57 protein-coding genes and 1 pseudogene (2 of these 58 running past the window's edge) are annotated in these 56,315 nt (G+C 67.3%); 25 read left to right on the forward strand and 33 right to left on the reverse strand.

Translation table 11 applies throughout. The annotated features are described in order from the left end of the window. Positions 1–1,070 carry the 3' portion of a MocR-like transcription factor YczR gene (yczR, locus tag BN976_RS21190; protein ID WP_036373618.1) on the forward strand. 373 nt of this gene lie to the left of the window's left edge, so the window shows 1,070 of its 1,443 coding nt (coding positions 374–1,443); its start codon lies off the left edge, out of view; the stop codon is at positions 1,068–1,070. Positions 1,071–1,079: 9 nt separating this feature from the next. Here the strand turns inward: yczR and serB are convergent, their stop codons facing one another. Next, entirely contained in the window at positions 1,080–2,339 is a 1,260-nt protein-coding gene (gene serB, locus BN976_RS21195) for a phosphoserine phosphatase SerB (RefSeq protein ID WP_011779312.1), read from the reverse strand. Between the two features lie 25 nt (positions 2,340–2,364). After that, entirely contained in the window at positions 2,365–4,110 is a 1,746-nt protein-coding gene (gene ctaD, locus BN976_RS21200; RefSeq protein ID WP_036374187.1) for an aa3-type cytochrome oxidase subunit I, read from the reverse strand. A gap of 193 nt (positions 4,111–4,303) precedes the next feature. Between ctaD and BN976_RS21205 the strand changes: the two genes are divergently transcribed. Next, positions 4,304–5,446 carry an iron-siderophore ABC transporter substrate-binding protein gene (locus BN976_RS21205; RefSeq protein WP_036373621.1) on the forward strand — a complete coding sequence of 381 codons (1,143 nt, stop codon included), beginning with the start codon at positions 4,304–4,306 and terminating at the stop codon, positions 5,444–5,446. Positions 5,447–5,580: 134 nt separating this feature from the next. Next, entirely contained in the window at positions 5,581–6,627 is a 1,047-nt protein-coding gene (locus tag BN976_RS21210; protein ID WP_011779309.1) for an NAD(P)-dependent alcohol dehydrogenase, read from the forward strand. Positions 6,628–6,630: 3 nt separating this feature from the next. Here BN976_RS21210 and BN976_RS21215 read toward each other — a convergent pair whose 3' ends face one another. From BN976_RS21215 to BN976_RS21230, 4 genes are all read right to left on the reverse strand, one after another. Further along, entirely contained in the window at positions 6,631–6,966 is a 336-nt protein-coding gene (locus BN976_RS21215) for a DUF3349 domain-containing protein (RefSeq protein WP_084182350.1), read from the reverse strand. Between the two features lie 74 nt (positions 6,967–7,040). Beyond that, positions 7,041–8,024 carry an FAD binding domain-containing protein gene (locus tag BN976_RS21220; protein WP_036373625.1) on the reverse strand — a complete coding sequence of 328 codons (984 nt, stop codon included), beginning with the start codon at positions 8,022–8,024 and terminating at the stop codon, positions 7,041–7,043. Continuing rightward, positions 8,021–8,587 carry a (2Fe-2S)-binding protein gene (locus BN976_RS21225; RefSeq protein WP_011779305.1) on the reverse strand — a complete coding sequence of 189 codons (567 nt, stop codon included), beginning with the start codon at positions 8,585–8,587 and terminating at the stop codon, positions 8,021–8,023. Before BN976_RS21225 ends, BN976_RS21220 begins: the two co-directional genes overlap by 4 nt. Next, complete coding sequence (locus BN976_RS21230; protein ID WP_036373628.1) at positions 8,568–10,739, reverse strand: xanthine dehydrogenase family protein molybdopterin-binding subunit; 2,172 nt, start codon at positions 10,737–10,739, stop codon at positions 8,568–8,570. Before BN976_RS21230 ends, BN976_RS21225 begins: the two co-directional genes overlap by 20 nt. Positions 10,740–10,871: 132 nt before the next feature. On the opposite strand from BN976_RS21230, the gene BN976_RS21235 reads away from it, so the two are divergent. Beyond that, a complete protein-coding gene (locus BN976_RS21235; protein ID WP_011779303.1) occupies positions 10,872–11,525 on the forward strand; it encodes a response regulator in 654 nt (217 codons plus the stop codon). Here BN976_RS21235 and BN976_RS21240 read toward each other — a convergent pair. After that, positions 11,503–11,871, reverse strand: coding sequence for a response regulator (locus tag BN976_RS21240; protein WP_036373630.1), 369 nt, complete (start codon positions 11,869–11,871; stop codon positions 11,503–11,505). The genes BN976_RS21235 and BN976_RS21240 overlap by 23 nt on opposite strands. Positions 11,872–11,958: 87 nt before the next feature. Between BN976_RS21240 and BN976_RS21245 the strand changes: the two genes are divergently transcribed. The 3 genes and pseudogenes from BN976_RS21245 to BN976_RS34705 form a co-directional block, all read left to right on the forward strand. Then, positions 11,959–14,136, forward strand: coding sequence for a PAS domain S-box protein (locus BN976_RS21245; RefSeq protein ID WP_084182357.1), 2,178 nt, complete (start codon positions 11,959–11,961; stop codon positions 14,134–14,136). 106 nt (positions 14,137–14,242) lie between these two features. Beyond that, positions 14,243–14,587 (forward strand): SDR family NAD(P)-dependent oxidoreductase, encoded by a 345-nt coding sequence (locus BN976_RS32160; protein ID WP_051558523.1) that lies wholly within the window; start codon positions 14,243–14,245, stop codon positions 14,585–14,587. A gap of 43 nt (positions 14,588–14,630) precedes the next feature. Then, positions 14,631–14,766 (forward strand): annotated as a pseudogene (locus tag BN976_RS34705) (DNA-binding response regulator); the annotation flags it as partial. Between the two features lie 89 nt (positions 14,767–14,855). Here the strand turns inward: BN976_RS34705 and BN976_RS33635 are convergent. From BN976_RS33635 to BN976_RS21260, 3 genes are all read right to left on the reverse strand, one after another. Further along, positions 14,856–15,194 (reverse strand): hypothetical protein, encoded by a 339-nt coding sequence (locus tag BN976_RS33635; RefSeq protein ID WP_145977979.1) that lies wholly within the window; start codon positions 15,192–15,194, stop codon positions 14,856–14,858. Between the two features lie 106 nt (positions 15,195–15,300). Then, positions 15,301–16,530: a PE-PPE domain-containing protein gene (locus tag BN976_RS21255; protein ID WP_235622098.1), complete on the reverse strand. Its 1,230-nt coding sequence runs from the start codon at positions 16,528–16,530 to the stop codon at positions 15,301–15,303. 61 nt (positions 16,531–16,591) lie between these two features. Continuing rightward, the gene (locus tag BN976_RS21260; RefSeq protein WP_051558526.1) at positions 16,592–18,049 is read right to left on the reverse strand and encodes a hypothetical protein; all 1,458 of its coding nucleotides are present in this window, start codon (positions 18,047–18,049) and stop codon (positions 16,592–16,594) included. Positions 18,050–18,610: 561 nt separating this feature from the next. Between BN976_RS21260 and BN976_RS21265 the strand changes: the two genes are divergently transcribed. Together BN976_RS21265 and BN976_RS21270 are read left to right on the forward strand one after the other, a co-directional pair. Beyond that, on the forward strand, positions 18,611–18,748 hold the full coding sequence (locus BN976_RS21265; RefSeq protein ID WP_235622110.1) for an excalibur calcium-binding domain-containing protein: 138 nt from the start codon (positions 18,611–18,613) through the stop codon (positions 18,746–18,748). A 466-nt stretch (positions 18,749–19,214) separates the two neighbouring features. Beyond that, positions 19,215–19,496, forward strand: a complete 282-nt coding sequence (locus BN976_RS21270; RefSeq protein WP_011779295.1) for a hypothetical protein — start codon at positions 19,215–19,217, stop codon at positions 19,494–19,496. A gap of 225 nt (positions 19,497–19,721) precedes the next feature. On the opposite strand, the gene BN976_RS21275 is transcribed toward BN976_RS21270, so the two are convergent. Next, a complete protein-coding gene (locus BN976_RS21275; RefSeq protein ID WP_036367445.1) occupies positions 19,722–21,128 on the reverse strand; it encodes an IS1380 family transposase in 1,407 nt (468 codons plus the stop codon). Positions 21,129–21,585: 457 nt separating this feature from the next. Here BN976_RS21275 and BN976_RS34070 point away from each other — a divergent pair, with 457 nt between their 5' ends. Beyond that, positions 21,586–22,410 (forward strand): hypothetical protein, encoded by an 825-nt coding sequence (locus tag BN976_RS34070; protein ID WP_049778068.1) that lies wholly within the window; start codon positions 21,586–21,588, stop codon positions 22,408–22,410. Between the two features lie 54 nt (positions 22,411–22,464). Here BN976_RS34070 and nrdF read toward each other — a convergent pair whose 3' ends face one another. From nrdF to BN976_RS21305, 5 genes are all read right to left on the reverse strand, one after another. Next, a complete protein-coding gene (gene nrdF, locus BN976_RS21285) occupies positions 22,465–23,427 on the reverse strand; it encodes a class 1b ribonucleoside-diphosphate reductase subunit beta (protein ID WP_036373636.1) in 963 nt (320 codons plus the stop codon). Positions 23,428–23,568: 141 nt separating this feature from the next. Further along, the gene (locus tag BN976_RS21290) at positions 23,569–25,089 is read right to left on the reverse strand and encodes a flavin-containing monooxygenase (RefSeq protein WP_011779292.1); all 1,521 of its coding nucleotides are present in this window, start codon (positions 25,087–25,089) and stop codon (positions 23,569–23,571) included. A 112-nt stretch (positions 25,090–25,201) separates the two neighbouring features. After that, positions 25,202–26,767: an HD domain-containing phosphohydrolase gene (locus BN976_RS21295; RefSeq protein ID WP_036373639.1), complete on the reverse strand. Its 1,566-nt coding sequence runs from the start codon at positions 26,765–26,767 to the stop codon at positions 25,202–25,204. Between the two features lie 31 nt (positions 26,768–26,798). Next, positions 26,799–27,545, reverse strand: coding sequence for a hypothetical protein (locus tag BN976_RS21300; protein ID WP_036373641.1), 747 nt, complete (start codon positions 27,543–27,545; stop codon positions 26,799–26,801). 159 nt (positions 27,546–27,704) lie between these two features. After that, entirely contained in the window at positions 27,705–28,445 is a 741-nt protein-coding gene (locus BN976_RS21305; RefSeq protein WP_036374208.1) for a TetR/AcrR family transcriptional regulator, read from the reverse strand. 163 nt (positions 28,446–28,608) lie between these two features. Between BN976_RS21305 and BN976_RS21310 the strand changes: the two genes are divergently transcribed. The 4 genes from BN976_RS21310 to BN976_RS21325 are packed head-to-tail and all read left to right on the forward strand — an operon-like array spanning position 28,609 to position 31,256. Further along, a complete protein-coding gene (locus tag BN976_RS21310; protein ID WP_036373644.1) occupies positions 28,609–29,790 on the forward strand; it encodes a geranylgeranyl reductase family protein in 1,182 nt (393 codons plus the stop codon). Positions 29,791–29,806: 16 nt separating this feature from the next. Next, positions 29,807–30,370 carry a hypothetical protein gene (locus BN976_RS21315; protein ID WP_036373648.1) on the forward strand — a complete coding sequence of 188 codons (564 nt, stop codon included), beginning with the start codon at positions 29,807–29,809 and terminating at the stop codon, positions 30,368–30,370. Positions 30,371–30,429: 59 nt separating this feature from the next. Then, entirely contained in the window at positions 30,430–30,837 is a 408-nt protein-coding gene (locus BN976_RS21320; RefSeq protein WP_036373652.1) for a VOC family protein, read from the forward strand. A gap of 2 nt (positions 30,838–30,839) precedes the next feature. Continuing rightward, a complete protein-coding gene (locus tag BN976_RS21325) occupies positions 30,840–31,256 on the forward strand; it encodes a VOC family protein (protein WP_011779285.1) in 417 nt (138 codons plus the stop codon). Positions 31,257–31,260: 4 nt separating this feature from the next. Here BN976_RS21325 and BN976_RS21330 read toward each other — a convergent pair whose 3' ends face one another. From BN976_RS21330 to BN976_RS21360, 7 genes are all read right to left on the reverse strand, one after another. Continuing rightward, on the reverse strand, positions 31,261–31,593 hold the full coding sequence (locus BN976_RS21330; RefSeq protein ID WP_011779284.1) for a cupin domain-containing protein: 333 nt from the start codon (positions 31,591–31,593) through the stop codon (positions 31,261–31,263). A gap of 25 nt (positions 31,594–31,618) precedes the next feature. After that, entirely contained in the window at positions 31,619–32,296 is a 678-nt protein-coding gene (locus BN976_RS21335) for a helix-turn-helix transcriptional regulator (protein WP_036373655.1), read from the reverse strand. A gap of 12 nt (positions 32,297–32,308) precedes the next feature. After that, on the reverse strand, positions 32,309–33,109 hold the full coding sequence (locus BN976_RS21340) for a class I SAM-dependent methyltransferase (protein WP_011779282.1): 801 nt from the start codon (positions 33,107–33,109) through the stop codon (positions 32,309–32,311). Next, a complete protein-coding gene (locus tag BN976_RS21345) occupies positions 33,102–33,890 on the reverse strand; it encodes an ABC transporter permease (RefSeq protein ID WP_199558984.1) in 789 nt (262 codons plus the stop codon). Before BN976_RS21345 ends, BN976_RS21340 begins: the two co-directional genes overlap by 8 nt. Beyond that, positions 33,881–34,582, reverse strand: coding sequence for an ABC transporter ATP-binding protein (locus BN976_RS21350; protein WP_036373658.1), 702 nt, complete (start codon positions 34,580–34,582; stop codon positions 33,881–33,883). The genes BN976_RS21345 and BN976_RS21350 overlap by 10 nt, the downstream gene beginning before the upstream one ends. Beyond that, entirely contained in the window at positions 34,579–35,073 is a 495-nt protein-coding gene (locus BN976_RS21355) for an MTB12 C-terminal domain-containing protein (protein WP_036373660.1), read from the reverse strand. Before BN976_RS21355 ends, BN976_RS21350 begins: the two co-directional genes overlap by 4 nt. A 177-nt stretch (positions 35,074–35,250) precedes the next feature. Next, on the reverse strand, positions 35,251–35,964 hold the full coding sequence (locus BN976_RS21360; protein WP_011779278.1) for a LysR family substrate-binding domain-containing protein: 714 nt from the start codon (positions 35,962–35,964) through the stop codon (positions 35,251–35,253). Positions 35,965–36,005: 41 nt separating this feature from the next. On the opposite strand from BN976_RS21360, the gene BN976_RS21365 reads away from it, so the two are divergent. Further along, entirely contained in the window at positions 36,006–36,392 is a 387-nt protein-coding gene (locus BN976_RS21365) for a DUF5997 family protein (protein ID WP_036373663.1), read from the forward strand. Between the two features lie 106 nt (positions 36,393–36,498). On the opposite strand, the gene BN976_RS33875 is transcribed toward BN976_RS21365, so the two are convergent. From BN976_RS33875 to BN976_RS21385, 5 genes are all read right to left on the reverse strand, one after another. Continuing rightward, complete coding sequence (locus BN976_RS33875) at positions 36,499–36,669, reverse strand: hypothetical protein (protein WP_158498039.1); 171 nt, start codon at positions 36,667–36,669, stop codon at positions 36,499–36,501. 123 nt (positions 36,670–36,792) lie between these two features. Continuing rightward, complete coding sequence (gene nrdE, locus BN976_RS21370) at positions 36,793–38,898, reverse strand: class 1b ribonucleoside-diphosphate reductase subunit alpha (protein ID WP_084182351.1); 2,106 nt, start codon at positions 38,896–38,898, stop codon at positions 36,793–36,795. 29 nt (positions 38,899–38,927) lie between these two features. Continuing rightward, complete coding sequence (nrdI, locus tag BN976_RS21375) at positions 38,928–39,386, reverse strand: class Ib ribonucleoside-diphosphate reductase assembly flavoprotein NrdI (protein WP_011779274.1); 459 nt, start codon at positions 39,384–39,386, stop codon at positions 38,928–38,930. Positions 39,387–39,456: 70 nt separating this feature from the next. Next, entirely contained in the window at positions 39,457–39,708 is a 252-nt protein-coding gene (locus BN976_RS21380) for a redoxin NrdH (protein WP_011779273.1), read from the reverse strand. A gap of 749 nt (positions 39,709–40,457) precedes the next feature. Beyond that, positions 40,458–41,009: an NAD(P)H-dependent oxidoreductase gene (locus BN976_RS21385; protein WP_036374216.1), complete on the reverse strand. Its 552-nt coding sequence runs from the start codon at positions 41,007–41,009 to the stop codon at positions 40,458–40,460. A gap of 124 nt (positions 41,010–41,133) precedes the next feature. Here BN976_RS21385 and BN976_RS21390 point away from each other — a divergent pair, with 124 nt between their 5' ends. From BN976_RS21390 to BN976_RS21405, 4 genes are all read left to right on the forward strand, one after another. Then, positions 41,134–41,724 carry a TetR/AcrR family transcriptional regulator gene (locus BN976_RS21390; RefSeq protein WP_109489645.1) on the forward strand — a complete coding sequence of 197 codons (591 nt, stop codon included), beginning with the start codon at positions 41,134–41,136 and terminating at the stop codon, positions 41,722–41,724. Next, positions 41,721–42,785: a DNA polymerase IV gene (locus BN976_RS21395; RefSeq protein WP_036373670.1), complete on the forward strand. Its 1,065-nt coding sequence runs from the start codon at positions 41,721–41,723 to the stop codon at positions 42,783–42,785. Before BN976_RS21390 ends, BN976_RS21395 begins: the two co-directional genes overlap by 4 nt. A 54-nt stretch (positions 42,786–42,839) precedes the next feature. After that, positions 42,840–43,556 (forward strand): GAF domain-containing protein, encoded by a 717-nt coding sequence (locus BN976_RS21400; RefSeq protein ID WP_036373673.1) that lies wholly within the window; start codon positions 42,840–42,842, stop codon positions 43,554–43,556. Positions 43,557–43,711: 155 nt separating this feature from the next. Further along, positions 43,712–44,878: an AAA family ATPase gene (locus tag BN976_RS21405; RefSeq protein ID WP_036373675.1), complete on the forward strand. Its 1,167-nt coding sequence runs from the start codon at positions 43,712–43,714 to the stop codon at positions 44,876–44,878. Positions 44,879–44,882: 4 nt separating this feature from the next. Here the strand turns inward: BN976_RS21405 and BN976_RS21410 are convergent, their stop codons facing one another. After that, positions 44,883–45,755, reverse strand: a complete 873-nt coding sequence (locus tag BN976_RS21410; RefSeq protein ID WP_011779267.1) for an SDR family oxidoreductase — start codon at positions 45,753–45,755, stop codon at positions 44,883–44,885. Positions 45,756–45,806: 51 nt separating this feature from the next. On the opposite strand from BN976_RS21410, the gene BN976_RS21415 reads away from it, so the two are divergent. After that, on the forward strand, positions 45,807–46,109 hold the full coding sequence (locus BN976_RS21415; RefSeq protein WP_011779266.1) for a hypothetical protein: 303 nt from the start codon (positions 45,807–45,809) through the stop codon (positions 46,107–46,109). Here BN976_RS21415 and BN976_RS21420 read toward each other — a convergent pair. Further along, positions 46,106–46,747, reverse strand: a complete 642-nt coding sequence (locus tag BN976_RS21420) for a TetR/AcrR family transcriptional regulator (RefSeq protein WP_011779265.1) — start codon at positions 46,745–46,747, stop codon at positions 46,106–46,108. The genes BN976_RS21415 and BN976_RS21420 overlap by 4 nt on opposite strands. Before the next feature lie 128 nt (positions 46,748–46,875). On the opposite strand from BN976_RS21420, the gene BN976_RS21425 reads away from it, so the two are divergent. After that, positions 46,876–48,357, forward strand: a complete 1,482-nt coding sequence (locus tag BN976_RS21425) for a cytochrome P450 (RefSeq protein ID WP_011779264.1) — start codon at positions 46,876–46,878, stop codon at positions 48,355–48,357. 74 nt (positions 48,358–48,431) lie between these two features. Here the strand turns inward: BN976_RS21425 and BN976_RS21430 are convergent, their stop codons facing one another. Further along, a complete protein-coding gene (locus BN976_RS21430) occupies positions 48,432–48,920 on the reverse strand; it encodes a 2-isopropylmalate synthase (RefSeq protein ID WP_109489636.1) in 489 nt (162 codons plus the stop codon). A gap of 200 nt (positions 48,921–49,120) precedes the next feature. Between BN976_RS21430 and BN976_RS21435 the strand changes: the two genes are divergently transcribed. Then, positions 49,121–49,882, forward strand: coding sequence for a sulfite exporter TauE/SafE family protein (locus BN976_RS21435; RefSeq protein ID WP_199558985.1), 762 nt, complete (start codon positions 49,121–49,123; stop codon positions 49,880–49,882). Here the strand turns inward: BN976_RS21435 and BN976_RS21440 are convergent, their stop codons facing one another. Together BN976_RS21440 and BN976_RS21445 are read right to left on the reverse strand one after the other, a co-directional pair. Next, a complete protein-coding gene (locus tag BN976_RS21440) occupies positions 49,883–50,935 on the reverse strand; it encodes a phosphotransferase (RefSeq protein ID WP_036373679.1) in 1,053 nt (350 codons plus the stop codon). It lies immediately after the preceding gene. Positions 50,936–51,010: 75 nt separating this feature from the next. Next, positions 51,011–51,778: an SDR family NAD(P)-dependent oxidoreductase gene (locus BN976_RS21445; RefSeq protein WP_011779260.1), complete on the reverse strand. Its 768-nt coding sequence runs from the start codon at positions 51,776–51,778 to the stop codon at positions 51,011–51,013. A gap of 116 nt (positions 51,779–51,894) precedes the next feature. Here BN976_RS21445 and BN976_RS21450 point away from each other — a divergent pair, with 116 nt between their 5' ends. The 3 genes from BN976_RS21450 to BN976_RS21460 all read left to right on the forward strand — a co-directional run. Next, a complete protein-coding gene (locus BN976_RS21450; RefSeq protein ID WP_011779259.1) occupies positions 51,895–53,412 on the forward strand; it encodes a molybdopterin-dependent oxidoreductase in 1,518 nt (505 codons plus the stop codon). Between the two features lie 309 nt (positions 53,413–53,721). After that, the gene (locus BN976_RS21455; protein ID WP_457920257.1) at positions 53,722–54,882 is read left to right on the forward strand and encodes an IS30 family transposase; all 1,161 of its coding nucleotides are present in this window, start codon (positions 53,722–53,724) and stop codon (positions 54,880–54,882) included. A 57-nt stretch (positions 54,883–54,939) separates the two neighbouring features. Further along, positions 54,940–56,315: the 5' portion of an ATP-dependent DNA ligase gene (locus BN976_RS21460; RefSeq protein WP_036373684.1), read on the forward strand. It continues 259 nt past the right edge of the window; only the first 1,376 of its 1,635 coding nucleotides appear in the window; it begins with the start codon at positions 54,940–54,942; the stop codon falls past the right edge of the window.

A 56,315-nucleotide genomic window follows, 5' to 3' on the forward strand; every position in this document is an offset into this window, starting at 1 on the left:
CCGCGCGGGCCTTCGCCGAAGCCGCCGAAGAGGTCACGCCCTACCTGCACCAGATCGGCGTCGAACTGACCGGGGTGCTCCCGCTTCGCACGGCGATCGCTGAAAAGTACTGCGCCCGAGGGCTTCCCACGGACCCCGACGAGATCATGGTGACCACAGGCGCTTTGCACGCAATCGGGCTGATCCTGGCGACCTACACCCAGCCCGACGACAGGGTGCTGGTCGAACAGCCCACCTATCACGGGGCTCTCGCGGCGATGGCGTCGCGAAGTCTGCGGACGGTTCCGGTGGCGATGGCGCCTGACGGCTGGGAACTAGACGCCGTGGAGGCCGCCATCCGTCAACTGGCGCCGAACCTGGCGTATCTGGTTCCCGACAACCACAATCCGACCGGCATGACACTGCCCGTCCCCGAGCGAAAACGGTTGGCGCACATCATCAGCGACACCCGCACCCGCACGATCGTCGACGAGACGATCACCGACATGTGGCTCGACGAGCCCGTCCCCGCTCCCCTGGCCGCCTCGATGACGGGCCGACGGGACCTGGTGCTGACCGTCGGGTCGATGTCGAAATCCTTCTGGGGCGGGCTGCGGATCGGCTGGATCCGCGCCGAGCGCAGTACGCTGGCCACCGTCGCCGTGCAGCGTCCGGCTGTCGACATGGGCACGCCCATCTTCGAACAGCTGGCCGCGGCAAAGCTTTTGGCTTCCGAGGACGAAGTCCTGCCGGAGCGCCGGGAGATCCTGCGGTCCCGGCGGGCCCTGCTGTTGGCGTTGCTGGCCGAGCACCTACCTGACTGGCGGCCCGCCCCCGGCAAGGGCGGATTGTCACTGTGGGTGCGGTTGCCCGCGCCGATGAGTTCGGCGCTGTCGGCGGCCGCGTCGCGCATGGGATTGGAGATTCCCCCCGGCCCGCGCTTCGGCGTGGACGGCAGCCTCGAGCGCTTCATCCGGGTGCCCTACACGTTGCCGGACGGGCAACTGGTCGAGGCGATCGAACTGCTCGCCCGCGCGTGGCGCAGCGTCACCGGCATGACGGCGTCGGAACCCACGGCCGTGGTGGTCTGAACCCGACCTCTAGTCCGGGATCTCGACGCGTCGGACGACCCCGTCGAGCGCGTCGGCGGCCTCGATCTCCCCGCGGGTGATGCCGAGGATGAACAGCAGCGTGTCCAGGTAGGGGTAACTCAGCGAGGCGTCCGCCACCTCACGCAGGGCCGGCTTGGCGTTGAACGCCACCCCGAGGCCTGCCGCCGACAGCATGTCGATGTCGTTGGCGCCGTCCCCGACCGCCACCGTCTGCTCCATCGGCACCCCGGCCTGTTGCGCGAAATCGCGCAGCGCCTTGGCTTTTCCCGGCCGGTCGACGACATCGCCCACCACCCGGCCGGTGAGCTTCCCGTCGACGATCTCCAGCTCGTTGGCGGCGACGAAATCCATCATCAGCTCGTGCGCCAGCGGCTCGATGACCTGCCGGAAACCGCCGGACACGATGCCGCAGTGATATCCGAGCCTGCGCAGGGTGCGCAGCGTGGTGCGCGCCCCGGGAGTCAGCTCGATCTGATCGGCGACGTCGTCGAGCACCGAGGCCGGCAGCCCCGCCAGGGTGGCCACCCGTCGATGCAGCGACTCGGCGAAGTCGAGTTCGCCGCGCATCGCCGCCTCGGTCACCTCGGCCACCGCGGCCTCGGCACCCGCGTGGGCGGCCAGCATCTCGATGACCTCACCCTGAATCAGCGTGGAGTCCACGTCGAACACGATGAGCCGCTTGGCGCGCCGGGACAGGCTGTAGTCCTCGACCGCGATGTCGACGCTCTCCTCGACGGCGACGCGAGCCAGCACCGCCTGCAACTCGCGGTACGCCCCGGGTGGCACCGACACGCGGAGCTCCAGGCCGGTCACCGGGTAGTCCGACACCCCGCGGATGAAGTCGATGTTCACCCCGAGGGCGGCCGCTTCCCGGGCGACGACACCGAAAGCCTCTGCGGTGATCGGGCGGCCCAGCACCACGATGGTGTGCGTCGAGGGCACCCGCAACACCGGCAGGCCGTCACTGCTTTCGATGCTGACGTCGAGTCCGACGCCGTGGATCGCGGCTTCCACCTCGCTGCGAAGCTCGGCGCCCGCCGCCACTTCGGTGGCCGCCGCGACGAGAACACCGAGCGTCAGCCGCCCGCGGATGACGACCTGTTCGACGTTGAGAAGATCGACCCGATGCCGGGACAGCACCTCGAACAACGCGGACGTGACGCCCGGCTGATCGCGACCGGTGACGGTGATCAGCAGCGACGACCGGTCGCGGGAGGAGCCGGCAGGCCAGTTCTGCGATGCGCTCACGCCCGAGTGCCGCTCAATTGCTCTGTCAGGTACGGACGTTCTCGTTGTCGAGCCGGGTCACGTCGCCGTCCTCGGGCCCGTGCGCGCGACCGACGTGCGCCTCGGCACGCATCCGCTCCACCATGTGCGGGTAATGCAGCTCGAAAGCGGGCCGCTCCGAACGGATCCGGGGCAGCTCGGTGAAGTTGTGCCGCGGCGGCGGGCAGCTGGTGGCCCACTCCAGCGAGTTGCCGTAACCCCACGGGTCGTCGACCGTGACGACCTCGCCGTAACGCCAGCTCTTGAACACGTTCCACAGGAACGGCAGGGTCGAGGCGCCGAGGATGAACGCACCGATCGTCGACACCACGTTCAGCGTCGTGAACCCGTCGGTCGGCAGGTAGTCGGCGTAGCGGCGCGGCATGCCCTCGTCGCCGAGCCAGTGCTGCACCAGGAACGTGGCGTGGAAGCCGATGAACGTCAACCAGAAGTGCACCTTGCCGAGCCGCTCGTCGAGCAGGCGGCCGGTCATCTTCGGGAACCAGAAGTAGATGCCCGCGTAGGTGGCGAACACGATGGTGCCGAACAGCACGTAGTGGAAGTGCGCGATGACGAAGTAGCTGTCGGTGACGTGGAAGTCCAGCGGCGGGCTGGCCAGCAGCACACCGGAGAGGCCACCGAGCAGGAACGTCGCGATGAACCCGATCGAGAACAACATCGGTGTCTCGAACGTCAACTGGCCCTTCCACATCGTGCCGATCCAGTTGAAGAACTTGATGCCGGTCGGGACGGCGATGAGGAACGTCATGAACGAGAAGAAGGGCAGCAGCACCGCACCCGTCGCGTACATGTGGTGCGCCCACACGGCCACGGACAGCGCCGCGATACCCAGCGTCGCGTAGATCAGGGTGGTGTAGCCGAAGATCGGCTTGCGGCTGAACACCGGGAAGATCTCGGACACGATGCCGAAGAAGGGCAGCGCGATGATGTACACCTCGGGGTGGCCGAAGAACCAGAACAGGTGCTGCCACAGCAGCACGCCACCGTTGGCGGGGTCGTAGACGTGCGCGCCGAGGTGGCGGTCGGCGGCAAGGCCGAACAGCGCCGCGGTCAGGATCGGGAAGGCGATCAGCACCAGGATCGAGGTCACCAGGATGTTCCAGGTGAAGATCGGCATCCGGAACATCGTCATGCCGGGTGCGCGCATGCAGACCACGGTGGTGATCATGTTCACCGCACCCAGGATCGTGCCCAGACCGCCGACGGCCAGGCCCATGATCCACAGGTCACCACCCGCGCCGGGCGAGTGGATCGCGTCGGTCAGCGGCGAGTAGGCGGTCCAGCCGAAGTCGGCGGCACCACCGGGGGTGATGAAGCCGGCGGTGGCGATCAGCGCGCCGAACAGGAACAGCCAGAACGAGAAGGCGTTCAGCCGCGGGAACGCGACGTCGGGCGCGCCGATCTGCAGCGGCAGCACCAGGTTGGCGAACCCGAACACGATCGGGGTGGCGTAGAACAGCAGCATCACCGTGCCGTGCATGGTGAACAGCTGGTTGAACTGCTCGTTGGACAGGAACTGCAGACCGGGTGTGGCCAGCTCCGTCCGCATGAACAGCGCCATCAGGCCGCCGATCAGGAAGAAGGCGAAGCACACGACGCAGTACATGATGCCGATCAGCTTGTGATCGGTGGTGGTGATCAGTTTGTAGATCAGATTGCCCTTGGGCCCGAGGCGCTCCGGGTACGGCCGCCGGATCTCGAGTTCTCCGATTGGGGGCGCTTCGGCTACCAACTGGTCCTCCAACCTTCCATATCGCTGACCGGATATCCGGATCGATTGTCGGCGTACCGACGTTTGGTATGAATCCTAACCTCCCGGGCAGGACGGGGCTGGGGTGGTCCTACAAACCGTCGTAATTGGCCCCGCGCCGAGCCCATGACGGGCCTTGACCAGCCGTGAAGCGTCCGGATGTTAACGTCGGCGCGTGCTGTTCACGGGAGCGCGGGCGGACCACCGGTGGTCCCGGTCGGCGGGACTTGCCGCCGTCGGCGTCGCCGTCGCGGTGTTCGCTTTCACCGGGTGCGGCTCTTCCGGCAACGACACGGCCGACGGCCCCGGTCAGCGCGCCGTCGAGACCAGCACGACGCGCATCGCGAGTGCGGGCGTGCTCGGTAACGACCGCAGGCCCGACGAGTCGTGCGCGCCCGAACCGGCACGGCTCGACGACGGCCCGCCCGACCGCGAGGTGCGCAACGCGACCGGGCACGGTGTGTCGCCGCCGATCCCGGAGCTCACCCAGGTGCGCGCGGATCCGCAGCGCATCGTCGTGCTCTCCGGTGACCATCTCGACGCGCTGTGCGCGCTCGGCCTGCAGTCCCGCATCGTGGCCGCAGCGCTGCCGGAGGGCTCCGACGTCCAGCCGGCGTATCTGGGCACCGTCATCCACGAACTGCCTGGTGCAGGCAGCCGCACCGATCCCGACCTCGATGCCATCCGCGCGGCGCAGCCCGATCTCATCCTCGGCTCGGTGGCGCTGACGCCCCAGGACCATCCCGAACTGGCCGCGATCGCACCGACGGTGTTCACCGGTCCCGCGGGGTCGGCGTGGCGGGACAATCTGCGTACCGTCGGCGCGGCCACGGGCCGGGCGGCGGCGGCCGACGGCCTGATCGAGGACTTCGATCGGGCGGCCGACCGGACCGGACTGGACAACGACGCGGCGCACTTCCAGGCGTCGGTGGTGCAATTCACCGACACGACGATGCGGGTGTTCGGTCCCGACAGCTTCCCCGGCAGTGTGCTGGCCGCTGTCGGCGTGGATCGTCCTGCGGCACAACGGTTCACCGACAAGCCCTACGTCGAGGTGGGGATCTCCGACGAGGACCTGGGCAACTCTCCGGACTTCTCGATCGCCGACGGCGACCTCGTCTATGTGTCGTTCGCCACGGCCGAAGCGCGGGAACGCGCGCCGAAAGTCCTTGACAGCGATGCGTGGCGACGCCTTTCGGCCAACCGCGACGGCCGGGTGTTCGCGGTGAACAACGAGGTCTGGCAGACCGGTGAGGGCATCGTGGCGGCGCGCGGCATGCTCGCCGACCTACGATGGGTCAACGCTCCCATCAACTGACCGGTCCGGCGAGGTTGCGGACTAACCCGCCGGCCCAGACCGTTGAAGCTGTCAGCCGCATCGTCGCGGCGCATTCCCTTGGGCCCCGGCACCGGCCGACGCCTTCGAGCAGACAAGAACAGACAGAGGTAATGATGACCACCGTTTCCGCGTACGCGGCCACGTCCGCCGATGGGCCGCTGACCAGGACCACCGTCACCCGGCGCGACGTCGGACCCCATGACGTCGCCTTCGACATCCACTTCGCCGGCATCTGCCACTCCGACATCCACACCGTGCGCGGGGAGTGGGGTGGCATCGACTACCCGCTGGTCCCTGGGCACGAGATCGCGGGCATCGTCACCGAGGTCGGTTCCGCCGTAACGAAATTCACAGTCGGCGACCGGGTCGGAGTCGGGTGTTTCGTCGATTCGTGCCGGGAGTGCGACGCGTGCCGCGACGGCGAAGAGCAGTACTGCACCGGCGGCGGCATGGTCGGCACGTACAACGGTGTCGGTCGCGACGGGCAGCGGACGCAGGGCGGCTACAGCGGCGCGATCGTGGTGGACGAGAACTATGTGCTGAACATTCCCGACGCCATCCCGCTGGACAAGGCGGCTCCCCTGCTGTGCGCGGGCATCACCACGTACTCGCCGCTGCATCACTGGAATGCGGGCCCGGGCACGAAGGTGGCCGTGATCGGTCTCGGCGGCCTCGGTCATCTGGCGGTCAAGCTGGCCGCCGCGATGGGCGCCGAGGTCACCGTGCTCAGCCAGTCACTGAAAAAGATGGAGGACGGTCTGCGGCTCGGCGCCACCGAGTACCGCGCCACCAGCGACCGCGACACCTTCAAAGAGCTCCGCGGCCGCTTCGACCTGATCCTCAACACCGTGTCGGCCAACCTGAACCTCGAGGACTACCTCAAGCTGCTCAAGATCGACGGCACCCTCGTGGAGCTCGGTATGCCCGAGCACCCGATGAGTGTGCCGGCCGGCGCACTGATCTCCGGGCGGCGCAGCATCGCCGGATCGATGATCGGGGGCATCGCCGAAACCCAGGAGATGCTGGACTTCTGCGCCGAACACGATGTCACCCCCGAGATCGAGATCATCGAGCCGGACTACATCAACGAGGCCTATGAGCGCGTCATGGCCAGCGACGTCCGCTACCGGTTCGTCATCGACACCGCGTCGCTGCGGTAGCAGTCACTCTGCGGCGGTCCCGTCGACCTCGACCCCGGCCAGCGGCCAGCCTGCCGCGGCCAGTTTCGCCGCCACCCGCTGAATGTTCTCCGGCCCGGCGTCATGGTGGGTGACGTCCTGGATGAACGCGGCGATCTCGTCCCCGTCGATGGCTCCGTCGGCGGTGGCCGCCGAGCCCTCGGCGGTCAGGTGCGCGATGACCTCCTTGATCTGACCTTCGGTCAGGGGTGTCGAACGCAGCAGCGCGAGCAGCGGGACGCGATCCGGGCCCGGGACACCGCCGGGGTAGCCGGCGCGCAGCCAGTCGAGGATCGAGTGGAACAAAGACGTGGCGGTCACGCCACCAGTGTCCTCCCTGGGATCGACGACTGCGAGGATGCGGCCCCGCTGTTCGCGTCCGTGTCACCTGCCATTCAGCCGGCAGCCGCCGTCGTCAATGCTCGGACCACGCTGTTCTTCGCCAGCGTGACCTTGAACTCGTTCTGGCTCAACGGCGCGGCTCCCTCGAGCGCGGCCTCTGCCGCACACCGGAACACCTCCATCGTGGCCCGGCGCCCGGTCAGCAGCGCCTCGGCGGCGGGCACCCGCCAAGGCCGGGCGGCCACCCCTCCGAGCGCGACGGCCGCAGACTCGATGACATCGCCGTCGAACCGCAGGACGGCGGCCACGGAGACGAGCGCGAACGCGTAGCTGTGCCGGTCCCGCACCTTCAGATACCAACCGCGGGAGGAGCCGGAGTTCGGTGGAAGCTCCACCGCGGTGATCAATTCCGTAGCCGCGACGGTGTTGTCACGCTCGGGGTGAAAGTCGGGAAGCACGAAGAATTCGCCGATCGGGATCGTCCTGTCGCCCTGCGGCCCCCGCACGTGCATCACAGCGTCGAGCGCGGTCAGCGCCACGGCCATGTCCGACGGATGGACGGCGACGCAGGGCCCGCCGGTGCCGAACACCGCATGCTCTCGGTTGAACCCGTCCCGGGCGGCGCAGCCCGACCCGGGGTCGCGTTTGTTGCAGCGCTCGAACCGCGGATCCATGAAGTACGGGCACCTTGTGCGCTGCATCAGGTTGCCGCCGACGGTCGCCATGTTGCGTATCTGGGTGGTGGCCCCCGACAGAATTGCCTGGGAAAGAACGGGATATCGGGAGCGCACCAAAGCATGGTTGGCGGCGGTGGTGTTCGTGACACCCGAGCCGATCACCACGGCGCCGGTGTCGCTGAGCGTCACCTCATCGAGCCCGAGGCGTCCGACGTCGACGAGCACCGCCGGATTCTCCACGCCCGTCTTCATCAAGTCGAGCAGGTTGGAACCGCCGGCGTAGAAGCGGGCACCCGGGGCCGACACCTCGGCGATGGCGGCGTCGACGGTCTCGGCACGTCGATACTCGAAGGTTCTCATGAGGCACCGTGCACGGCGCTGATCGCGGCGACGATGTTGGCGTACGCCCCACAGCGACAGATGTTGCCGGCCATCCGCTCGCGAATCTCATTTTCCGACAGGTGTTGCGGACCGTCGACGACATCGCGGTCCGCGGGGTCGAACGACGCCGCGGACAGGTCGCCCCGCGCGTGCTCCCTCAGCATGGCCCGCGCCGAACACAGCTGACCCGGAGTGCAGTAGCCACACTGGAATCCGTCATGGTCGACGAACGCCTGCTGCAACGGGTCGAGGTGCTCGCCGTCGGCGAATCCCTCCACCGTGCCGACGGCAGCGCCGTCGATCGACACCGCGAGCGTCAGGCAGCTCAGCACCCGCTCGTGGTCGACCTCCACGGTGCACGCCCCGCACAATCCGTGATCGCAGCCCTTCTTCGTACCGGTCAGGGCCAGACCCTCCCGTAGCAGGTCGAGCAGCGTCGAGCGCACGTCCGTCTCGACAGTGCGGGTCACACCGTTGACGGTCAACTCGATGCGGCGCGTCGGTGGTGGTGGCACGGTCACGTCAGTCCTCCCGGTCGTCATCGCGCGGTCCCAGTAGGGCTTCCAGCGTTATCGGCAACTGCCTCAGCCACTTTCCGGTGGCATGGTGGATCGCGTTGGCGATCGCACCGGCGACTCCGCAGACACCGATCTCACCGATGCCGCGGACGCCGATCGGGTCCAGGCCGTAGTCCGAGCTGTCGACGAAGCTGATGTCGAAAGCCGGCCGGTCGGCGTGGGTGGGCACGTAGTACTCCCCGAGCAGCCGACCGGTGTGCGGATCGTGCGGCACCTGCTCCATCAGGGCCATCCCGAGCCCGAAGAGAATCCCACCCATCACCTGGTTGGTGGCCAGCTTCGGATTGAGCACCCGGCCGCAGTCCATCACGGCGACCCATCGGGTCACCGTGGCCCGGCCGATCTGTTCGTCGACTTCGACCTCGCAGAAATGGGCGCCGAACGACCGCGAGACCGTGTCCACATCGGGGCCCGGGCCGCTCGCTGTGGTGAACGACAGCGCGGCGGCCCGGCCCGGCCCGTCGGCGGTGGCGGGCAGAGCGTCTGCCCTGCCCCGCCATTCCTGGGCCGCCGCGAACACCGCGGAGCCGACGCTCGCGGAGGTCTGCGAGGCGCCGCTGTACGGGGCGTCCGGGAACGACGAATCACCGGACTCGAAGCTCACCTGTGACAGCGGCAGACCGGTGGTGTCGGCCGCCAGCTGGGTCATGACGGTCCGCACGCCGGTGCCGATCTCGTGGGTGGCGGCACTGAACCGGACGTGCCCGTCGGCATCGGTCTCGACGCGACAGGCGGCAGGCATCCTGCGGCCCGGGTAGGTGGCGGTCGCCATCCCCCACCCGACACGAATGCCGTTGCGCTGCAACGAACGCGACTGCAGGGGGCGCCGGTCCCAGCCGAATCGTCGGGCCCCGGTCGTGTAGCACCTGGCCAGATGCGCGCTCGACCACGGTCGCCCGTCGGTCTGGTCCACGTCCGCGAGGTTGTCCATCCGCAGGGCCAGCGGGTCGCGGCCGAGGGCGTAGGCGAGTTCGTCCATCGCCATCTCCAGCGCGAAGAGTCCCGGCGCCTCCCCCGGGCCGCGCATGAAACACGGTGTCGGCGCATGGATTCGCGCGACGGTGTGGGTCACCGCCAGTCGCGGCGACTGGTAGAGAATGCGGCTGGACACGCCGGCGGGTTCGCAGAAGTGCGCCACCGTGGACGTCTCGGTCAGCGTGTGATGTTCAGTGCTGACGATCGTCCCGGCCGCGTCGGCGACGAGCGCGACCTGCTGTTCGGTGCGCGGTCGGTGTCCGGTCGAGGTGAACATCTGGTCGCGGGTGAGAACCAGCTTGACCGGTCGGCCGACCTCGCGGGCAGCGACCGCGCACAGCACCACGTGCATCCACAGGAAGCTCTTGGAGCCGAACGCGCCGCCCACCAACGGCGACACCACGCGGATGCGCTCCTCGGGGATGTTCAGATATGCGGCCAGCACCCGGCGTTCGCCGGTGATCCACCGGGTGCAGTCGTGCACGGTCAGGTGTCCGTCGTCCCACTGCGCGACGGTGGCCGACAGTTCGATCGGATAGTGCGCGTTGACGGCCGTGCGGTACGTCTGGTCGACCTTGATGCCGGGTGGTTCGCCGCGAGGCCCGCGGAAGTCCTGCAGCTTCTCGTCGGTGAGCTTCACGAAATGGTCTGGGCGATAGGCGCCGTGCCGGATCAGTTCGTCGACGTCGTCGGCGGCGCCCCCACCGGAGACCACCTCGGTGGCGTCGAGATGGGCAGGTGCGGCAATGTAGTCGAAGTCCATCAACGAGGCGGCATGCACCGCATTCTCCGGCGAGTCGGCGACCACCAGCGCCATGTGCTGGCCCACATGCTGCACGGTGAGATCCGACAGCGGCGGACGCCGTTCCAGCGGCAGGTCCCACGTCAGCTCTTTCGGAAGCACCTGCAGCGGAGGGCAGTTCGTGGGCGTCAGCACATACAACACGCCTGGTGCTGCACTCGCGGTTGCCGCCGCTGCGTCGACCGATTCGGCGGTGACACGACCGTGCGGTATCTGCGCCTGGACCAACGCCGCGTAGGCCACTCCCGCGACCTGGGTGTCTGCGCTGTAACGGGCCTTCCCCGTCACTTTGTCGACGCCCTCGACGCGATTGACGGGCAGACCCACGGAGGCAACCATGGCATTCAGCTTTGTCACCGGTGGTCTGCGCGTCGAGGACGCTGCCAGGAGTCTCCGGTTACCGCTAGCACCCAATCGCGGCGTCTCGATGCAACAATGAGGCGCCATTTTCACGCGGGGCCGGGAGGACACATGAGCGCGCTGAAGGTTGTCGTCGCCGATGACGACGTGCTGTTGCGCGAAGGTCTGGCCAGCCTGTTGGAACGCTCGGGCTTCGACGTCGTCGGTCAGGCCGGCGATGGTGAGAAGCTACTGGAGTTGGTACGTACCCGGCAGCCGGCGCTGGTGCTGACCGACATCCGGATGCCGCCGACGCACACCAGCGAGGGGCTCGACGCGGCGAAGATCATCCGGCAGGAGTCCCCCGAGGTCGGCATCGTCGTTCTCTCCGCCCATGTGGACGTCGACCATGCGATGGAGCTGCTGGCCGGGGGCCACGCCATCGGCTATCTGCTCAAGACCCGGGTGACCGATGTGGCGGACTTCGTCGACACGTTGCAGCGGATCGCCAACGGCGCGTCCGTCGTCGACCCGGCGCTGGTGGCCGAGTTGGTGTCGGCGCGCAAGCGGGACGACCCGCTGGCCGCGCTCAGTGCCCGCGAGCACGAGGTGCTGACCTTGATGGCCGAGGGGCTGTCGAACGGCGGCATCGGCCGCAGGCTGTGGGTGACCGAGGGCACGGTGGAAAAGCACGTGCGCAGCATCCTGACCAAGCTGAACCTGCCCGAAACCGGCGATGACCACCGCCGGGTCCGCGCGGTGATCATGTACCTGGAGACCCGCTGACGCGGTCCAGCAGCTTCCTGACCGCAGCCGGGGACAAGGTGAGCTTGGGCAGGAAGCCCAGGGCCGGACTCGCGGCGATGAGATCGGCGAAATCCTGCTCGTCGTGGGTGGACGTCAGGATGACGGGCACGTCGTCCAGGCGCTCGGCGACGTCGAAGCCGCTTTCGGCGCCGAGGTCGACGTCGACCAGCGCCACGTCCGGGTGTAGTTCCTGAGCCCGGCGCAGCGCTTCGGCGGCGTCGCGGGCAGTGCCGACCACCACGATGCCGCCGCGTTCGAGCATGGCGCGGGCCGCGTCACGGAAGTCGGCGCTGTCGTCGACGATCAGGCAGCGCGGACCGTTCATCCTTCGAGCTTGGCAGCTTCGCAGACCGTTGGCATTCCTGTTAACGGGAAAGTTCGGGACTACCATCGGCCGGTGACCTGGCAATCGGTGCCGACCCGCTTCCTGGAACGCGTCGTGCGGTCGCCGGCGCGGCCACTCGGCCTCGGGATCGCAGTGGCGGCCGGGTTCTTGGCGGCCGAGGTGCTCGCCGTGTTCGCACTGAAGAAGATCGCGCCCGAGAACGCGTTCGGCGCGCTGCTCCTGCTGGGCGTGCTGGTGGTGTCGGCCGGCTGGGGATTCGGATTGTCGATCGCCACCTCGCTGGCCAGCGCCGCCGTCTACGCCTACCTCCATCTGGAGGGCCGCGACAGCCTCGCCCCTGCCCTGATCATCTTCCTCACGCTCGCGCTTCTCACCAATGCCCTTGTCGGGCAAGCACGCCTGCGTGCCGCCGAAGCCGAGCAGCGGCGGCGGGAAGCCGACCTCTCTGCGGACCTGGCCCGCGTCATGCTGCGGGCACCGGCGCTGGGGCCCGCGCTGGAGGACGCGGGGCGGCGCTTCGCCGACGTGCTCGGATTGCCGTACGCGACGCTGACGGTCGGTGGCGGCGCGACCGGCGCCGACGAGATGGCAATCGACCTGGTCGACGGGGCCGAGCACACCGGAACCCTGCTCGTGCCGAGGGATCTGCCGTTGGCGTCGGTTCGGCGGATCCACCGGATGGTGCCGTCCCTGCAGGCTCTGCTGGCTGCCGCATGCGACCGCGAAGACATCACCGCGGAGCTCGAAGCCAGCCGCCGCGAGCTGGAACGGTTCTTCGCCGTGGCATCGGATCTGCTGTTCATCGGCACGTACGTCGACGGCGTCGCACAGCTGACACGGGTGAACCCGGCGTTCGAGCGGGCACTCGGATACTCGGCGGCAGAACTGGCGGCACGGCCACTGACCGAGTTCATCCATCCCGACGACCGCGACGGCACGGCCGCCGCGCTCGACTCGGTGCCACAGACGGACGGCGCCACGCAGTTCGAGAACCGCAGTCTGCGTCGGGACGGCGGTGTGCGCTGGCTGGAGTGGAACGTCGTCTCCGACCGCGGTGTGCTGCTCGGCGGCGCCCGCGACGTCACCGAACGCAGGCGGGAACAGGACCGGCTGCGAATGGCAAGGACTCAGCAGGCGGCGCTGCGTAGAGTCGCGACGTTGGTGGCGCGCGGAGCCCCGCTGTCCGAGGTCTACGACGTGGCGGTCACCGAGCTGGCGCACAGCCTCGGCGTCAACCATGTCACCCTGTTGGCCTTCGAGGCCGATGACCACGCCGTGGTCCGGGCGGCGCTGAAGTCCGCGCATCAGCCGGGTTTCGCTGTGGGAGACCGGCTCTCGCTCGACGGTGGAAGCATCAGCGAGCAGGTGCACCGCACCGGCGTAGCGGCCCGCATCGACGACTACAGCGAGGTGCCCGGGCGGATCGCCACCCGTCTGCGCGAGCTCGGGATCCGCTCCGCCGCGGGCTCCCCGCTGACCGTCGACGGCGGGACCCGAGGCGTGCTGGTGGTGGGATCACATGCCGCGCAGGGCGTTCCGGATGGCACCGAGGCCCACATCGGCGACTTCGCCGATCTCATCTCGACGGCGATCGCCAACGCCGAGACCCGCGCGGAGCTCACCGCGTCACGCGCCAGGATCGTGGCGGCCGCCGACGAGGCCCGACGCGGCTTCGAACGCGATCTGCACGACGGCGCCCAGCAGCGGATCGTGTCGTTGAGCCTGCAACTGCGCGAGGCCGAGGCGGCCGTCGAGGGAGACGAGGCGCTGCGGACCCAGCTGTCGACTGTGGTCAACGGTCTGGCCGGGCTGCACTCCGATCTGCAGGAGCTGTCCCGCGGACTGCATCCGGCGGTGCTGTCGCGCGGCGGCCTGAAGCCGGCGATGCGCAACCTGGCGCGCCGCTCCACGGTGCCGGTCGAGTTGACCGTCGACATCGACCGCCGTCTGCCGGAGCCGGTCGAAGTCGCGGCGTATTACGTTGTCGCAGAATCGTTGACGAATGTCGCCAAGCACGCTCAAGCCGACTCGGTGACGGTGGAGATCGGGCTCGACGACGCCCCGGACGGCGGCACGCTGCTGCGGCTGTCGGTCACCGACGACGGCACCGGCGGCGCGTCGGCCGACGGCGGATCCGGCCTGGTCGGCCTGCGCGACCGGGTCGAGGCGCTGTCGGGTCAGCTGACGGTGACCAGCCGACCCGGTGACGGGACGAGCATCAGCGCGACAATCCCGGTCGACTAGAAGTCAACCCGGCGGGCCGGATCAGGGTCTCAGTGCTCGTCCGCTACTGAGCGCATCCACAGCCGCCTCATGGCCGAGCCTCATCGGCGACGTCTTTGCTGGAGACATGACCGACAACGTTGTTCGCCACCTCCGTCGATCCGCACGCACCGGAGACGACGGAGTCATCGTCATTACGCACGCCCACACCGATACGGGCTACCGACTCGCTCAACGACTGCTCACCATTGGGCAGCGCGTCGTCGTCACCGGGAGGACTCTGTCGCCGTTGGCTAGAACGCTGCACGGCCACAGCAGTTCCCACGTGATGGCAATCGTCGCCGATGTCGACGACGCAGACCAATGGACGCGGTTGATTCAGCTCGCCGAGCAGCGCATGGGCCGCATCGTCGGCGTCCTGGACGGACGGCGCATATCAGGGCGGTCGATACCGGCGACCGTCATCTACTGAGCAGGTCGTGTGATCCACGTTCGATCGCTGACCGTTCGATGTCGATTTCGGCGGCCGATCCAATGCCGGCGAGCTCTACATCTCGTATCTCCGGAAAGAGATCGACTCGGGCCGTGAACACATGATTCACACCCTCCGCGGCTCGGGTTGTGCTGAAGCCACCGATGCCACACCGGTGACACGGGTCGTCATCTGACCGCCGGCCGCCCCGGTGAAAACGAAAGCGGGCGTAGCTCACACGCTACGCCCGCCCGCGATCGTCAAGGGGTCAGAGTCGCCATGGCGCGACACCAGGAGCTCCCGACGGCCCCGGCCCCACACCGAATCCTGCCGGGCCCGGCGCAGGTCCGGGTCCCGGTGCACCGATACCAAGGCCCGCCGGTCCCGGTCCGCCGATACCGAGGCCCGCCAGCCCCTGGCCGGACCCACCCGAACAGGGCAGCAACGGTAGGCACAGCCGCGGTCCGGGCCCGCCGGGCCCACCGGGGCCGCCGGGCAGCGGTTGTGCGCCCGCCGCACCCGCACCGAAGCTCAGCGCAGTCAGTCCTGCGCTCGCACACACCGCCGCGGCCGCGACCGCGAAGCGCGGAGAATACTTGGACGCCATCGACGTTCCTCCTCTGAAAAGTGTTGCCAACCAGACACCTTCGACCGTATTCCCGCGACATGGGTGCGACTTAGCCGCCAGATGGGTGGAACGCGTGGATTCGATCTCAGCTGTCGTCAGTGGATGTCGAGTCTGTCGACTGGTCAGCCGAATTCACAGTGGAGTCGTCGTCGTTCGCGTCGTCGGCCGATTCCGCGCCGGCATCGTCGATCGACTCCGCTGCGGAATCGACGTCGGTGTGGTCCGCCTCGTCCTCACCGGCGCTGTCAACGTCCACGTCCGGGTCCTCGACGTCAGACGGCGTCAGTTGCGGGCCGTCGCCGGCGGTCGTACCGGATGAATCGATGTCGCCGAGTACATCCAGGGAATTTCCGCCGTCTGCTGCCGCTTCCGATTCGGCCTCTGCCGACGAATCACGGCCGGCGACGTCGTCCGACGTCGCCTCCTCGGAGGTCGAGTCCTGCACGGCGCTCAACGAGCTGATCTCGACGAGGTCAGCCGATTCCTCGACCGGGCTCTGCTCGCCCTGCGGCTCAACGTCTTCGAGGTAGTCACGGTCGTAGGCCTCGTCGATGATCTCCCGCAGCGGCTCCTCCCACTCGTCCGCCAGCCAGTCCAGACCGAGGTCGCGAAGCCCCTGCAGAAGTGGAAGATCTTCGGTCGGGACGAAGACGTAGGTGGTGTTTCCCTCGGTCCACACGTAATTGGCGTCGTCATCCAGGTCGACGTCGGAATAGTCCAGGTGCACGTAGTAGAACGCCGCCAGTGCGTTGGCAAGAGCGAGCAGATTGAACGGATTGTCCGGGAAGTCGGCGATGGGATCGTATTCCCGCGCAACGTCTATCACCGAGTACTGCGTGTCGGTGGGGGTCAGCAACGCGTCGCCGTACCACCATCCGTTGATGCCGCCGTACTTACGCCCTCCGTTGCCGATCAGGACGAACGTCAGGTCCTCAGCGTCGGGGGCATCGACGTCGTCGGCATGCTCGTCGAGCCACACCGACGCCACCCGGGCGCCGCCGCTGAACGCGTAGACGATCTTCTTGTCACCGGCACCGTCGGCGGTGATGTTCTTGATCGCATAATCAAGGGTTTCGACGTTGCTGTCGACGCCGATTTCGACTGTCCCCAAAGGCAGAATCCACTGGTAGTAAACCTCGCGGCACACCCTGGGCTCTTCGCATGGCTCACCGCTCAGGTTGTTCGTCATATCCCACGGCGTCGGTCCATGGTGCAGCACGGTGGCCGCATCGTCACCGAGCAGCTCGGCGGCCCCGGCAACGGTGGGCGCAGCCCCCAGGGCCGGCACTCCGGCCAGCGGGAACGCCGCTGCCACCAGGGCAGCTCGTGTCCATCGATTCCTGGTACCGGCTTTTCGATGCCTCCCTGGCACGCTCTTAGTCATCGGCGCCGCTCCCCGTGTCGCTACTGCTTGAATCGTCGTCTCCGGTAGCGGTTTCCGTGTCTGTATCGCCACCCTCGTCGTCGGCCGACGAACCCTCGGACGACGTGTCGTGGTCGGAGTCGGCTGTTTCCGTTTCGTCCTCGTCACTCAATTCGGATGATTCCGGGTCGATCTCCGGCGCGGTGCCTGTGGCACTTTCCTGGCCATCAGATTCTGTCTCCGTCGCCACGTCACTCTCGAGGACGACGTCGGCGTCCTCGTCGGCCCGATCCGCGTCTACCCCGTTCGTGGCCGCGTCCTCGTCGGCTTGCTGCGGCGCTGACTCGAACTTCGCCAGAAGCGTTTGCACAGACTCTGATTCAACGTCGGGCCCTTGGCCGGTAGTGCCTTGTGTGACCTCCGCCGCGGTCGGATCGTCCTCATCAGCTGTGGTCGCAGAGACGAGTACAGATGTGGTGTCTGATTCGCCCTCCTCGCTGCTCGGCGGCAGCTCGCCGTCGAAGGGCGTCGGGTCTTCGGGGTGCTCGGGGTCGCACTCGGGGCACAGGATGCTGACGAACGGTTTGATCAGGTCGGTCACCAGCGTGTAGGGGTATCCTTTCCACAGAAAGCTGCCCGGGACAAAAGGATTGAACGCCTCCCACAAGGCTGCCCCGAGCCGGGTCACCGTCTCGACGATCTCCGTGAGGGTGACCGCCTCCGGCGTGTTCTCCGCCGGGTCGGCCAGCAGATAGTTGACGACGCTGTACACCGGGTCCCACGGGTTGAGCTGCACCGACTCCCCGGACCACGGAACCTCGTCGCCCTTTTCACCGTCGATCTCTTCGCCGGCTGCGCTCTCGGCGTCGCTGACGGGATTGTTCAGTTCGGGAAACGTGTATCCCGTGATGAGATCCCAGATCGGCACCTGGAACATCTCACTCAGGATTGCGTTGGCGTCCTCGCAGGTAGGCGGGGCCGTGCCCGTGCAGCCCGCGTTCATCGGCAGGTTGGCCTTGGCCCACCACGACACTTGTTCACCCAGTGGCTCGGAAAGGGCCTCGAACGGGATCAGGAGGTTGATGAGTGCGGTGATCTTCGGCGGATCCGCGGGGTCGTAGCCGAGCACGTTGGTTTCCGTGTAGACCCACCAACTGCCGGTGACCTCCAGAGAATAGGACAGGTCGTTGAGGGCGTTGATGTACGCGCGCGGGATGCTGATGATCGCATTGACGATGTTCTCGGGGATGTTCCAGACCGAACCGCTGTCGAGGTCCAGTGCCACCGGCGTGTAGGACTGGTCGGCCCAGATATCGCATCCATCGGTGAAGTACCCGCTACACGCTTCGCCGGTGGTGGTCGCGGCCGCGAGACTGTAGCGGTCAGTGCTGACCCGGGACTCCTCGTCCGGTGGCTGGATCGGGGCGACCGTGATGACGCTGGCCCCGACGAGCGCGACACTCGCCGTCATGTACGGACGTACGGTGCCAACCATGACGCCCCTTTCTTCTCCGTTTCTGAACCCGCTCATTCACTGGCGGCCACGAAGCACGGTGCGCGATCGGTGAGGGGGCCGATCGCGCACCGCACGGCCGACATGTGCAACATCCGCCCTCGCCGGCAGCACACGCTTGAACGAACGCCGCCGACATGCAGCAGCAGCGTGCACCGTGCCGCTATGTCTGCGCTGTCAGGAAGTTAGGTGCGCGCTATGAAGTCCGACGGCATGCGTCCTGTGAAATCGACCCACCGTCCCCGGAGTCGGGCGCACGAGGGGATGACGACGAGGGCGGAATGGTGGTGTGTCGCTTGATCTCGTCCATCCGGGTCGCATGCTCGAAGATCGCCGAGGACTCCGAGTAGACCGTCAGCATCGCCGTACTGCCCGCAGCTTCGATGCCAACAGACTGCCGCTCAGGTCGGCAGGCAAGAAGCCCTCACCCCATTCGTGCCGGTAGGACAACAGGTCAAGCGCTTCTGCTGCTCCTGCGCTGCGTTGCTTGCGTGCGCCATCGGTGTGGGCGTCAGTCCGGTGGCTCTGGCCAACGCCGCACCTTACGAAAACTGCACAGATGCCCGAGCCAACGGCGACGCCAATATTCCGTCCAGCAGCGACAGGTACGGATCGCATCTCGACCGTGACGGCGACGGCATGGGGTGCGAGTCGTAGCAAGTTGGTCGGAGTGCGATCGCCCAGACACCTGGCGAGGTGTTCTGCGCGGAGAACCAGCGCCGGCCTGACTCCTCGAACGGGGAAATGCCGTTCGAATTCAACGCAGCGGTGGCATGGTTGACGCAGCAGTCCAACATGTCTGAGACCGAAGCCGTCCGCCTCGTCGACAACATGGGCGAGACAATGGTCGGGCCTGAACGGAAGACGGGAGGTCACGTGCCATGGCCAGTGAGGTTGCTCAGCCACTGGAATCAGCTTCGGTCTACCCGCCCGTGCTCACGCTGACATCACTCCCAATCATGACAGCATCATCACCACGAACGCCTGCGAAGCCTGCTGGGTTTGTCAGACGGTCAGATTTCTCGACAACCTCGCATCTCTTTGGAGTTTCCAGCCAACAGGCGTTGCAGGTCATCACCGAAATGCGCCTTCTAGAGAACTGCGATCAGGACGAGGACGTCTGATGATTAAGTTGATGGCTACAGTTGCCGCCGCCGCAATTTCTGTTCCGATTATTGGGATCATTCCCGTAGCCCATGCAGCTCCCTACTGTGAACTCGGCAATCTGCTCATTCCGCAAGAAGTCCATCATGTCGGCACGTACCGTGACGCTACCTGCGCGATGGTTGCCGACATCGTCGCCACCAGTGACGAGAACAACTGCGTTCGCTCTGTGACTGACTATGTAGTGAGTCGCGGCTACGACCCGTACGTGGGCAAGGACATTGCCCTTCACAACTGCTGAATTCGACGTCGGCATCGGCTACGCGCTGTTGCTGCGGGTACTCCCGCCCGGACGTTTAGCCTCGATTTTGCATCGAGTTGATGACGGGTCCGCTCGGTCACTGAATTGTGTTGCTGGGTGGTCGTTGTCGGGTGGCGGGCGTGGTGGGGTGTCCCGTGTCGCCGGGTGGGGCGGGCTTTCCCAGGGCCTGGTCTTTCGTGGTCGGTGGGTCGAGTGATTTGCTGGTTATCCGAAAGCGGTGCGTAGGTGTTGCCAGGCGGTCGCGATCGCTGATGCCCATCGCCAGGTGGCGTCGATACGGAGGCGAACCTGGCGGGCGCTGCGAGTGATACGGGCAGCGACGTGCAGGATCCGGTAGCGGAAGGTGGCGATCTCGGCGCGGGCCAGTGCGGGGTGGTCACCGAAGCCGATCAGCCGGGCCCAGGTGACCAGATCGGCGGCGGCCAGCACGATTTCCAGCCAGGCGGCGTTGGCCCAAAACGACTGGCAGGGCAGGTTGCGTAGCCCGGTGGCTTTCAGTTCGCGGATGCGGTCTTCGACGCGGGCGTGCTGGCGGTGCCGCAGCTCCAATCCGGCGACCTGACCGGCAATGACGCCGGGTTCGGTGTCGGTGATGAATGCGGTGACCCGCATCCCGTCGGCATCGGTGAACCGCAGCTGCGCACCCGGGTGGGGCCTCTCTTTGCGCAGGATCAGCCGGGTGCCAGCGGGCCAGTTGCTCAGGTTGACCAGGCCGGTGGCTTCGGCGACCCAGGCGCCGTCACGGATGCCGCCGTCGGTGTCGATCGCCGGATACCAGGCTTGGCCGAGGTTGAGGGTGTCGACCGCGTCCTGGACCCGCGCATCGACGGGGTATCCGAAGGAAAATCCCACCCCGGCGGTGCGGCAGGCGTCGGCGAACTTGTGGGTGGCTCCAGCGGTATCGCAGCGCACCAGCACCCGGCAGGCATCCGAATCTGGTGGACTACCTGGGCGGGGCCGCCATCGCGGCGGCAGCGAGGCCAGCGCGTGGTGCAAGACGATGATGTGGTCGCTGGCGGTGTTGGAGCCGGCGTTACCGGTGCGCAGCAGCCCGGCCAGCGCTTCCCCACCGGCGATCTCGGGACGATCCAGAAACGCCAGCAACGGATGGTGACCATAGGTTTTCTTCCAGGTCGGGGTGGCGCCGGTCTTGTTGTCGGAGTGATCGATGACCAGGGTGGCATCGAGGTCGATGTGCAGCCAGCCCTCACCAGTGGGGGCGGCTCCAGCCGCCCATGCTGCGGCCCGTGCGCCGGCTCGTGCAGCCCGCACCCCGGGCAGGTGGGCGGCGTCGATGCGCTCATCGATCAACCGCCACATCGTGGTTGTCGAGGCCTTCGCGCCGAACACATGTTCACGGTCCCCACACAACTGGCCGACCGCATCGATGCAATCGGCCCCGTCGGCGACCGCTGCGGCCAGATCGGCGAACACCTCACCGGGTGCGTACACCCACGGGCCCCGGTAGGTGTCAGCCAGCACGGCGGTGACCTGCGACGATAACCCCGTCAGATCGGCAAGCTCACGAAGCAAGCCCATCCCGGCATGCGACACCACGCCCTGCCCATCGGCGGACACTTTCACCCGCGCTGCGGCCACGATATTCTTCACCTGCGAGGTGCCTTCCCGTAGGAACGATTGAACCGTAGAGAAGTCCAATTATTCCTTGCAGGACAGGCACTTTCGCGTATCTACACCCCGAAAATCACAACACTTCACGAAAAATCCGGGTTAGGCCGAGATCGGCCGCACGGTGATGGAAGACAGCCACGAGGCGCAGCGCAGCTGACGCCGGTCTGCCCCGGCCTTCACCCGACGGGCGACGGCTGGGGCAGCCGCTCCGACGGCGATCATGACGATGGCAGCCGCGACCCCGGGGCCGCGGCGCACGGTAGACAGCTTCCGACCGTCACGCCTGGTCGTTTAAGGACTTTGGACCTTAAAGAGTGGATCAGTTGTGCTCTACGCGATATGGGGTGGCAGGGGTTAACTGCAAGTGCCCCAAATAGCCTCGTGAAACTAGGTTCATGCGATGCCGAGATCGTCTCGAGTCAGCTCCTGCGCCGTTGTGTCCTCCAAGCGGGCCGCCATCGGCATTGTGACCGTCGGCGTTGCCGCTGTCGCGTTTGCGGTCCCGGCGTCGGCCGTCGACGTCACGCAGTACATTGAGGTGTCGGACTGCGACCAGCCCCAGACACAATGGTGCACACCGATTCCCAGCGTCGATATTTTCACGGTGGACGAAGAACGCTCGATCCTGGTCGAATTCACCGCCAGCCAAAATCACTGCTCCGACATGATTGCTCACATCATCGTCGACGGTGACGAGTGGGGGTCCAACCGCGTCGGGCCCGGAGAGAGCGACGGCGGATACGAGATCCCGGTCACGCCGGGGGTTCACACGATCGCTGTGCAGGCCGAAGGGATAGAGGGTGGCTGCAACACGGGCTATGTCGCTTCCTGGGGCGGAACGCTTCACATTGCAGGGAACACGACTGCCGACGGAAACACCACCACCGACGGGACCACCACCACCGACGGAAATACGACACCGCCTGCCACGACCAACGCACCCACCGCCACAGACGAGACCGACGAAAACTACGACTATGCCGCCGCTCTCGCGCAATGGATGGAAGACGAGGCCGCCAAGATCGCGGCTCAGTCGCAACAGACAGCGACCTACACCTACACCACCACGCTGGAGTGGGTGCTCGGGCCCTACTTCGAGGGCGAATTCGTTAAGGGTGCCAACAGGGTGATCGCAACCCAGAGCGACACGGCGGGCGGCAGCACCACCTGGATATCGAACGAGCAAGGCGACGCACAGAATCCCCAAACGTTCGTTACGAAGACCTGGTTGCGCGACAATTATCCCCAGTTCGCAAGATAGAAAGACCCAGGCAATCGCCCACTATGCGGCCACTGGAGAGGCTAGCCACGTATATCAGAAGTCCCAGTCCTCGTCTTCGGTGTTGACGGCCTTGCCGATCACGTAGCTCGAACCCGAACCGGAGAAGAAGTCGTGGTTCTCGTCGGCGTTGGGGCTCAGCGCGGACAGGATCGCCGGGTTGACGTCGGTCTCGTCACGCGGGAACAGCGCCTCGTAGCCGAGGTTCATCAGCGCCTTGTTGGCGTTGTAGCGCAGGAACTTCTTGACGTCCTCGGTGAGCCCGACCTCGTCGTAGAGGTCCTGGGTGTACTCGACCTCGTTGTCGTAGAGCTCGAACAGCAGCTCGTAGGTGTAGTCCTTGAGCTCCTGGCGGGTCGCCTCACTCTCGAGTGCCAAGCCCTTCTGGAATTTGTAGCCGATGTAGTAGCCGTGCACGGCCTCGTCGCGGATGATCAGCCGGATCATGTCGGCGGTGTTGGTCAGCTTGGCGCGGCTGCTCCAGTACATCGGCAGGTAGAAGCCGGAGTAGAACAGGAAGCTCTCCAGCAGGGTCGAGGCCACCTTGCGCTTCAGCGGCTCGTCGCCCTTGTAGTACTGCATCACGATCTCGGCCTTGCGCTGCAGGTTCGGGTTCTCCTCCGACCAGCGGAACGCGTCGTCGATCTCGGCGGTCGAGCACAGCGTCGAGAAGATGTTGGAGTAGCTGCGGGCGTGCACAGACTCCATGAAGGCGATGTTGGTGTACACCGCTTCCTCGTGCGGGGTGAGCGCGTCCGGGATGAGGCTGACGGCGCCGACCGTGCCCTGGATGGTGTCCAACAGCGTCAGGCCGGTGAACACCCGCATCGTCAGCTGCTTCTCATGGGCGGTCAGCGTGTTCCAGGACGGGATGTCGTTGGACACCGGAACCTTCTCCGGCAGCCAGAAGTTGCCGGTGAGGCGCTCCCACACCTCGGCGTCCTTGTCGTCCTGCAGGCGGTTCCAGTTGATGGCCGAGACACGGTCGATCAGTTTCATGCCATCGCTCACGACAACCCCATTTCACCTGGCTATTTGTAAAGTCGCCGCAGGATCTCCCGCCGCGCCACCAACACTACAACTGGTGTACGACATCGCCGCGCAATACGAGATGTAGTGGTTCGGTGTGTCGCGCCGAAGTCAGCGGAACGTGTATTCGGACTTGTTGAACCGCCGGGTCGCCAGCCAGTACTGCCAGGTCATCCCGCTCCACAACGTGCGGTTGACGCCGTGCTCGTCGAGGTACCAGCTGCGGCAACCACCGGTGCTCCACACCGTGCCGCCGAGGTCGTGCTGGAGTTCGTCGTTGTAGTCGTCCTGCGCCGCGCGGGTCGGCGCCAGCGCCTGCGCGCCGGCCTTGTCCACCGCGGCGATGGCCTTGGCGGCATAGCGGATCTGCGACTCGATCATGAACACCACCGAGTTGTGGCCCAGCGCGGTGTTCGGGCCGAGCAGGAAGAACAGGTTCGGCATGTCGGCGACGGTGATGCCGCGCAGCGCGGCGATCCCTTCCCGGTTCCACCGGTCGACGAGGTCCACCCCGCCGGGGCCCTTGATGTCGACATAGGTGTAGGAGTCGGTGACGTGGAAGCCGGTGGCGAAAACCACCACGTCGGCTTCTCTTTCGGTCTCCCGACCGTGCTCGTCTGTGGTGACGATGCCGCGCGGACTGAACCGGGCGATGCGGTCGGTGATCACCTCGGTGCGGGGGTCGGCGATGCCGCGATAGTAGGTGTCCGAGTTGAGGATTCGCTTGCAGCCCGCCCGGTAATCGGGGGTGAGTTTGCGCCGCAGTTCACGGTCTTTGATCGAGCGGCGGATGTTCCACTTGCCGGCCAGCTCGCCGAGTTTGAGCAGCCGGGGCTGTTTGGTCATCGCGAACCCGACGGCCTCGTGCAGCCAGTAGATGCCGGCGCGCATCGCGGCCCTGGTGCCGGGCACGTTGGTGAACACACGCTGCAGACCCTCGGGGATCGGGTTGTTCGGGCGCGGCATCACCCAGGCCGGGGTGCGCTGATAGAGCTGCAGTTCGTCGACGTCCTTGACGATCTCGGGCACGATCTGGATCGCGCTGGCACCCGTGCCGATCACCGCCACCTTCTTGCCGGTGATGTCGACGTCGTGGTCCCACTGCGCGGAGTGGAACGCGACCCGGCCCGCGGCCAGGTATTCGTCGTACCCGTCGAATTCCGGGATCAGCGGGATGTGCAGCCCGCCGGCGCCGGAGATCAGGAACTGAGCGATGAACTCGCGGCCGTCCTTGGTGTGGACGTGCCAACGCATTTCGTCGTCGTCCCACAGCGCCCGGTCGACGTGCGCGCCGAACTCGACGTAGCGGCGCAGCCCGTACTTGGCCGTGACCCCGAGCAGGTAGTCCTGGATCTCGGGCTGGAACGACCACATGTGGGTCCAGTCCGGCTTGGGTTCGAACGAGAACGAGTACATGTGCGACGGGATGTCGCAGGCGCAGCCGGGATAGGTGTTGTCCCGCCAGGTGCCGCCGATCTCGTCGGCCTTCTCCAGGATCAGGAAGTCGACGCCGCGTCGCTGCAGCTCGATGCCCATCCCGAGCCCGGAGAAGCCGGAGCCGATAATCAGCGCGCGGGTCCGCACCGGTGTCTGGCCGGCGGAGGTGAGGTCAGCCTGTTCAGCGACGGTCATGGCTCCGACTGTACCTGGGAACGCCGGTACCACTTAAATCCCCTTCCGCCGAAATTGCATTCCAGCAGGCCGGCACTCGCGGTTTCGCTGCTGGAATGCAATTTCGGCGAGCTCAGGCCGGGGTGACCAAGCCGTGGTTGAGCGCGAACATGCTGGCGCCGATGCGGTTGGTGGCGCCGATCTTGGCGTAGGTCCGTTCGACGTGGTTGCGCGCGGTTTTCCCGGAGATCCCCAGCGTCGCGGCGATCTCCTTGTTCGAGGCACCACGCGCGACCAGGCACAGCACCTCGATCTCACGCGGGGTCAGGCCGCCGGGCCGGGGGCTGTATCCCCGGGCCCGGTGGCCTGCGGCCTGCAGCACCGCCTCGACGGCCACCTCGTCGAGCCGGCCCTCGCGCACCCGTTCCCGCAGGCGGGCCGCCGCCGACGTCGCAGGCAGCGCATCACGGTACGGACGTGGCTCGAGGGCGGATTGGTAGGCCACGGCCGCCGCGAGAAGCCGGTCGGGAAGGCTCAACGCCGCGGCAGGCAGGCCCCGCGGGTACCCGGAGCCGTCGAGATACTCGTGGTGGTTGCCCGCCACCTGGGCGACCGTGTCGAGGCCGCCGACCTGGCTGAGGATGCGCACCGTCAGATACGGGTGCAGGCGCACCCGCTCCAGCTCCCCCGCAGTCAGCGACGACGGCTTCGACCAGATCTGATTGGACACGCCGATGCGGCCCAGGTCGTGCAGGTGCCCAGCGCGGCGCACCACGGTGACAGTGTCGGCGTCCAAGCCCACCACCGTTGCCGCGCCCGCGGCCAGTTCGGCGACCGCGCGCGAATGCCCAAGTGTGAAAGGGCATTTCAGGTCGACGAAATCACCGAGGGCCACCAGCAGTGCATCCAGTTCCGCGCCGCGCAGCCGCTCCCAGTAGTCCGGGGCCTCGCGCAACGCGACCGTCCAGGCGTCTCCCGGCGCCGGGACCGACAGCACCGCCACCGCGTCGGCGGTGAACGCGTCGACGACCCGCGGATCGAACTGCCCGCCGCGGCGGCTGCGGGCCATCGCGACCGCACCGTCGACGCCGTAGGCGCGGTGGTGCACCTCCACCATGTCGGCGAGTTGGGCCACCCGCATCGGCAACGGGATGTCGTCGCCGCCGACACCGCCGGGCAGTCCGCCGCCGTCGTAGCGTTCGAACGTGTACCCGAGCGCCGACTGCACCTCCGCGCTCACCCCCAGCCGGTCGGCCAACATTCCCGCCGAGGCGCAGTGCGAGTGGATCAGTTGTGAGATCTGACCGCGCGCATCGGCGAGAAGTGTTGCCATCAGGCTCAATCGGTGCAGCAGCGGTTGCCCGCGGCCGGTGTTGGCCATCAGGAACCGCAGATACGGCAGGCCGGTCCAGTCGACCAGGTAGGAGTCGTGCCGGACGGCGATGTCGTCGCCGAACCAGTGCGCGTACTCGTGGGAGTCGGCATGGCAGCCGATCCACATGATCAGCGCGGTGTAGTAGCAGCAGTCACGCTCTGGGCGGTCGAGGCCGAGTCGCTCGGCGATCCTCGTGGCGATGACCGCCGACCGCAACATGTGTTCGGCCGGCTGCCCCAGCCCGAGGTCGATGGCGATGGACAGCGCCGCCAGCAGTTCGGCCCTGCTGGGCGATCGGGCCGGGTGTTCGGCCGGCGGTGCCATCCGCTGATTCTGCCTGTTCACGGCGGACTTCTCAGCCGAACGCCACGGTGCGCTCGGCGGCCCGGTGCCGGTCGGCGTCGTAGTTCTCGAAGTGGCCCGACCCGATGACGCCGATACCGCGCTGCGGCAGCCGGAAGTCGCCGAGACGCGCCTGCCGCATCAGCGGACCGATGGGGCCGAGGTCCTCGCCGCGCAGCATGGCGCGGGAGGCGGCGACGGCCCACACCGTCTTGGGCGCGACCATGTAGCGCTGACCGTTGGCCGCCGTCCCTGTAAGCCGGATGTCACCCGCACCGAGGGTGGGACCGGCGACCCGGCTGATCATCGACAGCGTCGCGGGGTTGGTCCACGCCGCTTCCGGCAGTCGCGTGCCGATCGACGTCATAAGCCTTGTCGCCCAGGTGTTCTGCAACTGCACGGTCCACTGCAGCAGTTTGGGGATCTCGATGTGCACCGACCACGACGACTGCCAGGTGACGTCGATGTCGCACTGGACCGCGTCGTTCGGGGTCGCCGAACTGAAGTACCGCGCGCAGCTCTGCTGGCCGGGCGTGGTGGCGTAGAACGTCCACGTGCAGGCCGGGTCCCGGTGCCAGACGGAGACGTAGGCGGGTGCGAACGTGGTGGCGGGGAACTGGCGCAGCGCCAGGTAGTGGCCACCTGCGAACGGCAGGCCCATGATGCCGAAACCGACGAAGCGTTCGTCGTCTCCGGCGGGCAGGACGGGATGTGCGGTGACGGCCTCGGCGGCGTCACGGGGGGCGAGGTGTGTGTTCATGCCATTGATCGTCGGTGTGCGCCGTGATCACGGCATGAGGCATCCGCCTCAAACTTTTCACGGCCCGCCGAAACTGCGTTGTCACGGCCCGCCGAAATTGCGTTCCAGCAGGTCCGCTCTCGCACTTCCCCTGCTTAGATGCAATTTCGGCGAAGCGGGTTACGCGACCTGTTCGCGGCGCTTGACGCCCTCATGCAGCGGCACGTCCGGGTCGATCTTGATGCCGAGCACCTCACAGGTGCCGTTGATGGAGCCGACCATGATGGTGGTCAGGTAGTCGACGAACTTCTCCGACGGCAACCGGCGCGGGCTGTCCTGTTCGGCGCCCAGCCACCAGTCGGTGGCCGACGCCGCGGCGCCGAACGTCGCGAAACCGGCAAGCTCGAAGGCCGCGTTGTCGAGCTCCATGTCGCTGAGCTCGTTGTTGAACATCTCGGCTATCCCCAACGTGATGTCGCGCCCCTCGTTCAGCGCACGCATCGCCGACTCGCTCTGCTCGGCGAACCGGCCCTGCATCAGGAAACGCACCACGTTCGGGTGCTCGTCGACCAGCCGGACGTACTGCTCGACGGCGCGGAAGACGACGGTGCGCGCGGCGTCGGTGGAGATGTTGATCGACGGGAAGATCGCCGCCCACAACATGTCCCGCATCCGCTGGCCGATCGCCTGGAAGAGATCCGATTTGTCGGTGAAGTGGCGGTAGATCTTGGGTTTGGCGGTGCCGGCCTCTTCGGCGATCTCGCGCAGCGACACCTCGGGGCCCAGCCGGTCGATGGCCCGGAACGCGGCGTCGACGATCTCCGAGCGCACCTTCTTGCGGTGCTCACGCCAGCGCTCGCTGCGGGCGTCCACCTTGACACCCGGCTCTTCGGCGGCGCGCGCCCTCGACCCTCGTCGCACCCGATCACTGTACCCGGCCATGCCTCGCTGACCTGCTCAGACCGTGCGGAGTCACATCGGACGGGCACCTGTGGGGCCACGGGGCCGGGCGGATCCGCTCGACGCGCGCACACAGCGAGTTTGGGTACTATCTCCTGCGACAGCCGCTCGACGAGAGAGATTTATGACGCAGCGATACGACGTGGTCATCGCAGGTGGAGGCCCTTCCGGGTCGGCCGCCGCGTGGCAGGCGGCGCAGACCGGTGCCAAAGTGGTGGTGCTGGACAAGGCACAGTTCCCGCGGGCCAAGCCGTGCGGTGACGGGCTGACCGCACGCGCGGTCAGCTACCTGCAGAAGATGGGTCTGGCCGACGAGGTCGCCACCTACCACCGGGTGAACCGGGTCACCGTGTTCAGCCCGAGCCGCTGGGAGCTGTCGTTCCCGAAGCGTCCCGGCATGCCCGACCACGGCCACACGGTCAGCCGCGAACATCTCGACACCGTGCTGCTCAAGCACGCCGAGTCCGCCGGTGCCGAGGTGCGGCAAGGCGCCGAGGTGGCCGGGCCGGAGTTCGACGCCAGCGGCCGGGTGATCGGCGTGGTTCTCAAGGGCGGAGAGAAGGTCTACGGCGACGCGGTGATCGCCGCCGACGGCGCCTACTCCCCCATCAAGCGCGCGTTGAAGATCGACTCCGAGTACAACGGCTACTCGGCGATCGCGATCCGGTCCGAGATGCCGGCCAACCGCCCGGACACAGACTCGCTGGACATCTACCTCAAGCTGCTGTTCCAGGGTGACCAGCTGCCCGGGTACGGCTGGGTGTTCCCGATGGGCAACGGGATCTTCAACATCGGGCTGGGCTACGTCAACAGCTACAAGAACTGGCAGGCGATCAACGCCACCCAGTTCCTGGGTGACTTTCTGCGCACGCTGCCGCGTGAGTGGGATCTGCCGCCGATCGAGGAGCTCAAGAAGAACAAGAGCGTGCGGGCGTGGCGATTGCCGATGGGCTTCACCGCGTGGCCGCCGTGGCGTCCCGGGGTGCTGTTCACCGGTGACTCGCTGGGCGCAGGCAAGCCGGCCTCGGGTGCCGGCATCTCCAAGGCCCTCGAATCCGGCCTGGCCGCAGGCGAGTGCGCGGTGGCGGCGCTGATGAACGGCGGGCCCGACGACTTCACCAACTACGCGCAGCGCATGGAGGCGGCGTGGGGCCGTGAGTACCGGCGCGGCCGCTACATGCACAAGTTGATCGGACAGCCCAGGCTGGCCGCCGCCGGCGTGAAGCTGATCGACAACGCGGCGTTCCGGGACCGCATGCTCAAGGCGCTGTACAAGAAGGCGCAGGGTCCGCAGCACAGCTTCTGATCGTCGGCGGGCACGGATGGTCGGCGTGGGCGGAGCGCAGCTCGGCACCGTGGCTGCGGCACGCCTCGCTGCCCGCGGCACGGTGGTCATCGAACGCGGCATGTCCGACGACGAGTTCGCCCGTGTGGAAACAGATTTCGGCTTCGAGTTCGCCGACGACCATCGGGCGTTCCTCGCGGCCGGGCTACCGGTGGACGCCTCGTGGCCGAATTGGCGCGGCGAGGGACGCAGAAGTCTGGCCAAGCGGCTGCAACTCCCGGCCGACGGTGTCCTGTTCGCCGTGGAGTGGGGCGGGTTCTGGGGCGACGGCTGGGGGCAACGTCCGTCCCGGATGAAGGACGCGTTGCGCACGGCGAGGTATCAGCTGGCTCGTGTCCCGCAGCTGATCCCGGTGTATTCGCATCACTACCTGCCCGCCGGCCGCGGATCGTTCGGCCACCCGGTGTTGTCGGTGGTGCGTACCGACGTCACCTGCGGGGGCGCCGACCTCGCCGACTACGTCGACAACGAATTCGGCCCCGGTCACCGCGCCCCGGGCGCGCGTCCGACCGTCGGGTTCTGGTCAGATCTGGTGGTCTGAACAGCCCGGTCATGATCGGGCACGGACGAGATGTCGGTGCTCACGGGTACACCTAGCACATGACTTCAGGGCATCTGACTGCGTTCATCTGTTACCGCGATCCCGACGCGGCGGTCGGCTGGATCACCGAGGTACTGGGCTTCGACGTCGTACGCGAGTTCCGTGACGACGGCGGCCTCATTCACGCTGAACTGCGGCGCGGCGACGCAGTGGTGTGTGTGCAGCACGACGACCGCGGCTACGACGTCCCCGCCGTCAAGGGCGACTGCGTCGGCTCCGGGCTGTACGTGGTCGTCGACCAGGCTGACGTCACCGCGATCCACCAGCGTGCGGACGGCCGCGGCACCGCGGTGTTGATCCCTCCGGAAACCACACAGTGGGGCAATTTCCGGACGGAGCTGCTCGACCCCGAGGGGCGACAGTGGTCGATCGGCACCTACCTGCCCGGGCAGCCAGGAGACTGGTGAGCATGGAGCAACGAGTCAGCTTGATCACCCTCGGTGTCGACGATCTCGTCCGGGCCCGGCGGTTCTACGAGCAGGGCCTGGGTTGGGTGCCCAAGGCGGCCCCCGAGGGTGTCGTGTTCTACCAACTCCCCGGGATCGCGCTGGCGCTGTTCGGCCGCGACGATCTCGCGCAGGACGCCCACATGCCGGTCGACGGCCGCTTCAGCGGCATCACCATCGCGATCAACCAGCGCACCGAAGCCGACGTCGACGCGGTGCTGGCCCAGGCCAAGGCAGCGGGGGCGACGATCCTCAAGCCGGCCGAGAAGGTGTTCTGGGGCGGCTACTCGGGCTACTTCGCCGATCCCGACGGGCACGTCTGGGAGGTCGCGCTGAACCCGGAATGGACGATCAACGACGACGGGACGCTGACGATCTGAGCACTCAGCGGCGGGCGACGACGGTCAGCAATACGACGGAATCCTCCAGCGCCACCAGGTTGTGGATCTCATCCGGGATCACCAGATAATCACCTTCCCCGCCGTCGACGCTGTCCGTCGCCGTTCCGATCTGCACCTTGCCGCGCAACACCAGAAGCGTTGCCTCACCCGGACTTTCGTGATCGTCGAGCCGGTTTCCCGCGGCCAGCGCGAGCACCGTCTGCCGCAGCGTGCGGTCCCGCCCACCGAATACGGTGTGCGCGGCCCGCCCGGCGCTCGCCACCCGTGCCGCGTCGAGTTGTTCGTCACCGACACTCTTCAATGACAAGGCGTCCACGGTCGCCGTCCTTTCCGATCGATCATCAGCCTCGGGCCGGGCGAAGGAGCAAACCGATCTCGCACGAGCCCGCGTGCGGATCCGGGGTCACCGCGACGCTGTAGTTTCCGCCGATCGACGCGGCATTGACGTCGATCACTTCTTGAATCATGCCCTGCTGGATACCGCGGACCACTTCGGGTGCCGCCTTGGCGACCTCGGCGAGCGGGCATGTGCACAGCTGCACGGTCACCTCGCCGAATGACGACAGCACCGAGCGCACTTGGAATCCCAGCTCTGTCAACGTGGCAACGACCAGGTCGGCGATCGAGGTCTCGTGGCGCGGCCTGGCCAGGCGCACCCGGTGAGCCAGGTCGGCACCGATACGCCGCGCCCGCGATTCCCGTTCCCGCGGCGTGCCGCCCAGGTGCGTGGCGAACAGGCACACGATGTCGGCGTAATCCAGCCGCGGGGCCAGTTCGTAGGTCAGCTTGGGCCGCCCCGCCCCCGCCGCCTTGGGACCGCGGCCCCGCCGCACATAGCCCTGGGACTCCAGTGCCGACAGGTGAAACCGTGCGGTGGTGACATGGATCTGCAGAGTGTCGGCGACGCCCTGGGCGTCGAGAGGCCGATTCGTCTCACGCAGCAGCCCCAGCACCTTCTGCCGCTGCCGGCCCGCGGCCCGGTCCGACGCCTTGTCGGTGTCGCGGCCTTGTACTGCCATAAGACGAGTGTGTCACTGCCCCGGCACGACGCCGACGACCGCGACCGCGGTCAGCGAGCGGCGGTACCGCGCAAAGGTGGCGCGCATCCCGAGCACCCGGCGGCGCGCGGCGGGACGGCGGATCATGTTCCCGACGATGCGCAGCGCACCGAACAGTCCCTCGTCGGCCAGCACCCGGGCGGGACTGAGCAGTGCCATCGGGGCCTGGTCGACGGTCTCGACCTGAAAACCCGCCTCGGTCAGCAGCGCTGTCCACTCCGCGATGGTCAGGGGGCGTGCATTCACCTTGATGGCACGAGACATCTCGCGCCGGATGTCGTCCTTGATGTCCTGGGACAGGTCATCTGGGGTCAGACCGAGTTCGTGAATGGCGTAGCGGCCTCCTGGCCGCAGCACCCGGAACGCCTCGGCGATGATGGCGCGCTTGGCCTTCTCGCCCTGCATCGTCAGCATCGCCTCGCCCACCACCACGTCGGCGCTGCCGTCGGGCAACCCGGTGGTCGACGCGTCGGCGACCACCACCGCGCCGTTGACCGGGGCAACGATGGCCTTGACGTTCTCGGTCGCCGCGGCCGTGTCGTCGACCCCGACGTACGAGCGCGGCTGTGCCGCGATGATGTCGGATGCGGTGCGGCCCAGGCCGGGCCCGAGTTCGACGACGTCGGATCCGCCGATGCGGGCCGCCGCGAGCAGGCGGGTGGTCAGCTCCAGGCCACCGGGACGCAGCACCCGCTTGCCCAGGCGGGCCAACAGCCAGTGCCCGGGAAGGTCGGCGTCCGACCGCTCGGCGAGCGGAAGGGGTGAATCAGCCATGGCGGACAGTCCTTTCGACGGCGGCGACCACGAAGACCGCCGTGAACAGTGAACACACGTAGAGCAGGGCGGCGTTCTGCCCCCACGGAGGCGTCAACACGGCGTCCTGGCCGGTGGCGTAGACCCCGTTGAGGACGGGCATGAAGCGCTGCAGGAACGCACCGCTCGGCAGGTACCCGGCCGCCGACTCGAAGGCGTAGACCCACACCAGGATCACGGCCGCGGCGCCGAGCGGGGAACGGATGAGCGCGCCGACACCGACCCCGGCACCGGCGGCGAAGAAGCTGAGCAGCGGGACGGTCCACAGCAGCCGCAGCGCGACCGGGTCGGCGGCCGACACCGACCCGTACACGTGCGGCGACAGCACCGGAAGGGCGACGAGCACGACGAGCAGCGCGGCGACGGCCACCACGGCCCCGAGCGCACCGTGGAACAGCCATCGGCCGACCAGCACCGGCCATTGGCGTCGCGCCGCCAGCCGCACGTATTCGTCTGCCCGATAGCGATTTTCGGAAGCCTGACCGTCGGCGGCCCCGAGTGCCACCACGACGGTGGTGACGGTGATGACCCAGTAGGCCGCGTTGGAGGTCGGCACCTGAAGCACAGAGATCTGGCCGGGGATGCGTGCGAAGGTTTCGGCTGCCAGCGCGATCGCGAAGGTGATCACCGCCGGCACGGCGACGGCCGCGGGCACCAGGACGGTCCACAGCCGGCTGCGACCCGAGGTCCGGACGAGCTCGGCGCGCACCCCGCGCGCCACCAGCTCGGCGCTCACGCGCACGCCACACAGTCGAGCAGCGTGGACTCCAGCCAGTCACGAGAATCCGCGCCGGCCGGGATCACGTCTGCCAGCGCTCCGTCGAGCCGCGGTTGACCCGCCTCCAAAAGGATGACGCGATCGGCGGACAGCACCACCTCGGCGAGCAGGTGAGTGGCCACCACCACCACGCAACCGGTGTCGGCGAGCTGTCGGAGAAGGCCACGGAACCAGACGATTCCAGGCACATCGAGTCCGTTGAGCGGCTCGTCGAAGAGCAGCGCCTGCGGCCGGCACAGCAGTGCCCCGGCGATGGCGAGGCGCTGCCGGGCACCGAGTGACAACCCGCCGATCCGGTTGCAGCGCTGGGCGGACAGACCGGTCTCCTCCAGCACCTGTGCCACTCGGCCGTCGTCGACGCCGGCCAGCGCCGCCAGCCAGCGCAGGTGCCGGGCGACGGTGTGCCGCGGGTCCAGCGCGTCGGGCCCGAGGTGCGCACCCACGAGATGCGGGTCACCGAACGGGGTTCGACCGCTCACGGTGACCGCGCCGCCGTCGGGTCGGTCCAGGCCGGCGATCAGCCGCAGCAGGGTGGTCTTGCCCGCCCCGTTGAGCCCCAGCAGTGCGGTCACCGCACCGGCGGGAAAGGTGACGGTAACGTCGTCGAGCGCCCGATGTGGACCGAAAGACTTTGTCAGACCGTGGGTTTCGATCATTGGAAATTGCAGGGAATCGGCAGACCGATCGTCTTGATGCCGTTGCACAACGACTTGCTCGCCAGCTTCCACCGGCCGTCGATGCGACGCCATTCGGCGACGACCGCCACGGTCGGTGCACCCTGGCGGCTGGCGTTGATGACCGCGGTGTGCAGATCCGGTTCGTGGGTCTCGGGACCGGTCACCATGCTCGATCCCTTCGGCGACCGGAAAAAGCCGACGCGGTAGATCATCTTCGGCACGACCACGGCGCGGTCACCGCCTTCGAGTTGCGCCGCCTTCACCCAGTCCGGCGCAGGCGTGGCGACCAGAAGCCGGATCTGTGCGTCGAGTTCGGCGAGCGTCGGCACCTCAGAGGTGATCGCGAACTCCTGCGGACCCTGGGGGTCGGCGTGGATCTCCGGATCGGCGGCCGCACCCGGAGCCAGGGTCAGCGGCACCGTCGCCGCCGCGAACAGCGCTGCCGCAGCACCGCGACACCATCGCATCATGACCGCTCCTCATTAACAGGAAAACTTTCCGGCTAATGTAGGAGACGCGGGTGAAATAGGCAAGCCTTACCTTTTTAAGGTTAGGCAATGTTGTGCCGGGAACCCACGATCACCTCACATCACCCGCCCTGCCGGCGTCAGCGTCGACCGCGCTCGGCGCGGCCCGGCGTGGCGGCGTCAGCGTCGACCGCGCTCGGCGCGACCCGGCTTGCGGGCGACCTTGCCGGCAGCAGCGCGGGCGGCCTGCTTCGCGAGGGTTTTCTCCCGTGCGGTGCGTTTCGGTGCCGACTGGGCCTGCCCGCGCGACGAACCGGGTTTACGGCCCCGCACAATCCCGATGAACTCCTCGACCAGCGGCGACTGCGCCCCTTCCGGGAAGGCGAGCGCCACGGGGCATGTGGGCGCGTCGGCGATGGCGCGGTACGTGAGGTCCTTGCGGTGATACAGCCGCGCCAGCGACTGTGGAACGATGAGCGCACCGACCCCCGCAGCCACGAGTTCGATTGCATCCGAGGTGGTTTCGGGTCGGTGATGGACCGGGTCGCCTGGAGCGTCCGCCCAGGCGACGACGTTGTCGAGTGGCAGCAGAACCGGCTCGCCGTCGAGGTCCGCGGCGGTGATCTCGTCGGCGGCAGTGAGGATGTGGTCGGTCGGCACCACGGCCACCGTGGTCTCCTCGTAGAGAGGGATGACCGACAGCCCGGACGTGTCGGCCGGCAACCGGAGTACTGCCACGTCGACGATGCCGGCCCGTACTTCAGCGGCCGCGTCTGCCGCGGCGAGGGTGCGCAACTGCAGCGGAGCCTCGGGGTGGCGCTCCGCCCAGATCCTGGCCCACTTCGCGGGCGTCCCGCCGGGGACGTATCCGAGGGTGAGTGAGCACCGGGTCACCGCATCAGGCTACCGTCGGGTCTCATCGATAGGCTGGTGCCATGAGCAGGCCGAACGCGCAGTCCATGAAACCCGCCACGGCGGCGAAGAAGCTGGACGTGTACCTGCCCGCGACTCCTGCGGAGTTCCAGCAGAACCCGATCACCCGCGCCGAGCTGGCCACCCTGCAGGAGAATCCGCCGCAGTGGCTCAAGGATCTCCGCAAGAACGGGCCGCACCCGAAGAACCTGGTGGCGGCCAAGCTCGGCATCTCGATCGCCGGTCTCGCGCGGGGCGGCGTGGTCGATGCGCTCACCACCGAGCAGATCAACCAGCTGCTCGAGGAGAAGCCGGAGTGGCTGGTCGCCGAACGGGAGAGTTACCAGAACGTGCTGCGCGAGGAGCGACGCTTGAAATCGTTGCGGGCGGAGCAGGCTCGCGAGAGCTGATCGATGCCGGGCGTCAGCTACGGGCCCTCCGCGAACGTGCTCTGGCGGTAGTGAGGAGCGCCTCGCGGCTACCGTCACTGCACACTCGCGATCAGCGCCGGCGCCACTAGCGCCGGTCGAACATCTCGCCGATGCGGTCGAAGAAGCCGTCGATGCGCTTCTCCAGTCGAGTGCCTTTGACCCACTTCTCCCACGCGTAGATCAGGGCGAACATCGCGGCAACGATGCCGAAAACCAAAGCGGTGACCCAGATTACCTCGGCTATGACCGGGCTCAACACAACTCCTCGATGCCGCGGCCGCACGGATCTGCCTGGACGCTCCGATCGATGCGGTACCGGGTACGCGCGCTGCAACTACTCAAGGCCATTCGCCGAGATATGCCTGCCAGCGACCAGCCGTTACAACATGCAGCTGACGCAACCCTCCACCTCAGTGCCTTCGAGCGCCATCTGGCGAAGCCGGATGTAGTACAGCGTCTTGATGCCCTTGCGCCAGGCGTAGATCTGCGCCTTGTTCACCTCACGGGTGGTGGCGGTGTCCTTGAAGAACAGCGTCAGGCTCAGCCCCTGGTCGACGTGTTGGGTGGCCGCGGCGTAGGTGTCGATGACCTTCTCGTAGCCGATCTCGTACGCGTCCTGGTAGTACTCCAGGTTCTCGTTGGTCATGTAGGGCGCCGGGTAGTAGACCCGCCCGATCTTGCCTTCCTTGCGGATCTCCACCTTGCTGGCGATCGGGTGGATCGAACTGGTCGAGTGGTTGATGTAGGAGATCGAGCCGGTCGGCGGGACGGCCTGCAGGTTCTGGTTGTAGATGCCGTGCTGCTGCACCGACTCCTTGAGCTGCTTCCAGTCGTCCTGGTTCGGGATGCGGATACCGGCGTCGGTGAAGAGCTGGCGGACCTTGTCGGTCTTGGGCTCCCACACCTGCTCGGTGTACTTGTCGAAGAACTCCCCCGATGCGTACTTCGACTTCTCGAAGCCCTTGAACGCCGTACCCCGTTCGATCGCAATGCGATTCGACGCACGCAGGGCGTGGTAGAGCACTGTGTAGAAGTAGATGTTGGTGAAGTCCACACCCTCGTCGGAGCCGTAGAAGATCCGCTCGCGCGCCAGGTAGCCGTGCAGGTTCATCTGGCCGAGGCCGATCGCGTGCGAGTCGTTGTTGCCCTGCTCGATCGACGGCACCGAGGTGATGTGGGTCTGGTCGCTCACCGCGGTCAGCGCCCGGATCGCAACCTCGATGGTCTGCGCGAAGTCCGGCGAGTCCATCGCCTTGGCGATGTTCAGCGATCCGAGGTTGCAGGAGATGTCCTTGCCGATCTTCTTGTAGGACAAGTCGTCGTTGAACTCCGACGGCGTGGAGACCTGCAGGATCTCCGAGCACAGGTTCGAGTGGGTGATCTTGCCGTCGATGGGATTGGCCCGGTTCACCGTGTCCTCGTACATGATGTACGGGTAGCCCGACTCGAACTGCAGCTCGGCCAGCGTCTGGAAGAACTCGCGCGCCTTGATCTTCGTCTTGCGGATCCGGGCGTCGTCGACCATCTCGTAGTACTTCTCGGTGACCGAGATGTCGGCGAACGGAACGCCGTACACGCGCTCGACGTCATAGGGCGAGAACAGGTACATGTCCTCGTTCTTCTTGGCCAGCTCGAAGGTGATGTCGGGGATCACCACGCCCAGGCTCAGCGTCTTGATGCGGATCTTCTCGTCGGCGTTCTCACGCTTGGTGTCGAGGAACCGGTAGATGTCGGGATGGTGCGCGTGCAGGTACACCGCTCCCGCGCCCTGGCGGGCGCCGAGCTGGTTGGCGTAGGAGAACGAATCCTCCAGCAGCTTCATGATCGGGATGACGCCCGAGCTCTGGTTCTCGATGTTCTTGATCGGTGCGCCGTGCTCGCGAATGTTGGTCAGCAGCAACGCCACTCCACCGCCGCGCTTGGACAGCTGCAGCGCCGAGTTGATCGAGCGGCCGATGGACTCCATGTTGTCCTCGATGCGCAGCAGGAAGCACGACACCGGCTCGCCGCGCTGCTTCTTGCCCGAGTTCAGGAACGTCGGCGTGGCCGGCTGGAACCGGCCGTCCATGATCTCGTCGACCAGCTTCTCGGCCAGCGTGGTGTCGCCCGAGGCCAAGGTCAGCGCGACCATCACCACACGGTCCTCGAAGCGCTCCAGATAGCGCTTCCCGTCGAAGGTCTTCAGCGTGTAGGACGTGTAGTACTTGAACGCGCCGACGAACGTCGGGAAACGGAACTTCTTGGCGTACGCGCGGTCCAGCAACTCCTTGACGAAGTTGCGCGAGTACTGGTCGAGCACCTCGCGCTCGTAGTACTCCTTCTGAACCAGGTAGTCGAGCTTCTCGTCCTGGTTGTGGAAGAACACCGTGTTCTGGTTGACGTGCTGCAGGAAGTACTCCCGCGCCGCCTGCACGTCCTTCTCGAACTGAATCTTGCCGTCTGCGTCGTACAGATTCAGCATCGCGTTCAGCGCGTGGTAGTCCATCTCCCCCGGAAGCGCGTGCGCGCCGGTGGTTACAGGTTCTGCAGCTGTGACGGTTGGTGACACGTCTGGTCCTTCCGGGCGTCGGCCCAAAAATCGGTCAGGCCCTGACGGACGGCGAAGACGTCGTCCGTGGTGCCCATCAATTCGAAGCGGTACAGGAACGGGACGCCACACTTGCGGGAGACGATGACCCCCGCGTAGCCGAATTCGGCCCCGAAGTTGGTGTTGCCCGCGGCGATGACGCCGCGGATCAACGATCGGTTGTGTTCGTCGTTGAGGAAAGCGATCACCTGCTTGGGGACGTAGCCCCCGCGGTCGGGATCGGGACCATTGGCGTGCCCTCCGCCATAGGTGGGCAGTACCAGCACATAGGGCTCATCGACCTGGATGCGCCCGTGGATCGGAATCCGCGTGGCCGGCAACCCCAGCTTCTCGACGAAGCGGTGGGTGTTCTCCGACACGCTGGAGAAGTAGACGAGATTGCTCATGGTGACCCCCCCCTACTCCTGGACTGTCCGATACCCGCTACTCATCGACTGTGGCCGATGGCCACTGCGCTCACGCGGTGGCGGCGACGCCCGCCAGCGCCTTGATCCGGTCGGGACGGAAACCCGACCAGTGGTCGTTGCCCGCCACCACGACGGGAGCCTGGAGGTAGCCGAGCGCCATCACGTAGTCGCGGGCCTCGTTGTCGAGGCTGATGTCGACCACGTCGTAGGCGATGCCCTGCTTGTCGAGGGCCTTGTAGGTGGCGTTGCACTGAACGCAGGCCGGCTTGGTGTACACGGTGACGGATGCTGGCTGGGTCATCGGCGGTACGGCTCCTATCGAGAAGACGGGGGTGGGCTGGCAACTGCTGCGTTCGTGCTTGTCGCTAAGTTTCAGCGGCCCGGCAGCCTTCAAAATTCCAGGCCGTCCGGGCGCTGTTCCGGCGGATCGGAAATCCGACACTCCTGGAACTTCTGGCTCCGGCCGGCCCCTACATCTTGGGGGTCCGTCGGTGTTCGAAACACTACACCTAGTGTCCGACATTCAGAAGAACTACCAGATGTTCTGAATGACATTTTTGAAATTCCCAGGTCGTAAGCACTTCGAGGCGTTTCGAACCGGCGTGTCGCACATCACATCGGCGTGTCGCTCCCTTCGGCTGTGCGGAGGCCACAGGTGTACCAGGACCCACCGACAACGGACGGCAGGGCCGACCACCGTCACACCCCTTGCAGCAAACACGCGACCACCCCGGCGCCGGGGCAGCAAAGCCCATTCACCGGGGTGGAGGACAAGTCCTTCCAGTCCGCGTCGTCCGATTGCTCCGTCACAGTGGCCGGCGGGCAACGGCCGAGCCCGTCGGAGCTACCTGCAAGGCGGGGTTCACCACTTCGGTCCCGCCCGTCACACACGTCCACGTCTCGCAGCGGTCCACTCGCACTTCTGCTGGAAACCGTGGATGTGTGCGACATCCGGGACCCGTGTTACCGGGAAGGCTCAGCCGGCGATCACACATCGCGTGTCGAATCGACCGGGGATTCCCGAGGTCGCCCGACGTCGGCCGCCCATAGTCAGCCGATCTCGGCGGCCAACTTGCCGACGATGTCACGCAGACGGGCCACCACCTCGGCCTGCTCGCGGGGATGCTTGCCGTCCAGCGTCGTCGTCGGGATCGACAGCTCGAGATCTTCGACGACCCGGGGGCCGGCGATACCGAACGACTTGCGGGTCTCGTTGTGCGCCCACACGCCGCCGTACTGGCCCAACGCCGCACCGATCACCGCCACCGGCTTGCCCTTGAGCGCGCCGTTCCCCCAGGGCCGCGACAACCAGTCGATCGCGTTCTTCAGCACACCGGGAATGGTGCCGTTGTACTCGGGCGTGATCACCAGTGCAGCGCCCGCACGGGCGGCGGCCTCACGCAGGGCGACCACGGGTTCGGCGACGTCGTCGGTGTCGAGGTCCTCGTTGTAGAACGGCAACTCGCCCAACCGGTCGAACAACTCGAGGGCGACCCCGGCGGGCGCTGTCTCGACGGCCAGTTCGGCCAACTGACGGTTGATCGACGCCGCGCGCAGACTCCCCACCAGAACCAGCACCGTGTTGTTCTCATCCTGCGCCATCTTCATCCTCTCGATCGTCGTTTCGGATACTCCCACCGAACGAACCGGACCACAGTCCGTTGTATTCCGGCTGAGTTAAAGTTGCGAGGTGAGCGCGGCGCAGGACCGAAACGGGCTACCGGTACTGCCGGTGCTGGCGGAGGGCGATTCGACTCCGCCCGAACGCGGGGACGCCGCGCGCAACCGGGCACTGCTGCTCGACGCGGCCCGGCGACTGGTCGACGAACGCGGCGCCGAGGCCGTCACCACCGACGACATCGCCGCAGCGGCCGGGGTCGGCAAGGGCACGCTGTTCCGCCGGTTCGGCAGCCGCGCCGGGCTGATGATCGTCCTGCTCGACGAGGACGAGAAAGCCCTGCAGCAGGCCTTCCTTTTCGGGCCGCCGCCGCTGGGTCCCGAGGCGCCGCCGCTGCAGCGTCTGCTCGCCTACGGCAGGGAGCGGCTGAAGTTCGTCGACAGCCACCACGCCCTGCTCTCCGACGTGGGCCGCGATCTACAGATGCGATTCAACGCCCCGGCGACCCTGCACCAAAGCCACGTTCGGTTGCTCTTGGAGTCCGCGGGCACCACCGGCGATCTCGATGCCCAGGCGACCGCGCTGCTGGCGCTGCTCGACGCCGACTACGTGCACCACCAGCTGCACGACCGCGGGCGCACGCTCGCCGAACTCGGCGACGCCTGGGAGACGGTGGCACGCAAACTCTGCGGCTCATGACCACCCCCGGGACCGGACCCGGCAAAGAGTGGATCCTGCACGTCGACATGGATCAGTTCCTGGCGTCGGTCGAGCTGCAGAGGCATCCGGAGCTCGTCGGGCACCCGGTCATCGTGGGCGGCAGCGGCGATCCGACCCAACCGCGCAAGGTGGTCACGTGCGCGTCCTACGAAGCCAGGCAGTTCGGTGTGCACGCCGGAATGCCGTTGCGTTCTGCGGCGCGACGCTGTCCCGACGCCACGTTCCTGCCCTCGGATCCCGAGGCCTACGACGCCGCCTCCGAACGGGTGATGGGCCTGCTGCGCGACCTCGGCCACCCCGTCGAGGTGTGGGGCTGGGACGAGGCCTACGTCGGCGCCAGGGTGGCCGATCCGCTTGCGTTGGCCCACCGGATCCAGCATGTCGTCGCCGCGGAGACGGGCCTGTCGTGTTCGGTAGGCATCAGCGACAACAAGCAGCGGGCCAAGGTGGCGACCGGCTTCGGCAAACCCGCTGGAGTGCATGCCCTCACCGACGACAACTGGATGCTCACGATGGGCGACCGTCCCGTCGACGCACTGTGGGGTGTGGGACCCAAGACCGCGAAAAAGCTTGCCGCCATGGGCATCACGACGGTCGCGGACCTGGCGGGCACGGATGCCGCCGTACTGACGACGGCCTTCGGCCCGACCACCGGGCTGTGGATCCTGCTGCTGGCCAAAGGCGGAGGCGACACCAAGGTCAGCGCCGAACCATGGGTGCCGCGGTCCCGGAGTCACGTCGTCACCTTCCCCCAAGACCTCACCGACCGCAGCGAGATGGCAAGGGCCGTAGCCGATCTCGCGCAATACACACTGGCCGAGGTGACCGAACAACAGCGTGTGGTCACCCGCGTCGTGGTCACCGTGCGCACCAGCACCTTCTACACGCGAACCAAGATCCGCAAGCTCAGCTCACCGACCACCGACAGCGACCCCGTCGTCGGGACCGCCCTGGATCTGCTCGGCCAGTTCGACCTCGATCGCCCGGTCCGGCTGCTCGGGGTTCGCCTGGAGCTCGTCATGCCGGACTCCGAGCGCTGACGACTTCCTCAGACGCGCTGCGCCTGTGCTCGGCGGCGCGCTACCGTGGCGGCCATGGGGTCGACGGTGTCGGGGTTTGACGAGTGGATGAACGACGCCCTGGACCACGAAGCCGCGAAATCCGGAGAATCCGTCGAGCTGTACGTCAGCCGCGCGGTCGCCGGCCGGATGGCCCTCGAACGGGCCCGCCGCGGCGACCACGGCCTCGACGAACTGGTCGACCACATCCGCGAATTGGATCTGGAGATACCCGGGCGCTCCGCAGACCTGGCGAGCGGCTCCGTCATCTCCGATCCCGAGCGGCTTCAGGCGCTCTACGAGAGTGGGCTGCTCAACACCGAGCGGGCCGGCAGCCTCGACCGGGTCGTCGAGATGGTCGTGGCGGCCCTGGCCGTACCGTGCGCGGCCGTGACGTTGCTCGACAAGGACACCCAGTACGTTTGCAGCGCGATCGGCCTCACCGGCGAACTGGCCGTCACCAGGAAAGGGCCCATCGAGGGCTCGCTCGGTCGGGAGATCCTCATCTCCGGCCAACCCCTGATCGTCGAGGACGCGCGCCGAGAACCCCTGTTGCAGGACCACTACGCGGTTCGCGACGGACTGGTGGTGGCCTACGCCGGCTTCCCGCTGACGGACGCCGCCGGCCACACCATCGGAACGTTGAGCGCCTGGGACCTCAAGCCCAGGCGGTGGACCTCAGGCCACCTCCAACTGATGGAGGACTTCGTCGCGATGCTCCGCGCGCGGGTCTTCGGTATCCAGCCGGACTGATCGGCTCACCCGTCGGCACGTCGAGAACTGGTCGATCTGGCTGGACGTGAAGCTCCTGAGGCTCACGGTGTTGGCCGTGTTGAAGCGCGCCGAGTGACCAGACCGTAGCGCGTCGCGTGAAACGACGTGTCGGGGCGGGGCAATACGCTCGGGGCATGCTCGACACTGTCGCGATCCGCGGATACCGCTCGCTGCGCGAAATCGTGCTACCGCTGCGCCGGCTCACCGTCATCACCGGCGCCAACGGCACCGGCAAGTCGTCGCTGTACCGGGCACTGCGTCTGCTCGCCGACTGCGGCCGCGGTGAGGTGATCGCATCGTTCGCCCGTGAAGGCGGCGTGGAGTCCGCGATGTGGGCCGGCCCCGAGCACCTCGGTGGCGCACGGCGCACCGGTACCGCCCAGGGCGGGCCCCGCACCCGGCCGGTCTCGATCGAGCTGGGTTACGCCGCAGACGATTTCGGATACCTGATCGATCTCGGCCTACCCCAGGCACGGGAGACCGCGTTCGGACGCGACCCGGAGGTCAAACGGGAGCTGGTGTTCGCCGGACCCGTGGCCCGCCCGACCGCCACGCTGGTGCGCCGGGTGCGCGGTCTGGTCGAGGTGGCCGCCGACACCGGGCGCGGCTTCGATGCGCTGGCGAGCAACCTGCCCGCGCACCGAAGTGTGCTTGCCGACTGGGCCGGCGCCGTGCCCGAACTCGTGATGGTGCGGGAACGCCTGCGGGACTGGCGGTTCTATGACGGATTCCGCGCCGACAGCCATGCCCCCGCCCGGATGCCCCAGGTGGGCACCAGAACTCCGGTGCTGGCCGACGACGGCGCCGACCTGGCGGCCGCGGTGCAGACGATTCTCGAAACGGGCACCGACGATTTCGGTCGCGCCGTGGCCGATGCGTTCGACGGGGCCACGGTGTCGGTGTCTGTCACCGACGGCCTTTTCGACCTGCACCTGCGTCAGCGAGGCATGCTCCGCCCGCTGCGCAGCGCTGAGATGTCCGATGGCACATTGCGTTTCCTGCTCTGGGCGGCAGCGCTGCTGAGCCCCCAACCGCCGTCACTGATGGTGCTCAACGAGCCGGAGACCTCACTGCACCCCCACCTGGTGCGTCCGCTGGCGGAATTGATCGACGCCGCCGCGACACGCACCCAGGTCGTCGTGGTGACACACTCGGCGACACTGCGGACAAACCTGGGTGCCCAGCCGATCGGGTCGGACGGCGACGCCTGGGAGATCGAGCTCTACAAGGACTGGGGCGAGACCAAGATCGCCGAGCAGGGCCTGCTGACCACGCCACCGTGGGACTGGGGTAAGCGGTAAACCCTCAGCGCTGCTTGGGATTCGGCCGCAGCGCACGGGTGAACAGCACGTTCACCTGCTTCATCGTGACGCTGTACGGCACCCACGCCGTCCGCTTGAACAGATACAGTGCGCGGATGTCGTGGGAGGTGAAGACCAGGTATCGATTCTTGACCACCCCGCGCAGGATCTTGTCGGCCGCGACCTCGGGAGAGACCGCGTGACCGGCGAAGCGGTCGGTCCACTTGCGCACGTTCGGGTCGTCGCGGTCCACGCCCGCGATGTGCACCGTGTCCACCAGCGGGGTCCGCACCGCCCCCGGCACCACCACGGACACGCCGATCCGGTGCCGCGCGAGGTCGAACCGCAGCACTTCGGACAGCCCGCGCAGACCGTATTTGCTCGCGCTGTAGGCCGCGTGCCATGGCAGCGCCACGATCCCGGCAGCCGAGGACACGTTGACCAGATGACCGCCGCGGCGCGCCTCGATCATCGGCGGCACGAAGGTCTCGATGACGTGGATCGGCCCCATCAGGTTGATGTCGACCAGCGACTTCCAGTGGTGATGGGTGAGCTTGTCGACGGTGCCCCACGCCGACACCCCGGCGATGTTCATGACCACATCCATCGCGGGATGGGCGGCGTGGATGTCTGCGCCGAAGCCGGCGACCGCGTCGTAGTCGGAGATGTCGAGCGCCCGGTGGGCGGCCACCACAGCGCCGAGCGCACGGGCGTCGGCGACCGTCAGCGCGAGCCCGTCGGCGTCACGATCGGTGAGGAACAGTTCGGCGCCGCGGGCGGCCAACTTCAGCGCCGTGGCGCGCCCGATCCCACTGGCGGCGCCGGTGATCAGACACCGCTTACCGGCAAAATCGTCAAATCCGTTCCGGTGCGCCATGAGACGTGACACTACCGGCGGGCCGATGCGGATACCGGATACCCTACGGTGATGATCAAGAACGGCACCCGGCTGCAGAGCCAGGTCTGCGACACGCAGGTCATCGTCGTCAGGACCGCCGACAGCCTCGAGGACCTGCGCGCCGGCGGCGCGCCGATGATTCCGCTGGAAAGTGACAAAGACACCGCCCTGACGCTGGATCCGGCGCAGTCCGGCGGCAACGCGATGGGTAAACGCTATGTCGACGACGGCGGCGCCGAGGTCCTGGTGACCAAGGCCGGTGCCGGCACGCTGTCCATCGGATCGACCCCGCTGGCTCTCAAGGAAGCCAAGCCGCTGCCTGCCAGCGATTAGGCCTTGTGAGTCTCGAGGCTGTCGCCGCCCCAAAGGCTGCTCAGCCACAGCCGCTCCACGATCTCGACCGCGCGGGCGGGATCCGCACCGCGGCCGACGAACGCGCTGTCGTGGGCCAGTGTCATCGACGTCATGGCGATCAGGGTGCGCACCAGCGCGGGTAGATCCTGCGAGACCGGCCGCGCACCGGAGTCGCGCCCGACCAGGTCGACGATCTTGTCGATCACGCTGTCCTGGAAGTCGTCCATGATCTCGCGGATCTCGGCATCGGTGTTGCGGGCCAGGTTGCACGCGCCCATGATCGGGTCGTTCCTCGCGTACACAGTCGCGGCGTAGCCGACCATCCGCTTGGCGAAGTCCGAGGGCGACTCCCCCGGTTCACGCGGCGCGAAGTCGTGGGTGAGTTGGTCCAGCTCGGCCATGGCCTCGGCGACGATCACCGCCAGCACCGCGTACTTGGAGTCGAAATAGAAGTAGAAGCCGGATCGGGCCACCCCGGCGCGCTCGCTGATCGTGCTGACCGAAAGATCGGCGAACGCGCGCTCCTGAAGCAGTTCGCGGACCGCGGCAATGATGGCGTCCCGCTGCCGGTCGCCTCTGCTGCGGCGCAGGTCGCTGGGAGCGGGTTCGGCCGTCATGGCTGTAAACCTTGGCACCGCGACACCTCCGACACAAAACCTTTGGAAACTTGACAGCCGTCAAGTGCCTCGTTAAGGATAGCGGTCTCAGTGACATCGACCACAGTCCCGTGACTCCAGGAGTTCAGATGCCGTCGATCTCGACGACCGATTACGTTCTTGACCAGGCCAAACGGCGACTGAAGCCAACCCCGGTCACCATCCCGGGCATGGGCGCGGTGGAGAAGCGGCTCAAAGACAAGCACTGGGACCAGTTCGTGCTCGCCGAACCGCCCGCCGGCAGCGACCTCAAGCCAATCCTGGGTGACGCGGGGTTGCCGATCATCGGCCACATGATCGAGATCTTCCGCGGCGGGCCGGACTTCATCCTGGAGATCTACCGCAAGCACGGTCCCGTCTACTTCGCCGAGTCGCCCGCGCTGTCGTCGGTGATGGCGCTGGGGCCCGATGCCACCCAGGCCGTGTTCTCCAACCGCAACAAGGACTTCTCGCAGCGCGCGTGGGACCCGGTCATCGGGCCCTTCTTCGAGGGCGGCCTGATGCTGCTCGACTTCGACGAGCACATGTTCCATCGCCGGATCATGCAGGAGGCGTTCACCCGCAGCCGCCTGACCGGCTACGTCTCGCATATCGACTCGGTGGCCTCGGCCGTGCTCGCCAACGACTGGGTGGCCAACGATCCCCGGTTCCTGTTCCACCCCGCCATCAAGGAACTCACCCTCGACATCGCCTCCGAGGTGTTCATGGGTGTCCCGGCCGGCACCGACCGCGCCCTGGTCACGACGGTCAACCAGGCGTTCACCACGACGACGCGCGCGGGCAATGCCATCGTGCGCAAGCCTGTTCCGCCGCTGACGTGGTGGCGCGGGATCAAGGCCCGCAAGACGCTGGAGGACTACTTCTCCAGCCGGATCGGCGAGAAGCGGCGCTCGGAGAGCACCGACATGTTCAGCGTGCTGTGCCATTCGGCCGACGAGGACGGCCAGAGCTTCACCGACGACCAGATCGTCAGCCACATGATCTTCCTGATGATGGCCGCGCACGACACGTCGACCTCGACCATGACGACGATGGCCTACCACCTGGCGGCCAACCCCGAGTGGCAGGACCGGCTGCGCGAGGAGTCGGCGCGCATCGGCGACGGACCGCTGGACATCGAGGCGCTGGAGAAGCTGGAAACCTATGACCTGGTGATCAACGAGGCGCTGCGGATGATGACCCCGCTGCCGTTCAACTTCCGCCAGGCCATCCGCGACACCGACCTGCTCGGCTACTACATCCCCGCCGGTACCAACGTGGTGACGTGGCCGTCGATCAACCACCGGCTGCCCGAACTGTGGACCGACCCGGAGAAGTTCGACCCGGAACGGTTCGCCGAGCCGCGCAGCGAGCACAAGAAGCACCGTTACGCGTTCGCCCCGTTCGGCGGCGGCGCCCACAAGTGCATCGGCATGGTGTTCGGTCAGCTGGAGATCAAGACGGTGGTGCACCGTCTGCTGCAGAACTACCGCCTCGAACTGCCCAGGCCGGACTACCAGCCCCGGTACGACTACGGCGGCATGCCGGTTCCACTGGACGGCATGCCGATAGTGCTGCGCCCCCTGCACTGAGTTTTTCCTTCCGCCGAAATTGCATTCCAGCAGCTCGTCACTCGAACTTCGGCTGCTGGAATGCGATTTCGGCGCTAACTGTCGGCGATCAGCCGGTTGGCGCACGCGATGACCGCGCGCAGCGCCGACTCGGTCGCATCGTCGGACCAGCCCATCGCCCACCGTGTGCGGCACCCGTTGCTACCGCGGATGAACGTCGCGGTGTGATCGCCGGCGCGCAGTTGGTGAAACGCGGTCATCTCCACGGCGACCCCGCGTTCGTGCAGCATCTCCGTCAACGCTGCGACGGGGCCGCACGCCGCCGCGCGTGAGGTGCCGGTGCGGTCCCCCAGCGCCAGCGTGGCCTGGTAGCTGCGGACCTGCGGGCCAAGCCGCCTGGCGCCGTCGACGCAGGCCCACTGGCCCAGCCGCACCGGGCCCGTCGAGGGCGCGTACTCGTCGCAGAACTCGTCGAACGACTTGGTTTCGGCCGGCTCGCGCAGCGCGCGCGGCAACAGGCCGCCGACGACGGCCGCGAACGTCATCGATGTCGCGTCAGTGGGGGTGGCGATCGTGGATGTCATGTGCCGGCCTTCTGCTCCGAGAGGAAGCGACCGACGAAGTAGCGACGACCCACAGCGAGGGGTCGGTCAGATCAGACCCCGCTGCGGGTTGCTACTACGAGTCGCCTCGGCACGTCAGCGATGCTAGACCTCCCGGATCGCGTCGTGCAAACGGTTATCCGGGTGGCGGACACCGCGCGGGGCGCGGGCACAATGTGCCGGTGTCCTGGTCGCAAGCCGCGCTGCTGTTCGCGGCCGGCGTCATCGGTGGGCTGACCGGGAGCATCGCGGGCCTGGCGTCCGTGGCGACCTATCCGGCCCTGCTGCTGGCGGGGCTGCCCCCGGTGGCCGCCAACGTCACCAACACCGTGGCGCTGGTCGCCAACGGAGTCGGTTCGGTCTGGGGATCGCGGCCCGAACTGGCCGGGCAGAGCGCATTGTTGAAGCGCACGCTGCCCTTCGCCGCGGTCGGCGGCGTCACTGGGGCGGTGCTCCTGCTGTCCACGCCCGCGGAGGGTTTCGAGAAGCTCGTGCCGGTGCTGCTCGGGTTCGCCTCGCTGGCGATCCTGCTTCCGGTGCGACCTCGACGCGACGGGACGTCGTCGCCACGCAGGCGGACGGTGACGCTGGTGCTGCAGGGCGCCGCCGTCTTTGCGATCTGTATCTACGGCGGCTATTTCGGCGCCGCGGCGGGGGTGTTGCTGCTCGCGCTGTTCCTGCGCCTGGGCGGTGAGACACTGGCGCACGCCAACGCGGCCAAGAACGTCGTCCTCGGCGCGGCCAACGGCGTCGCCGCATTGATCTTCGCGGTGGTGGCGCCCGTCGCGTGGCCCGCGGTCCTCGCGCTCGGAACCGGTTGCCTGCTCGGTTCACGGTTGGGCCCGGTGGTGGTCCGGCACGCCCCAGACAAACCCCTGCGGGTCGCGATCGGCGTCGCCGGTGTGGCCCTGGCCGTCAAACTCGGGTTCGACGCCTACGGGTGATCACACAAACGGGTTGTCGCCCTTGGACACCCGGGTACCCAGCTCGATCAGATTCTCCGCCGACGCGTGCAACCGCTCACCCGCCTCGGCGCTGGCCTGCCCGGCCAGGTACCGCGACCACGTGCCCTCGATGACGATCGCGAGCTTGAAACACGCCATCGCGACATACCAGTCCAGCGCCGAGGTCCGACGCCCGCCGGCGGCCAGATACGCCTCGACGAGTTCGGGGCGCGTGGCCAGTCCCCCGAGCGCGGCCAGTTCGGAACCGACGTCGATCGGTTTCGGCCCGTCCGGCCAGCAGATGAGCATCCAGCCCAGATCGAGCAACGGGTCGCCGACCGTGCACATCTCCCAGTCGACGAAGGCCGCCACCTCGGGGACGTCGCGCCGCAGCAGCACGTTGCTGAGATGGCAGTCGCCGTGCATGATGCCGGGTTCGGTGTCTTCGGGGCGGTGGGATTCCAGCCATTCGGCGAGCAGGTGCACCGAGGGGAACGACTCGGGTGCGTAGCGCTCGTGCCGGTAGCTCTCCAGCAGCCGCATGAACTGCGGAACCTGGCGCGCCAGAAAGGATCCCGGCCGTTTCAGGGCGGCCAGCGGGCTGCCTTCCCACGGCACCTTGCCGAGTTCGGCCAGGCTCGCCGCGTACGACAGGCCGACGCGGTGACGCATGCCGGCATCCCGGATGTAGGCCTCGTCGATCTCGGTTCCCGGGTTGAAGCCGTCGATCGCCTGCATCAGGTAGAACACCACCCCGAGCACATCGAGGTCTTCGCATCCGGCGATCAGCTCCGGATGCGGCACCGCGGTGCCCTTCAGGGTCTGCAGCACGGCGATCTCGCGTCGCATCGTGTTGTCGCTGGTGGGTCTGGGGTGCGGCGGCGGGCGGCGCAACACCATCGGTCGACCGTCCACCTGCAGGCGCACGACGATGTTCTGCGAGCCCCCGGTCAGCGGCTCGACGCCGGTGACGGTCGACCCGATCCCGGTCCGCCGCACCCAGTCCCGCAGTGCGTCGGTCTCGGCCTCGGTCAACGTCACATCAACTGGCACGCCGTCGAGCCTAGAGCGATTTCGGTGTAGTTGGTTCCGCTCAGCAGGACCAACTACACCGAAGTCGCGGGTTGCCTACTTGGGGGCGAAGCGCTGGCCGGCGTCCAACCGCAGGCACTGGCCGTTGAGCATCGGGTTCTCGACGATCGCGACGGCGAGCTTCGCGTACTCCTCGGGCTTGCCGAGCCGCTTCGGGAACGCGGCATCCTTGGTCAGCACGGAGGCGAACTCGTCCGGGATGCCCTCGGTGAGCCCGGTGGCGAACAGGCTGGGCGCGATCGCGAGCGCCCGGATACCCAGGCTGCCGAGATCACGGGCCATCGTCAGGCACATCCCGGCGATCGCGGCCTTGGAGGCGGTGTACGCCACCTGCCCGATCTGGCCCTCGAAGGCCGCGATCGACGCGGTGTTGATGATGACGCCGCGCTCCTCGGCCTCGTCGTCGACGGGGTCGTTCTTCGACATGTGCCAAGCCGCCAGCCGGCTGATGTTGAAGGTGCCGATGAGGTTCAGGTCGATGCTCTTGCGGAACGATTCAAGGCTGTGCGGACCGTCCTTCTTCACGGTGCGCTCGGCGATGCCGCCGCCGGCCGTGGTGACCGCGATGTGCAGACCGCCCAACGCTTCGACCGCCTGGTTGAGCACGGACTCGGTGCCCTCGAAATCGGTGATGTCGACCTCGAAGAACGAGCCGCCGATCTGGTCGGCGACCTCCTTGCCCTTGGACTGCGGACGGTCCAGCACCGCCACGCTCGCACCGCGCTTGGCCAGCGCCTCCGCGGTGGCCCGCCCGAAGCCCGACGCGCCGCCGACGACGACGGCCTTCTTGCCCTCGATCTCCATCTGTTCCCTTTCGCGAACTTTCCAATACATGGGTGATTTGTAAAGCCCCCATGCAACCTAGCCGATGACATCGTTCGGTAAGAGTTTCGGGCTCTTGGCGGCGGTACTTTGGCAACATGACCACGCCGGGCGCCAAGGCCATGACCGGTGTCGCCGCGGCCGCGGTGGCCGTCGGGGTGGCACAGCTCGTCGGTGCCGCTTTCGGCCCGCAGGCCGACGTGCGCACCGCCGTCGGTTCCGCGGTGATCGAACTGACGCCCGGCGCCGTCAAAGAGTGGGCGATCGACACCTTCGGCACCGCCGACAAGCTGGCGCTGACCGTGATGGTCCTCGCCGTGATCGCGGTGATCGCCGCGGTCGCGGGCATCCTCGAGTCCAGACGCCGCCCGATCGGCAGCACGGCGATCGTGGCGGCCGGCGGGGTGGGATGCGCCGCGGTGCTCTCCCGCGCCGGCGCGACGCTTGTCGACATCGTGCCGACGCTGGTGGGGACGGCCTGCGGTGTGGCCGTGCTGCGCCTGCTGGTGTCGGGCCGGTTCACCGACGAAGGCGAGGAGGCGAGCACCGATCAGGGCAGGCGGCTGTCGCTGGTGACCCTCGGCCTGCTCGGCGCGGGCGTGGCGAGCGGGGCCCTCGGCGTGGTCATCACCCGGTTGGCCTCGTCGGTGTCCGGTGACCGCGAAGCGTTCGCGCTTCCGAAGGTGAACAAGGCCGCGGCCCCCATCCCGGACGGGGTGCAGCCGAAAGGTGTTGCGCTGCCGTCGTTCGTCACGAGCAACTCCGACTTCTACCGCATCGACACCGCGTTGAGCGTCCCACAACTGAGCCGGCAGGACTGGCGGTTGCGGATCCACGGCATGGTGGACCGTGAGGTCACCTACCGCTACGAGGACCTGAGCCGTTTCGAGGTCGTCGAGAAGGTGGTCACGCTCACCTGCGTCTCCAATCCCGTTGGTGGCGAACTCATCTCGAATGCGGTGTGGACCGGCTACCGCGTCGGGGACCTGCTCGCCGAGGCGGGCGTACAACCCGACGCCGACATGGTGTTGTCGATGTCGGTGGACGGCTGGTCCGCGGGCACCCCGGTCGAGGCGCTCACCGACGGCGACGCGCTGCTGGCCATCGGCATGAACGGCGAGCCGCTGCCGATCGAGCACGGCTATCCCGCCCGACTCGTGGTTCCCGGCCTGTACGGCTACGTCTCGGCCACCAAGTGGGTGACCGATCTGGAGCTGACCCGTTTCGACCGGGCGGAGGCGTACTGGACGCGGCTGGGCTGGTCGGCCCGCGGCCCGATCAAGACCGAATCGCGCATCGACGTGCCGCGCAGCGGCCAGGACGTGCCCGTGGGCCCGGTGACCTTCGGCGGCGTCGCGTGGGCGCAGGACCGTGGGATACGCGCGGTCGAGGTGCAGATCGACGACGGCGACTGGCGGCAGGCCACCCTGGGCGACGCCTACTCCGGTGACACCTGGCGGCTGTGGAGCTTCCCGTGGGACGCACGGGAAACCGGCTTCCACACGATCACGGTGCGCGCCACCGACAACGACGGCTACACGCAGACCCCCGACCGGGCCGATCCGGTCCCCGACGGTGCGACGGGCTGGCACTCGATCACCTTCGCGGTGCGCTGACCGCACGAAATTGCATTCCAGCAGGTCCTCACTCGGTCAGACTCAATCGGTCGCTGCAACACCTGATTGGTTTAGGGGTGTTGTTCGATGGGGTTTCGCAAGCGTGGCAGCAACGACGTTCCGGATGGGGCTCGTGAGGTCTTCCTGGAGGCGTTGGGGTCGGGGTTGTCGCAATCGGCGGCGGCAACGGTGGCTGGGGTTTCTCACACGACGGGCTGTAGTTGGGCCAAGGCTGCCGGAGTGCCCGCGAATCTGAAGCACCGCGGTATCCGGTATCCCTTGGCGATCCGCGACTCGTTCTGGGCGGCGATGCAGGCGGGAGCCTCACCGACGCAGGCAGCGGTGATCGCCGGCGTGTCGGAGAACATGGGTCAGATCTGGGTGAACCAGGCTGGTTATGTGCCCAGAACCCAGGCCCCCGATGCTCTCCCGTCCGATGAGATCGCGCCCCCGCGGCCGCGAACGCCACTGACGTTCACCGAGCGTTGGCGGCTTGAGGAACTCTTGGAAACCGGCCACCTGCCAGCGCAGGCTGCTGCGGCGTTGGGGCGCCACAAGGACACCATCAACCGAGAGATCGAGCGGGGTCAAACCTGCTCGGGGTACCGCGCTCGGGTGGGCCAGGACGTCGCCGAGGCCCGTCGCAAGCGGCCTAAGGACCGCAAATTGCAGGCCAACCCTGTCTTGCTGACCGAGGTGGTGGCACGCTTGGAAAAGCACGACAGTCCCGAGCAGATCGCGGGTCGGTTGCGTCTCGATTTCCCCGATGATCCGGAGATGTGGGTGTCACACGAAACGATCTACCAGGCCCTCTACGTCCAGCCCCGCGGAGAGCTGGCCCGACTGGTCAAAAAAGCTTTACGCACTGGACGTGTGCACCGTAAGGCGCAGGGCCGCAACACTATTGACCGCAACAGGTTCAAAGACGGGATGATCGGTATCGCTGAACGTCCCGCCGAAGCTGACGACCGTGCGATCCCGGGTCACTGGGAAGGCGATCTGATCCTGGGCAGCACCGCCTCAGCCTCGGCGATCGGCACCCTCGTCGAGCGCACCACCGGGTTCGTGGTGCTGCTGCACCTGCCCGAGGACCGCACCGCGGCCACCCTCGCCGAGGCCATGTCGATCAAGGTCCCCGAAATCCCCGAGATCCTGCGCCGCTCGCTGACCTGGGACCAGGGCAGCGAGATGGCTCTACACACCAAGATCACCGAAGCCACCGGGCTGCCGATCTACTTCTGCGACCCACACAGCCCCTGGCAGCGCGGCACCAACGAGAACACCAACGGCCTGCTCCGTCAGTACTTCCCCAAAGGCACCGACCTGTCGTTCTACGGCCCGGGCTGGCTCGACCAAGTCGCCGCCGAACTCAACGCCCGACCCCGCAAACGACTCGGCTGGCGCACACCCGCCGAAGAACTCGACCGACTACTGTCAGACCCGTCCACATTCGTTGCAGCCACCGCTTGAATCCAAGGCGAACTTTCGCCGCTGGAATGCAATTTCGGCAGCTGAGAGGATGGTGACGTGCTGCTGGTTGACGTTGCCAACGCGTCCGCCGACGTCGCGGCCATGTCGGCGCGGCTGGCCAAGGTCGCGCGCATCGCCGAGCTGCTGCGCACGGCCGGCCGACAGGGCGACGCGCGGCTCGTCCGCGTCGTCGTGTCCTGGCTGTCCGGCGAGCTGACCCAGCGCCAGATCGGTGTCGGGTGGCGGTCCGTGCGCTCGGTGCCCGACCCCGCCGCCCAACCGAGCCTCACGGTCGAGGACGTCGACGCCCGGTTCGGGGAGATCGGGTCCACCTCCGGCAAGGGGTCCCAGGCGCGCCGCGCGGCACTGCTGGCTGAACTCTTCGCTGCGGCCACCGCCGTCGAACAGGTTTTCCTGCGCCGCCTGCTCACCGGGGAACTGCGCCAGGGCGCCCTCGGCGGGGTGATGGCCGACGCGGTCGGCAAGGCCGCGGGCGTCCCCTCCGCCGTGGTGCGTCGCGCCGCGATGCTGGGCGGGGACCTTCCCGCGGTCGCCGCCGCGGCCGTCACCGACGGCGAGTCCGCCCTCGCACAATTCACCCTGCAGGTCGGCAGGCCGGTGGGCCCGATGCTGGCCCAGACCGCCACCGGCGTCGCCGATGCGCTCGACCGCTTCGGCGGGACGGCGCTGTTCGAGGCCAAGCTGGACGGCGCGCGCGTGCAGATCCACCGCCGCGGCGACGCGGTGTCGGTCTTCACCCGCAGCCTCGACGACGTGACGGCGCGGCTGCCCGAGGTGGTCGACGCGACGCTGGCGCTGCCGGTCACGGAGCTGATCGCCGATGCCGAGGCGATCGCACTCAGACCCGACGGGCGTCCGCACCGGTTCCAGATCACCGCCTCACGCTTCGGCCGCCGCGGTGGTACGCCCGACGCGGGTACACAGAGGCTGTCGGTGTTCTTCTTCGACCTGCTGCACGCCGACGGGGTCGACCTGCTCGACCTGCCCACCGGCGAGCGCATCGCCACGCTCGACGCGACGGTGCCCCGCGAGCAGCGCGTCGACCGCCTGTTGACCTCCGACCCGGAGGCCGCGCAGGCGTTTCTCGACGCGACACTGGCCGCGGGACACGAAGGCGTGATGGCCAAGTCGCCGACCGCACCGTACGAAGCCGGTCGACGCGGGGCGGGCTGGCTCAAGGTCAAACCCGTGCACACCCTCGACCTGGTGGTGCTCGCCGTGGAATGGGGATCGGGCCGGCGCACCGGCAAGCTGTCCAATATCCATCTCGGTGCACGCGACCCGGCGACCGGCGGTTTCGTCATGCTCGGCAAGACGTTCAAGGGCATGACCGATGAGATGCTGGCCTGGCAGACGGAACGCTTTCTCGAGTTGGCCGACGGAGCGGCCCCGGCCGCGACATCAGACCACGG

Source organism: Mycolicibacterium austroafricanum, assembly GCF_000612725.1.
GTDB lineage: Bacteria > Actinomycetota > Actinomycetes > Mycobacteriales > Mycobacteriaceae > Mycobacterium > Mycobacterium austroafricanum.

What these genes read in the sequence shown, in the direction of transcription:
- BN976_RS21210 (WP_011779309.1), top strand. Translation starts at nt 5,581, where the DNA reads ATGACCACCGTTTCCGCGTACGCGGCCACGTCCGCCGATGGGCCGCTG.
- BN976_RS21220 (WP_036373625.1), bottom strand. Translation starts at nt 8,024, where the DNA reads ATGAGAACCTTCGAGTATCGACGTGCCGAGACCGTCGACGCCGCCATC.
- BN976_RS21225 (WP_011779305.1), bottom strand. Translation starts at nt 8,587, where the DNA reads ATGACGACCGGGAGGACTGACGTGACCGTGCCACCACCACCGACGCGC.
- BN976_RS21230 (WP_036373628.1), bottom strand. Translation starts at nt 10,739, where the DNA reads ATGGTTGCCTCCGTGGGTCTGCCCGTCAATCGCGTCGAGGGCGTCGAC.
- BN976_RS21235 (WP_011779303.1), top strand. Translation starts at nt 10,872, where the DNA reads ATGAGCGCGCTGAAGGTTGTCGTCGCCGATGACGACGTGCTGTTGCGC.
- BN976_RS21240 (WP_036373630.1), bottom strand. Translation starts at nt 11,871, where the DNA reads ATGAACGGTCCGCGCTGCCTGATCGTCGACGACAGCGCCGACTTCCGT.
- BN976_RS32160 (WP_051558523.1), top strand. Translation starts at nt 14,243, where the DNA reads ATGACCGACAACGTTGTTCGCCACCTCCGTCGATCCGCACGCACCGGA.
- BN976_RS33635 (WP_145977979.1), bottom strand. Translation starts at nt 15,194, where the DNA reads ATGGCGTCCAAGTATTCTCCGCGCTTCGCGGTCGCGGCCGCGGCGGTG.
- BN976_RS21260 (WP_051558526.1), bottom strand. Translation starts at nt 18,049, where the DNA reads ATGACGGCGAGTGTCGCGCTCGTCGGGGCCAGCGTCATCACGGTCGCC.
- BN976_RS21270 (WP_011779295.1), top strand. Translation starts at nt 19,215, where the DNA reads ATGATTAAGTTGATGGCTACAGTTGCCGCCGCCGCAATTTCTGTTCCG.
- nrdF (WP_036373636.1), bottom strand. Translation starts at nt 23,427, where the DNA reads ATGAAACTGATCGACCGTGTCTCGGCCATCAACTGGAACCGCCTGCAG.
- BN976_RS21290 (WP_011779292.1), bottom strand. Translation starts at nt 25,089, where the DNA reads ATGACCGTCGCTGAACAGGCTGACCTCACCTCCGCCGGCCAGACACCG.
- BN976_RS21295 (WP_036373639.1), bottom strand. Translation starts at nt 26,767, where the DNA reads ATGGCACCGCCGGCCGAACACCCGGCCCGATCGCCCAGCAGGGCCGAA.
- BN976_RS21300 (WP_036373641.1), bottom strand. Translation starts at nt 27,545, where the DNA reads ATGAACACACACCTCGCCCCCCGTGACGCCGCCGAGGCCGTCACCGCA.
- BN976_RS21310 (WP_036373644.1), top strand. Translation starts at nt 28,609, where the DNA reads ATGACGCAGCGATACGACGTGGTCATCGCAGGTGGAGGCCCTTCCGGG.
- BN976_RS21315 (WP_036373648.1), top strand. Translation starts at nt 29,807, where the DNA reads ATGGTCGGCGTGGGCGGAGCGCAGCTCGGCACCGTGGCTGCGGCACGC.
- BN976_RS21320 (WP_036373652.1), top strand. Translation starts at nt 30,430, where the DNA reads ATGACTTCAGGGCATCTGACTGCGTTCATCTGTTACCGCGATCCCGAC.
- BN976_RS21325 (WP_011779285.1), top strand. Translation starts at nt 30,840, where the DNA reads ATGGAGCAACGAGTCAGCTTGATCACCCTCGGTGTCGACGATCTCGTC.
- BN976_RS21335 (WP_036373655.1), bottom strand. Translation starts at nt 32,296, where the DNA reads ATGGCAGTACAAGGCCGCGACACCGACAAGGCGTCGGACCGGGCCGCG.
- BN976_RS21340 (WP_011779282.1), bottom strand. Translation starts at nt 33,109, where the DNA reads ATGGCTGATTCACCCCTTCCGCTCGCCGAGCGGTCGGACGCCGACCTT.
- BN976_RS21350 (WP_036373658.1), bottom strand. Translation starts at nt 34,582, where the DNA reads ATGATCGAAACCCACGGTCTGACAAAGTCTTTCGGTCCACATCGGGCG.
- BN976_RS21355 (WP_036373660.1), bottom strand. Translation starts at nt 35,073, where the DNA reads ATGATGCGATGGTGTCGCGGTGCTGCGGCAGCGCTGTTCGCGGCGGCG.
- BN976_RS21365 (WP_036373663.1), top strand. Translation starts at nt 36,006, where the DNA reads ATGAGCAGGCCGAACGCGCAGTCCATGAAACCCGCCACGGCGGCGAAG.
- nrdE (WP_084182351.1), bottom strand. Translation starts at nt 38,898, where the DNA reads ATGGACTACCACGCGCTGAACGCGATGCTGAATCTGTACGACGCAGAC.
- nrdI (WP_011779274.1), bottom strand. Translation starts at nt 39,386, where the DNA reads ATGAGCAATCTCGTCTACTTCTCCAGCGTGTCGGAGAACACCCACCGC.
- BN976_RS21380 (WP_011779273.1), bottom strand. Translation starts at nt 39,708, where the DNA reads ATGACCCAGCCAGCATCCGTCACCGTGTACACCAAGCCGGCCTGCGTT.
- BN976_RS21385 (WP_036374216.1), bottom strand. Translation starts at nt 41,009, where the DNA reads ATGGCGCAGGATGAGAACAACACGGTGCTGGTTCTGGTGGGGAGTCTG.
- BN976_RS21395 (WP_036373670.1), top strand. Translation starts at nt 41,721, where the DNA reads ATGACCACCCCCGGGACCGGACCCGGCAAAGAGTGGATCCTGCACGTC.
- BN976_RS21400 (WP_036373673.1), top strand. Translation starts at nt 42,840, where the DNA reads ATGGGGTCGACGGTGTCGGGGTTTGACGAGTGGATGAACGACGCCCTG.
- BN976_RS21405 (WP_036373675.1), top strand. Translation starts at nt 43,712, where the DNA reads ATGCTCGACACTGTCGCGATCCGCGGATACCGCTCGCTGCGCGAAATC.
- BN976_RS21410 (WP_011779267.1), bottom strand. Translation starts at nt 45,755, where the DNA reads ATGGCGCACCGGAACGGATTTGACGATTTTGCCGGTAAGCGGTGTCTG.
- BN976_RS21415 (WP_011779266.1), top strand. Translation starts at nt 45,807, where the DNA reads ATGATCAAGAACGGCACCCGGCTGCAGAGCCAGGTCTGCGACACGCAG.
- BN976_RS21420 (WP_011779265.1), bottom strand. Translation starts at nt 46,747, where the DNA reads ATGACGGCCGAACCCGCTCCCAGCGACCTGCGCCGCAGCAGAGGCGAC.
- BN976_RS21425 (WP_011779264.1), top strand. Translation starts at nt 46,876, where the DNA reads ATGCCGTCGATCTCGACGACCGATTACGTTCTTGACCAGGCCAAACGG.
- BN976_RS21430 (WP_109489636.1), bottom strand. Translation starts at nt 48,920, where the DNA reads ATGACATCCACGATCGCCACCCCCACTGACGCGACATCGATGACGTTC.
- BN976_RS21445 (WP_011779260.1), bottom strand. Translation starts at nt 51,778, where the DNA reads ATGGAGATCGAGGGCAAGAAGGCCGTCGTCGTCGGCGGCGCGTCGGGC.
- BN976_RS21450 (WP_011779259.1), top strand. Translation starts at nt 51,895, where the DNA reads ATGACCACGCCGGGCGCCAAGGCCATGACCGGTGTCGCCGCGGCCGCG.
- BN976_RS21455 (WP_457920257.1), top strand. Translation starts at nt 53,722, where the DNA reads ATGCAGGCGGGAGCCTCACCGACGCAGGCAGCGGTGATCGCCGGCGTG.